The sequence below is a fragment of the Tessaracoccus sp. MC1756 genome (assembly GCF_014164735.1).
GTDB lineage: Bacteria > Actinomycetota > Actinomycetes > Propionibacteriales > Propionibacteriaceae > Arachnia.
Genome location: NZ_JACJFZ010000004.1, coordinates 57,672 through 114,552, shown reverse-complemented (window position 1 = coordinate 114,552; position 56,881 = coordinate 57,672). Strand labels below are relative to the sequence as shown.

54 protein-coding genes (1 of these 54 running past the window's edge) are annotated in these 56,881 nt (G+C 69.2%); 22 read left to right on the top strand and 32 right to left on the bottom strand.

Annotated elements, in window-relative coordinates; genetic code table 11:
- Positions 1-28: 28 nt before the first annotated feature.
- The gene (locus H5393_RS11000) at positions 29-559 is read left to right on the top strand and encodes a hypothetical protein (RefSeq protein ID WP_182766815.1); all 531 of its coding nucleotides are present in this window, start codon (positions 29-31) and stop codon (positions 557-559) included.
- Positions 560-581: 22 nt separating this feature from the next.
- Here H5393_RS11000 and yaaA read toward each other — a convergent pair whose 3' ends face one another.
- Positions 582-1,352: a peroxide stress protein YaaA gene (gene yaaA, locus H5393_RS10995; RefSeq protein ID WP_182766698.1), complete on the bottom strand. Its 771-nt coding sequence runs from the start codon at positions 1,350-1,352 to the stop codon at positions 582-584.
- Positions 1,353-1,441: 89 nt separating this feature from the next.
- Here yaaA and H5393_RS10990 point away from each other — a divergent pair, with 89 nt between their 5' ends.
- Positions 1,442-2,341, top strand: a complete 900-nt coding sequence (locus H5393_RS10990) for a PAC2 family protein (protein WP_182766697.1) — start codon at positions 1,442-1,444, stop codon at positions 2,339-2,341.
- A 21-nt stretch (positions 2,342-2,362) separates the two neighbouring features.
- Here the strand turns inward: H5393_RS10990 and H5393_RS10985 are convergent, their stop codons facing one another.
- The 13 genes from H5393_RS10985 to H5393_RS10925 all read right to left on the bottom strand — a co-directional run bounded on the left by H5393_RS10985 (position 2,363) and on the right by H5393_RS10925 (position 17,191).
- The gene (locus tag H5393_RS10985) at positions 2,363-4,075 is read right to left on the bottom strand and encodes an FAD-binding oxidoreductase (RefSeq protein WP_182766696.1); all 1,713 of its coding nucleotides are present in this window, start codon (positions 4,073-4,075) and stop codon (positions 2,363-2,365) included.
- On the bottom strand, positions 4,072-4,878 hold the full coding sequence (locus tag H5393_RS10980) for a 1-acyl-sn-glycerol-3-phosphate acyltransferase (protein WP_245244027.1): 807 nt from the start codon (positions 4,876-4,878) through the stop codon (positions 4,072-4,074). Before H5393_RS10980 ends, H5393_RS10985 begins: the two co-directional genes overlap by 4 nt.
- Position 4,879: 1 nt before the next feature.
- Positions 4,880-5,653, bottom strand: a complete 774-nt coding sequence (locus tag H5393_RS10975; RefSeq protein ID WP_182763235.1) for an SDR family oxidoreductase — start codon at positions 5,651-5,653, stop codon at positions 4,880-4,882.
- 205 nt (positions 5,654-5,858) lie between these two features.
- Positions 5,859-7,043 carry an acetate kinase gene (locus H5393_RS10970; RefSeq protein WP_182766695.1) on the bottom strand — a complete coding sequence of 395 codons (1,185 nt, stop codon included), beginning with the start codon at positions 7,041-7,043 and terminating at the stop codon, positions 5,859-5,861.
- 73 nt (positions 7,044-7,116) lie between these two features.
- A complete protein-coding gene (gene pta / locus H5393_RS10965) occupies positions 7,117-9,174 on the bottom strand; it encodes a phosphate acetyltransferase (protein WP_182763237.1) in 2,058 nt (685 codons plus the stop codon).
- Positions 9,175-9,225: 51 nt separating this feature from the next.
- On the bottom strand, positions 9,226-9,774 hold the full coding sequence (locus H5393_RS10960) for an NADPH-dependent FMN reductase (RefSeq protein ID WP_182766694.1): 549 nt from the start codon (positions 9,772-9,774) through the stop codon (positions 9,226-9,228).
- Between the two features lie 74 nt (positions 9,775-9,848).
- On the bottom strand, positions 9,849-10,922 hold the full coding sequence (locus tag H5393_RS10955) for an LLM class flavin-dependent oxidoreductase (protein WP_182766693.1): 1,074 nt from the start codon (positions 10,920-10,922) through the stop codon (positions 9,849-9,851).
- Positions 10,923-11,043: 121 nt separating this feature from the next.
- Positions 11,044-11,403 carry a monovalent cation/H(+) antiporter subunit G gene (mnhG, locus tag H5393_RS10950; RefSeq protein ID WP_182766692.1) on the bottom strand — a complete coding sequence of 120 codons (360 nt, stop codon included), beginning with the start codon at positions 11,401-11,403 and terminating at the stop codon, positions 11,044-11,046.
- A complete protein-coding gene (locus tag H5393_RS10945; protein WP_076061396.1) occupies positions 11,403-11,714 on the bottom strand; it encodes a monovalent cation/H+ antiporter complex subunit F in 312 nt (103 codons plus the stop codon). Before H5393_RS10945 ends, mnhG begins: the two co-directional genes overlap by 1 nt.
- Positions 11,711-12,310 (bottom strand): Na+/H+ antiporter subunit E, encoded by a 600-nt coding sequence (locus H5393_RS10940; protein WP_182766691.1) that lies wholly within the window; start codon positions 12,308-12,310, stop codon positions 11,711-11,713. Before H5393_RS10940 ends, H5393_RS10945 begins: the two co-directional genes overlap by 4 nt.
- Positions 12,307-13,863, bottom strand: coding sequence for a Na+/H+ antiporter subunit D (locus H5393_RS10935; protein WP_182766690.1), 1,557 nt, complete (start codon positions 13,861-13,863; stop codon positions 12,307-12,309). Before H5393_RS10935 ends, H5393_RS10940 begins: the two co-directional genes overlap by 4 nt.
- Positions 13,860-14,294 (bottom strand): Na(+)/H(+) antiporter subunit C, encoded by a 435-nt coding sequence (locus tag H5393_RS10930; protein ID WP_076061390.1) that lies wholly within the window; start codon positions 14,292-14,294, stop codon positions 13,860-13,862. The genes H5393_RS10935 and H5393_RS10930 overlap by 4 nt, the downstream gene beginning before the upstream one ends.
- Entirely contained in the window at positions 14,291-17,191 is a 2,901-nt protein-coding gene (locus tag H5393_RS10925; protein WP_182766689.1) for a Na+/H+ antiporter subunit A, read from the bottom strand. Before H5393_RS10925 ends, H5393_RS10930 begins: the two co-directional genes overlap by 4 nt.
- 152 nt (positions 17,192-17,343) lie before the next feature.
- Here H5393_RS10925 and xylA point away from each other — a divergent pair, with 152 nt between their 5' ends.
- The gene (xylA, locus tag H5393_RS10920) at positions 17,344-18,507 is read left to right on the top strand and encodes a xylose isomerase (RefSeq protein ID WP_370585979.1); all 1,164 of its coding nucleotides are present in this window, start codon (positions 17,344-17,346) and stop codon (positions 18,505-18,507) included.
- A gap of 10 nt (positions 18,508-18,517) precedes the next feature.
- Positions 18,518-19,912, top strand: a complete 1,395-nt coding sequence (gene xylB, locus H5393_RS10915) for a xylulokinase (RefSeq protein WP_182766687.1) — start codon at positions 18,518-18,520, stop codon at positions 19,910-19,912.
- Between the two features lie 3 nt (positions 19,913-19,915).
- On the opposite strand, the gene H5393_RS10910 is transcribed toward xylB, so the two are convergent.
- From H5393_RS10910 to H5393_RS10895, 4 genes are all read right to left on the bottom strand, one after another.
- Entirely contained in the window at positions 19,916-20,710 is a 795-nt protein-coding gene (locus tag H5393_RS10910; protein ID WP_182766686.1) for a deoxyribonuclease IV, read from the bottom strand.
- 45 nt (positions 20,711-20,755) lie between these two features.
- Positions 20,756-22,198, bottom strand: a complete 1,443-nt coding sequence (locus H5393_RS10905; RefSeq protein WP_370585978.1) for an MFS transporter — start codon at positions 22,196-22,198, stop codon at positions 20,756-20,758.
- Between the two features lie 79 nt (positions 22,199-22,277).
- Positions 22,278-23,156 carry a hypothetical protein gene (locus H5393_RS10900; protein ID WP_182763248.1) on the bottom strand — a complete coding sequence of 293 codons (879 nt, stop codon included), beginning with the start codon at positions 23,154-23,156 and terminating at the stop codon, positions 22,278-22,280.
- Positions 23,157-23,234: 78 nt separating this feature from the next.
- Complete coding sequence (locus H5393_RS10895) at positions 23,235-24,098, bottom strand: hypothetical protein (protein ID WP_182766685.1); 864 nt, start codon at positions 24,096-24,098, stop codon at positions 23,235-23,237.
- A gap of 121 nt (positions 24,099-24,219) precedes the next feature.
- Between H5393_RS10895 and udp the strand changes: the two genes are divergently transcribed.
- On the top strand, positions 24,220-24,993 hold the full coding sequence (gene udp, locus H5393_RS10890) for a uridine phosphorylase (protein ID WP_182766684.1): 774 nt from the start codon (positions 24,220-24,222) through the stop codon (positions 24,991-24,993).
- A gap of 4 nt (positions 24,994-24,997) precedes the next feature.
- Here udp and H5393_RS10885 read toward each other — a convergent pair whose 3' ends face one another.
- A complete protein-coding gene (locus tag H5393_RS10885) occupies positions 24,998-26,611 on the bottom strand; it encodes an ABC-F family ATP-binding cassette domain-containing protein (protein ID WP_182766683.1) in 1,614 nt (537 codons plus the stop codon).
- Positions 26,612-26,782: 171 nt separating this feature from the next.
- On the opposite strand from H5393_RS10885, the gene H5393_RS10880 reads away from it, so the two are divergent.
- The gene (locus H5393_RS10880) at positions 26,783-28,561 is read left to right on the top strand and encodes a long-chain fatty acid--CoA ligase (protein ID WP_182766682.1); all 1,779 of its coding nucleotides are present in this window, start codon (positions 26,783-26,785) and stop codon (positions 28,559-28,561) included.
- A gap of 1 nt (position 28,562) precedes the next feature.
- Here H5393_RS10880 and H5393_RS10875 read toward each other — a convergent pair whose 3' ends face one another.
- The 7 genes from H5393_RS10875 to H5393_RS10845 all read right to left on the bottom strand — a co-directional run bounded on the left by H5393_RS10875 (position 28,563) and on the right by H5393_RS10845 (position 34,846).
- On the bottom strand, positions 28,563-29,384 hold the full coding sequence (locus tag H5393_RS10875; protein ID WP_220488378.1) for a type II CAAX prenyl endopeptidase Rce1 family protein: 822 nt from the start codon (positions 29,382-29,384) through the stop codon (positions 28,563-28,565).
- Positions 29,385-29,393: 9 nt separating this feature from the next.
- The gene (locus H5393_RS10870; protein ID WP_370585977.1) at positions 29,394-30,167 is read right to left on the bottom strand and encodes an ATP-binding cassette domain-containing protein; all 774 of its coding nucleotides are present in this window, start codon (positions 30,165-30,167) and stop codon (positions 29,394-29,396) included.
- Positions 30,164-30,961 carry an ABC transporter ATP-binding protein gene (locus H5393_RS10865; RefSeq protein WP_182766681.1) on the bottom strand — a complete coding sequence of 266 codons (798 nt, stop codon included), beginning with the start codon at positions 30,959-30,961 and terminating at the stop codon, positions 30,164-30,166. The genes H5393_RS10870 and H5393_RS10865 overlap by 4 nt, the downstream gene beginning before the upstream one ends.
- Entirely contained in the window at positions 30,958-31,827 is an 870-nt protein-coding gene (locus H5393_RS10860) for an ABC transporter permease (protein ID WP_220488377.1), read from the bottom strand. Before H5393_RS10860 ends, H5393_RS10865 begins: the two co-directional genes overlap by 4 nt.
- Entirely contained in the window at positions 31,824-32,789 is a 966-nt protein-coding gene (locus H5393_RS10855) for an ABC transporter permease (protein WP_182766680.1), read from the bottom strand. The genes H5393_RS10860 and H5393_RS10855 overlap by 4 nt, the downstream gene beginning before the upstream one ends.
- A 38-nt stretch (positions 32,790-32,827) precedes the next feature.
- Positions 32,828-34,336, bottom strand: coding sequence for an ABC transporter substrate-binding protein (locus H5393_RS10850; RefSeq protein WP_182766679.1), 1,509 nt, complete (start codon positions 34,334-34,336; stop codon positions 32,828-32,830).
- A gap of 72 nt (positions 34,337-34,408) precedes the next feature.
- On the bottom strand, positions 34,409-34,846 hold the full coding sequence (locus H5393_RS10845; protein WP_182766678.1) for an OsmC family protein: 438 nt from the start codon (positions 34,844-34,846) through the stop codon (positions 34,409-34,411).
- Positions 34,847-35,043: 197 nt separating this feature from the next.
- Here H5393_RS10845 and H5393_RS10840 point away from each other — a divergent pair, with 197 nt between their 5' ends.
- The 3 genes from H5393_RS10840 (at position 35,044) to H5393_RS10830 (ending at position 38,051) form a co-directional block, all read left to right on the top strand.
- The gene (locus tag H5393_RS10840) at positions 35,044-36,120 is read left to right on the top strand and encodes a branched-chain amino acid aminotransferase (protein WP_182766677.1); all 1,077 of its coding nucleotides are present in this window, start codon (positions 35,044-35,046) and stop codon (positions 36,118-36,120) included.
- 105 nt (positions 36,121-36,225) lie between these two features.
- Positions 36,226-37,410 (top strand): zinc-dependent alcohol dehydrogenase, encoded by a 1,185-nt coding sequence (locus H5393_RS10835; protein WP_182766676.1) that lies wholly within the window; start codon positions 36,226-36,228, stop codon positions 37,408-37,410.
- 134 nt (positions 37,411-37,544) lie between these two features.
- The gene (locus H5393_RS10830; protein WP_182766675.1) at positions 37,545-38,051 is read left to right on the top strand and encodes a hypothetical protein; all 507 of its coding nucleotides are present in this window, start codon (positions 37,545-37,547) and stop codon (positions 38,049-38,051) included.
- 10 nt (positions 38,052-38,061) lie between these two features.
- Here the strand turns inward: H5393_RS10830 and H5393_RS10825 are convergent, their stop codons facing one another.
- Positions 38,062-39,624 (bottom strand): MFS transporter, encoded by a 1,563-nt coding sequence (locus tag H5393_RS10825; RefSeq protein WP_182766674.1) that lies wholly within the window; start codon positions 39,622-39,624, stop codon positions 38,062-38,064.
- A 5-nt stretch (positions 39,625-39,629) separates the two neighbouring features.
- Positions 39,630-40,847, bottom strand: coding sequence for an amidohydrolase (locus H5393_RS10820; RefSeq protein WP_182766673.1), 1,218 nt, complete (start codon positions 40,845-40,847; stop codon positions 39,630-39,632).
- Positions 40,848-41,022: 175 nt separating this feature from the next.
- Between H5393_RS10820 and H5393_RS10815 the strand changes: the two genes are divergently transcribed.
- The 6 genes from H5393_RS10815 (at position 41,023) to H5393_RS10790 (ending at position 46,755) form a co-directional block, all read left to right on the top strand.
- Positions 41,023-42,177 (top strand): LLM class flavin-dependent oxidoreductase, encoded by a 1,155-nt coding sequence (locus H5393_RS10815; protein WP_182766672.1) that lies wholly within the window; start codon positions 41,023-41,025, stop codon positions 42,175-42,177.
- Positions 42,178-42,193: 16 nt separating this feature from the next.
- The gene (locus tag H5393_RS10810) at positions 42,194-42,787 is read left to right on the top strand and encodes a CE1759 family FMN reductase (RefSeq protein ID WP_182766671.1); all 594 of its coding nucleotides are present in this window, start codon (positions 42,194-42,196) and stop codon (positions 42,785-42,787) included.
- A 20-nt stretch (positions 42,788-42,807) separates the two neighbouring features.
- Complete coding sequence (gene mshB / locus H5393_RS10805; protein ID WP_182766670.1) at positions 42,808-43,725, top strand: N-acetyl-1-D-myo-inositol-2-amino-2-deoxy-alpha-D-glucopyranoside deacetylase; 918 nt, start codon at positions 42,808-42,810, stop codon at positions 43,723-43,725.
- A gap of 10 nt (positions 43,726-43,735) precedes the next feature.
- A complete protein-coding gene (locus tag H5393_RS10800) occupies positions 43,736-44,218 on the top strand; it encodes a hypothetical protein (protein WP_182766669.1) in 483 nt (160 codons plus the stop codon).
- A gap of 103 nt (positions 44,219-44,321) precedes the next feature.
- Entirely contained in the window at positions 44,322-44,951 is a 630-nt protein-coding gene (locus H5393_RS10795) for a cation transporter (protein ID WP_370585976.1), read from the top strand.
- A gap of 79 nt (positions 44,952-45,030) precedes the next feature.
- Positions 45,031-46,755, top strand: a complete 1,725-nt coding sequence (locus H5393_RS10790) for a protein kinase (protein ID WP_182766668.1) — start codon at positions 45,031-45,033, stop codon at positions 46,753-46,755.
- Here H5393_RS10790 and H5393_RS10785 read toward each other — a convergent pair.
- Positions 46,752-47,390, bottom strand: a complete 639-nt coding sequence (locus H5393_RS10785; RefSeq protein ID WP_076062878.1) for an HAD-IA family hydrolase — start codon at positions 47,388-47,390, stop codon at positions 46,752-46,754. The genes H5393_RS10790 and H5393_RS10785 overlap by 4 nt on opposite strands.
- A gap of 61 nt (positions 47,391-47,451) precedes the next feature.
- Between H5393_RS10785 and H5393_RS10780 the strand changes: the two genes are divergently transcribed.
- From H5393_RS10780 to H5393_RS10770, 3 genes are all read left to right on the top strand, one after another.
- A complete protein-coding gene (locus tag H5393_RS10780) occupies positions 47,452-49,836 on the top strand; it encodes an alpha-amylase family glycosyl hydrolase (RefSeq protein WP_182766667.1) in 2,385 nt (794 codons plus the stop codon).
- A gap of 50 nt (positions 49,837-49,886) precedes the next feature.
- Positions 49,887-50,861 (top strand): diacylglycerol kinase family protein, encoded by a 975-nt coding sequence (locus H5393_RS10775; RefSeq protein ID WP_182766666.1) that lies wholly within the window; start codon positions 49,887-49,889, stop codon positions 50,859-50,861.
- A gap of 74 nt (positions 50,862-50,935) precedes the next feature.
- Positions 50,936-51,529, top strand: a complete 594-nt coding sequence (locus H5393_RS10770; protein ID WP_182766665.1) for a DUF4126 domain-containing protein — start codon at positions 50,936-50,938, stop codon at positions 51,527-51,529.
- Here the strand turns inward: H5393_RS10770 and H5393_RS10765 are convergent.
- On the bottom strand, positions 51,526-52,116 hold the full coding sequence (locus tag H5393_RS10765; RefSeq protein ID WP_182766664.1) for a hypothetical protein: 591 nt from the start codon (positions 52,114-52,116) through the stop codon (positions 51,526-51,528). The genes H5393_RS10770 and H5393_RS10765 overlap by 4 nt on opposite strands.
- A 126-nt stretch (positions 52,117-52,242) precedes the next feature.
- Here H5393_RS10765 and H5393_RS10760 point away from each other — a divergent pair, with 126 nt between their 5' ends.
- On the top strand, positions 52,243-52,599 hold the full coding sequence (locus tag H5393_RS10760) for an ArsC/Spx/MgsR family protein (protein WP_182766663.1): 357 nt from the start codon (positions 52,243-52,245) through the stop codon (positions 52,597-52,599).
- 15 nt (positions 52,600-52,614) lie between these two features.
- Here the strand turns inward: H5393_RS10760 and ald are convergent, their stop codons facing one another.
- Positions 52,615-53,736, bottom strand: coding sequence for an alanine dehydrogenase (gene ald, locus H5393_RS10755; RefSeq protein ID WP_182766662.1), 1,122 nt, complete (start codon positions 53,734-53,736; stop codon positions 52,615-52,617).
- Between the two features lie 263 nt (positions 53,737-53,999).
- Here ald and H5393_RS14755 point away from each other — a divergent pair, with 263 nt between their 5' ends.
- Together H5393_RS14755 and H5393_RS10745 are read left to right on the top strand one after the other, a co-directional pair.
- Positions 54,000-54,842, top strand: coding sequence for a transglycosylase family protein (locus H5393_RS14755; RefSeq protein WP_304650666.1), 843 nt, complete (start codon positions 54,000-54,002; stop codon positions 54,840-54,842).
- Between the two features lie 73 nt (positions 54,843-54,915).
- Entirely contained in the window at positions 54,916-56,154 is a 1,239-nt protein-coding gene (locus H5393_RS10745; RefSeq protein WP_220488376.1) for an OFA family MFS transporter, read from the top strand.
- On the opposite strand, the gene H5393_RS10740 is transcribed toward H5393_RS10745, so the two are convergent.
- The gene (locus H5393_RS10740) at positions 56,106-56,711 is read right to left on the bottom strand and encodes an HAD family phosphatase (protein ID WP_182766661.1); all 606 of its coding nucleotides are present in this window, start codon (positions 56,709-56,711) and stop codon (positions 56,106-56,108) included. The genes H5393_RS10745 and H5393_RS10740 overlap by 49 nt on opposite strands.
- Positions 56,712-56,733: 22 nt before the next feature.
- Here H5393_RS10740 and H5393_RS10735 point away from each other — a divergent pair, with 22 nt between their 5' ends.
- On the top strand, positions 56,734-56,881 hold the start of the coding sequence (locus tag H5393_RS10735; protein ID WP_182766660.1) for a YnfA family protein. It continues 194 nt past the right edge of the window; the window shows 148 of its 342 coding nt (coding positions 1-148); it begins with the start codon at positions 56,734-56,736; its stop codon lies beyond the right edge, outside the window.

Here is a 56,881-nt window from a genome sequence, read left to right as displayed (position 1 = left end):
CGGGTAGCACCCGACGGAGGAGAGTCCTGTGAGTGACGTCCCGCCCTACCGCCCCGACGACTTCGCCGACCCCTCGTCGCCGTCGGAATTCGGCCCCGCGCCCAGCCGGGGCGCGTCGTCGCCCGCACCGTGGGGCCAGCCCCCGGTCCAGCCCCAGCCCTACGGGCGGCCGGCGCCCTATGGTCAACCCGCTCCCTATGGCCAACCCGCTCCTTATGTGCAGCCGGGACACTATGCACCCTCGCCCTACGCGCAAGGGCCTGGGCCCTATGCGCCGCCCTGGGCGCGCCCCGAGCACCCGCAGACGCAGATGGTCTTCATCCTCGGCATCGTGGGCATCTTCACCGGTGTCGTGTCCTTCGTCGCCTGGTACCTGGGGGGACAGGCCAAGAAGGAGATCGAGGCCGGTGCGCCGTTCCCGTGGGACGGCAACCTCAAGACCGGGTACATGCTTGGCAAGGCGTTCAGCATCATCTGGATCGTGCTGATGGGTCTGGGCGTCGTGTTCTGGGCGCTGTACGTCATGTTCTTCATCAGCCTGTTCGCCTCGATGCCCTGACGCTGGGCGTGGGGCGGCGGACTCAACGCACGAAGACCGGCTGGTCCTTCGTCGAGCGGGCCTCGTCGTACTCGTAACCGTCGCGGTTGAAATCCAGGAGCCGGGAGGGGGTGCGCACCCGCTCCTTCACCAGCCACGCGGCCATCGTGCCGCGGGCCCGCTTGGCGTAGAAGCTGACGATGCGGGGCTCGCCGTCCTTGTCGCGGTCCTCGAAGCGCGGCGAGATGATCCTGGCGCCCAGGCGTTCGCCGTCGAGCACCTTGAAGTACTCCGTGCTGGCCAGGTTGATGAGGACATCGGCACCGGGGGAGGAGTCGAGGTCGCGGTGCAGGAGGTCCGTGACCTGACTGCCCCACCAGTCGTACAGCGACTGCCCCCGCGCGGATGCGAGCCGGGTGCCCATCTCGAGGCGGTGCGGCTGGATGAGGTCCATCGGCCGCAGCAGCCCGTAGAGCCCGGAGAGGATGCGCAGCGACTTCTGGGCCTCGGTGAAGTCGCGGGCGTCGAACGTGTGCGCCTGGAGGCCCTGGTAGACATCGCCGTTGAAGGCGAGGATGGCGGGCCGGGCGTTCTTCGCGGTGTGTTCGCTGGTGAAGTCCTGGTACCGCGTGGCGTTGAGGTGGGCCAGGTCGTCGGAGATGTGCATGAGCCGCGAGATGTCCGCCGGGGATTTGGTGCGCATGATTTCGATCAACCCGTCCGACTGCCCGATGAGGCGTGGTTCGGAGTGCTTCTTCGTGGGCAGCGGGCTTTCGAAATCCAGCGACTTCGCCGGCGACAGGACGGACAGCATGGCCCCGATTGTAGGTGAACCCACGCGCGGACGTGCCTGGGAATACCCAGGGCAGTATCGGTGTTTGAATGTGTGAGGAGGATGTATTCATGTTGGACCCAGCAGCCCTGTACCAGTTCGAGTCGCACGTCGACCCACGCACGATCCACGCCAAGGCGATGGTGGTGACGCTCGGCGCCTTCGTGGACGCCGGACACGTGCAGCGACTCGTGGACGAGCACCTGCTGGAGACGTTGCCCAACCACGTGCTGGCGCGCTTCGACGCGGACCAGCTGCTGGACTACGCCAGCCGTCGGCCGCCCATCACGTTCGAGCGCGACCACTTCACGGACTACGAGCGCCCCGAGATCACCCTCCACCACGTGCTGGACACCGACGGTGCCCCGTTCCTGCTGTTGAACGGCCCGGAGCCGTCGTACCAGTGGGAGCGGATAGCCGCCGCCGTCGTCCACCTCGCCGACACCTTCGACGTGGCGCAGGTGATCACGCTCCAGGGAGTGCCCATGGCGGTGCCGCACACGCGCCCCGTCTCGCTGTCGCGCTTCGCCACGAGCCCGGACCTGATCCCCGGCCACCAGCCCATCTTCGGCACCATGCGCATGGGCGCCTCACTGCCGGCGCTGCTGAACGTCCGGCTCGGTGAGGCCGACGTGGCGTCGGTGGGCCTGGCGGCCCACATCCCGCCGTACCTGGCGGAGACAGACTTCCCCGCGGCCGCCGTCGCGCTGCTCGACTCGCTGGGAGTGCACGCCCAGCTCAACCTGCCGACGTCGACGCTGGAGACGAAGGCGGTCCACGTGGCCGCCCGGCTGGGTGAGGGCATGGCCGCGGACGACGACCTGCGCGAACTGGTGGAGTCGCTCGAGGAGCAACACGACCGGGTCGTGCGGGCGCTGGGCCACCAGGCGGAGCCTGAGGACGTGCCCTCGGCCGATGAGCTGGGCGCTCAGGCCGAGGCCTTCCTCAGGTCGCTGGACGACACCGAGTAGGCCACGTGGCCCCGGCAGGCGTCAGCCGACGTGGTCTGCTGAGTTCGTCGAAATGCCCGGCGCGCCCTCGTGGACGATCTTGCCCGGGTTGAAGTTGCGGCCCGGATCCACGCCGTCGAACAGCTTGCTCTGGATGAACACGCCCGCGGGGGAGATGTCCTGCTCCATCCAGGGGCTGTGCTCCTCACCGACGCCGTGGTGGTGCGACACCGTGCCGTGGTTGTCCATGAAAGCCTGCTGGATGGCGCGCTTGGCCAGGTCGTAGGTCACGAGATTGCTCTCGGAGTCGTCGTTGATGGCGAAGGTGAAGTACTGGCACGCGCCCGAGTGGTACGAGTGGCTGAGGTGGCAGAACACGACGCCCCGCAGGCCCAGGTCGTCCATCACCTGGTAGAAGGCGTCCGTGGCGTTGGTGTGGATCTGCTCCGCGAAGGCCCAGGGGGTCGTCGTCTCGGAGACGTCGCAGACCAGGCCGTGGTCCAGCATGAAGTCGCGCAGGTAGGGGGTGTCGTACTTCTTCTGGTCGTACAGCGCGCCCGGGCCCTTGCCGACGCCCATGCCGCCGTTGTTGCGCACGATCTTTCCGACGATGCCCTTCAGGTAGCGCACGTGGCTGGCCGAGCCCTCGAAGCCTACGAAGCTCATGGCGATCTGGCTGAGGTCCCAGCCCTTCTGTTCCATCAGCTTCTTGATGCCCTTGCTGACCAGCGACGAGACCTTGCTGCCCTTCTTGCCGTTGGCCATGATGTATTCGGTTTCGAGAGCATCCGAGACGCGGGCCATCATGACCTCCGCGTCGGATTCGACGATCTCGCGGCAGGCCTTGAGGCCGTCTGCGTAGGTGGCGTAGAAGTACGCCTGGATCTCGCGCACCTCCGGCACGCGGTGCACGTTGACCCACGCGGACGTGATGACGCCCAGGCGACCCTCGGAGCCCAGCACCATCTCGCGCACGGACGGGCCGGACGAGGTGGACGGGAGGGGGCGCAGCGTCAGCACCTGGCCGGGCATCACCATGGTGAGGCCGCGGGTGATGTCGGCGATGTCGCCGTACTTGTCGGACTGCATGCCCGACGAGCGGGTGGCGATCCACCCGCCGAGCGTGGACCACACGAACGAATCGGGGTGGTGCCCCAGCGTCCAGCCGCGAGCCTGGAGCTGGTCCTCCATGTCGGGGCCGAAGACGCCGGCCTGGATGTGCGCAAGGCCCGAGACCTCGTCGATCTCCAGCACCTTGTTCATCCGGCCGAGGTTGACCGAGACGACCTGCCGCGACTCACCGGGCATGGCCTCCAGGGCGGCCACGATGTTGGAGCCGCCGCCGAACGGGATCAGAACGGCGTCGGCGTCGACGACGGCGTCCACGAGTCGTTCGACCTCACGCTGGGTGCCGGGGTAGAGCACCACGTCGGGTACGCGGCCGAGCTGGCCGCGGCGCACGCGCACCAGGTCACGCACACCCTTGCCGAACGCGTGGACGACGCGGGTCTCGTCGTCGGTCTGCACGTACTTCTCGCCCAGGATGGCGACGAGGCTCGTGCGCAGCGACTCTGAGAGCTGGGAGGCCGGCACCTCGAGGGAGGAGAAGGGCGGGACGGGTTTGACGGGTTCGTCGATGTCGACGCCGACCCTGTTCATGACGAAGGGTGCGAACTTCGGCTTGTCCTTGTAGCCGAAGCTATGGCCTTCTTCGCCCCAGCCCCACCACTTCTGCTGCTTGACGCCCTCGATCATTGAGGATCCTCCTGCTTGTCGGCCTGCTCCCGGGCATGTTCAGCCAGAGTCGCGATTTCCGTCTCCTGTGCGCGTTCGAGCGCCACATTACGCTCATACTCCGCGAGCGTCTTCTTACCGTAAGCGCGCGCGGTCGTGTCATGGAGCTCCAGCACCTGGCGGCGCATCCGCTCGTTGAATTCGTGGGCGATCTCGCCGGGCCGCGGCGTCATGGGCCGTCCGAACACGACGTGCACCTCGGGCCGGCCCTTGGGGAGGTGCTTCTGCTTCGACGGCCAGGCCTCGAAGGCGCCGACGAGGGCCACCGGCAGCGCCGGCACGCCGCGCGAGATGCACAGCGACGCGACGCCGGGGACGTACTTGCCCATCGCGCCGGTGCGGGAACGCGTGCCCTCGGGAAACAGCAGCAACGGGACGCCGTCGGACAACAGCTGGCCGGACATGCCGCGCCTGCCCTTGCCGCCCTTGCCGCGGTCGATCGGGAAGCCGTTCATGAACAGCGCCATCGACATGGACTTGAACCAGTTGCCGAAGAAGAAGTCGCCCGCCGCCCCGGTGGCGACGCGCTTCGAGAGGCGGGTGGGCAGCGAGGCCAGGATGAGTGGGGCGTCGAGGTGGGAGGAGTGGTTGCCGAACACGATGAAGGCGCCGTCGAGGGTGTCGAGGTTGCTGGCGCCGTGCACATGGACCCGCAGCAGCCGCATCAGCGCGGGCTTGAGCACCAGCATCTGGGCGGTCTGGCGCGTCGTCGCCTGCACCTTGGAGGTGTAGCGCGAGTTGCCCGATTCGAGTTCGGCGGCCACGTCAGTGCTTCCTCGAGGCGGACAGCTTCTTCGAGAACCAGCGGGTGAAGGAGCGCGGACCGTGATCCGCGAGGAACATGGCGGTCTTCCACTTCCAGTCCGGCACCGACTCGAAGCGGCCCTTGGCGGAGTCGTCGAGGGCGGTGCGCACGAGCTTGTCCGCGTCGATCCACACGATGCCTGGCAGCTTGGAAGCGTTGATGCCGGCCCGCTGGTGGAACTCCGTCTTGACCCAGCCGGGGAGCAGCGCGGTGGCGGTGACGCCGGTGCCGCTCAGCTCCAGGGCCAGGGAGTTGGAGAACGTGCGCGCCCAGGCCTTGATGGCGGAGTAGTTGCCGGAGAAGATCGACGACGACGAGGACGCCACCGTAATGATCTGGCCGTGCCCTCGGGTCTTCATGGCGCGGGCGGCGGAGCCGCTGAGGATGAACACCGCCACGCACATGACCTCGATGGCGTTGGTGTTGAGTTCCACCTCGTCGGGGTTCAGCGACGTGGAGTGGAGGCCGAACCCGGCGTTGTTGATCAGGATGTCGACGGGGCGGCTGAGGTCCTCGAGCCGCTCACCGATGCGCAGCATGTCGGCCCGCTCTGACAGATCCGCCTGAATCGTCTCGACCTCGACGCCGAACTGGCCGTTCAACTCGGCCGCGACGGCCTCGAGGCGGGCGGTGTCGCGGGCCACCAGGATCAGGTTGGTGCCACGCCTGGCCAACTCCTGCGCGAACGCGAGACCGATGCCGGAAGTGCCACCCGTGATCAAAGCTGAAGCCATGAGGTCAAAGGTACGCCACTGGGGGTGGGGCTCGCGAAGCGTGTCTGGCGTTGCTGAGCGGGGTTCGTGGTAATCCCACAACGGCGGGGCCCGTGGTTGTCGGAGAGCTACAAAAAGGGGGCTGGAAATGCTTCAGGGGGCGATGTCGCGCAGACGCGGGCCGTTCGGCCCGGTGTACGCGACACCACCCCCTGGAGGGCTACGCTCAGCGGGAGATGACCTCGAGGGTCTCCTGCGCCATGGCCAGTTCCTCGTTGGTCGGGACGACCAGCACGCGGACCTTGGACTCAGCCGTGGAGATCTCACGCGGTTCCTTCGACCGGGCGTCGTTGGCGGCCTGGTCGAGTTCGAAGCCCAGGTTCTTCAGGCGTTCGATCACGGGGCGGCGCACGTGCGCCGCGTTCTCGCCGACGCCGGCGGTGAACACCAGGGCGTCGACCCCGCCCAGCACGGCGATGTAGGAGCCGATGTAGCTGATGAGACGGTGCACATAGACGTCGAGCGCCAGCTGCGCGCGCTCGTCGCCCTCCAGGATGGCCGTCTGCACGTCGCGCATGTCGGTGAAGCCGCAGAGGCCGCCCATGCCGGACTTCTTGTTGAGCAGGTTGTCCACCTCGTCGATGGTCATGCCGCTGCGCACCAGGTACTTGTGCAGACCGGGGTCGACGTCGCCGGAACGGGTGCCCATGACGAGGCCCTCCAGCGGGGTGAGGCCCATGGAGGTGTCGATGGCGACCCCGCCGTCGACGGCGGAGATCGAGGCGCCGTTGCCGAGGTGGCAGACGATGGTCTTGAGGTCTTCGATGGGCTTGCCCAGGAACTCCGCGGCCTTCTTCGACACGTAGCTGTGCGAGGTGCCGTGGAAGCCGTAGCGGCGCACGCCCAGGCGCTGCGCGGTGTCGTAGTCGATGGCGTAGGTGTAGGCCTCGGCCGGGAGGGTGGAGAAGAACGCCGTGTCGAAGATGGCCACGTGCGGGACGTCCGGCAGGACCTCCTTGGCGGCATTGATGCCGGCGATGCCGGGTGGGTTGTGCAGCGGCGCCAGGTCCGACAGTTCCACGAGCTTGTCGATGACGCTGTCGTCGATCAGCACCGACTCGATGAAGGTGGCGCCACCGTGCACCGTGCGGTGACCCACGGCCACCACGTCGTCGAGGCTGGGCCCGTGGTCCGTGAACATCTTCACGACGGCGGCCACTGCCTCGGTGTGGTCCGCGAACGGGCGGGCCTCGTGGTACTCCTCATCGCCCACCTCGTGGGTGATGGTGCCGACCTCGAGACCGATGCGCTGCACGATGCCGACCGCCTGCGGCGAGCCCACCCCCGGATCGAGTAGCTGGTACTTGATCGACGACGATCCGCAGTTGAGCAGGAGGATCGGCTGACTCATGGCGCTTCCTTTGTTGGGTGGTGGTGATGAACGACGCGGCAGGGTGGGGGACCCTGCCGCGTCGGTTCCTGGCTCAGTTGGTCTGGGCCTGGATGGCGGTGATAGTGATGGTGGACACGATGTCGTCCACGAGGGCCCCGCGCGACAGGTCGTTGACCGGCTTGCGGAGGCCCTGCAACACGGGGCCGATGGCGATGGCACCTGAGGTGCGCTGCACGGCCTTGTAGGTGTTGTTGCCCGTGTTGAGGTCCGGGAAGATGAACACGGTGGCGCGGCCGGCGACCTCCGAGTTGGGCATCTTCTTGGCGGCGACCACCTCGTCGACGGCGGCGTCGAACTGGATGGGGCCCTCGACCTTCAGCTGCGGCGCGCGCTCGCGCACCAGGCGGGTGGCCTCGCGCACCTTGTCGACGTCAGCGCCGGAGCCCGAGTCGCCCGTCGAGTACGACAGCAGGGCCACGCGGGGCTCGATGCCGAAGTTCGCGGCGGTGGCGGCCGAGGTGATGGCGATGTCCGCCAGTTGCTCGGGGGTGGGATCCGGGTTGACGGCGCAGTCGGCGTAGACCAGCACGCGGTTGCTCATGCACATCAGGAACGAACCTGACACGACGGAGACCTCAGGCTTGGTCTTGATGAACTCCAGCGACGGCCGGATGGTGGCGGCGGTGGTGTTGATCGCGCCCGACACCATGCCGTCGGCCATGTCCAGGTGGACCATCATGGTGGCGAAGTAGGACGGGTCCGTGATGCGCTGGCGGGCCTGCTCGATGGTGACGCCCTTGTGGGCGCGCAGCCTGGCGTATTCCGCCGCGAACTGCTCGACCAACTCCGGGTCCTCCGGGTTGACGACGGTGGCGTCGGAGAGGTTGAGGCCCAGCTCCGAGGCGCGCTGGCTGATGCGCGCCACGTCGCCCAGCAGGATGATGTCTGCGACGGACCGCTGCAGCACGATGTCCGCGGCCTCGAGGATGCGGTCGTCGGTGGCCTCCGGCAGCACGATGCGCTGCTTGTTGGCCCGGGCCATCTGCATGATCTGGAACTCGAACATGGTGGGCGTGCGGATGTCCGTGGTGGTGAGGTCGATCTTCTCCAGCAGCGCACTCTCGTCGACGTACTGCGAGAACAGCGCCCGCGACACCTCGATCTTGCGGGGGGAGCTGGTGGACGTGCCGCGCACGCCCTGCAGCTTCACGGCGGTGGAGAAAGTGTCGCCCTTGGTGACCGCGATGGGCAGGTCGATCGTCGAATCCGTGAACAGCTTCGACACCGATTCCGGGATCTCGAAACCGCCGGTCAGCACCATCGCCGACAGCGGGCCGTAGTGGGGCGAGCGGTGCGCCATCACGAGGCCGGGGAGCAGGTCGAGGCGGTCCGCCGGCATGATGACGGTGGATTCGCGCTTCAGGTAGGGCAGCAGGTTGGGCAGCGTCATGCCGCCCACGATGGTGTGCAGCGACTCGTGCGCCAGGAACTCGCTCTGCCCCAGCCACTGGGTGGCGCCGACGGCGGCGAACTGGGCGCCGACGGAGGGGGCGCGCAGCACGGGGCTGTCCGGCAGCACGGCGACCACGGCTTCACGGACCCTGTGCAGTGCATCGGCGACCTCGGCCTCCCGACCCTCGTCGGCATGCGTCGCGATCAGCGCGATGACGGTGTTGTGGCGCGACTCGAACGCATCGACGGCGGACTCGGTCATGCGCTGGACCTGCTCGGCCGAGCGGTCCTTGGCGCGTGCCACGAAGATCACCGGCGAGTTGAGGTTGGCGGCGATGACGGCGTTGTGGTCGAGCTCCAGGGCCGACTCGAAGTCGTCGTAGTCCGAACCGACGATGACCACGGCGTCGCGGTTCTCCGACAGCTCGCTGTACTTCGCGACGATGGTGTCGATCGCCTGGTCCGGGTCCGCGGCGTAATCGGCGTAGGTCACGCCTACGGCGGACTCCAGCGACTGGTTGACGCCCTTCGGCGAAAGGAGGGCCTGGGTCACTGCGTCAGCGTCGAGGGAGTGCACGAGCGGGCGGAAGACGCCCACCGAGCGCACCTGACGAGCGAACAGGTCGATCACGCCCAGTGCGATGGACGACTTACTGACCAGCCGCTCCGACGAGGCAATATAAACACTTTTGGTCACGGGGACCACCTTATCGCGATTCGTTTGTTGGGATGGGGCGGGTCTACACCGTCAGCGTAGGAGCTTCCCGGCTGCCAGCACGACGGCGTCCAACAGGTGTTGCAACTGCCCGGACCGGTGGGCGTCGGGGCGGACCTGGTTGCCGTCGAACTCCGTGGCGTTGTTCAGTGACACCTGGTTGCGCAGACCCCACACGTGGAGTGCGGCGAGGATGGGCCGCCACGCCTCCACGGCGCGCACCCCGCCCTCGAAGCCGTAGGAGACGAACGCCACCGGCTTGAAGGCCATCTCCAGGCCGAGGTGGTCGACGCCGTTCTTGAAGCCGCCGGGCACGCCATGGTTGTACTCCGGGGTCAGCCACACGTAGCCGTCACAGGCGGCGAGCGCATCGGCCCACGCCTGGACGTTCTCGTCGGGGTACTTCCCCGCGTAGTCGAAGGGCTCCACCTCGTCGGTGAGCACCGGCAGGTCGTAGCCGGCCAGGTCGATGAGCACGAACTCGGCGTCGGTGCGCTCCGCGGCGAGGCCCATGATCCAGTCAGCGACGGATGCGCCCTTGCGGCCCTTGCGGACGGAACCCAGAACGATGCCGATCAACATGTCAGTGCCTTTCGGGTATGCGAGACCACTGTTGGTATACCAGCGACCCTATCGCGGTCGAGCGCTCAGACGGCTCAACTGTCGAGGAGGGCCTCCGCCAACAACTCGAAGCCGCGCACCTTCGCCGGCCAACGGTCTGCGGCGTCGCCCTCGTAGGCGCCTTGGACGGGGTGCACCATGATCTCGTCCACGCCGAACTCAGCCGCGGTCTCGCGCAACTGGTGGGCGACCTCGTCGGGGTTGCCCACCGCCCACGTGTCGAGGGTGGGCTGGGCGGCGCGGCGCAGGTCGTCGGTCAGCAACCGCTTGACGTCGGCGCCGACGAACGGCGAAGGGGACAGTCCGCCGCCGGTGGAGAACTTCGCCATCGTGTAGAGGTGGGGCTCGACGAGCTCCCAGGCCTCGTCGGCCGTCTCCGCCACGCAGACGTTGACGGTGACGAACGTCCGCGGTGCCTCACCGTTGTCTGTGGGTTGGAACGAGCCGCGGTACAGGTCGAGCGCCTGCCGCGTGCCGCGCCCGCTGAAGTGGTGCGCGAAGACGTACGGCAGGCCGAGCGCAGCGGCGAGTTGCGCCGAGTAGTCGCTGGAACCCAGCAGCCACACCTGAGGGGATTGCTGGATGTCCGGGGCGGCGCGGAGGTGGTAGGTGCGGCCGTGGGGGAGCCGCACCTCGGCCCCCTCGGGGTTGAGCAGGGTCAGGATGTCGGTGACGTTGCGGGGGAACTCGCGCACGGAGTCGACGGGGCGGCCGTCGGCGTCGACGAAGTGGCCCCCTGCCAACTGACCGCGGATGGCGGCCGACGTGATGGGGTCCGTGCCCGGCGCGCGGCCGATGCCCAGGTCGATGCGGTCGCCGTACACGGCGGTCAGCAGCGAGAACTGCTCCGCCACGGCCAACGGGGCGTGGTTGGGCAGCATCACGCCGCCGGAGCCGAGGCGGATCTGGTGCGTGTCCTGCCCCAGGTACATCAGCTCGACGGCGGGGGAGGTGGAGGCGACCGAGTCTGTGTTGTGGTGCTCGGCCACCCAGTACCGGGTGAAGCCCAGCCGGTCCGCCGTCTCGGCCATCTCCCGGCTGGCCCGGAGGCTGTCGGCGGTGGTCTGGCCCGTGCGGACGCTGATCAGGTCGAGTACCGAAAGCTGCATACCCCCCACCGTAGGGCCACCGTTCAAGCTGTGGCCTCCGTAGCCGACCACGAGCAGGTGGCAGCCGCGGCGGGCGTCGATCCTTTAACCCAGCCTCAGGCGGCTGGCCCAGGAAACCGTCTCAGTCCAGGTGGCGGAAGCCGGCGTCCTTGAGGTCTTCGGCCAGGTGGTTGACCAGGAGTTCCGAATCATCCGTCAGTCCGCTCCGGTAGGCCGAGCGCGACACCATGCTCGCCGAGACGGGAGCCGTCAGGAGTTGCAGCGTGATGATCAGCAGGCACAACCCCAGGGCCCACCAGGTGCGGAGGCTGAGCGCGATGCCGACGGAGACGAAGATCAGCCCCAGGACCTGCGGCTTGGTGATGGCGTGCATCCTTCCCAGCAGGTCAGGGAACCGCACGAGGGCCACTGCGGCGCCGAAACACAGGATGGCCCCCACGAGGATGGACAGCGCGCTGACGAAGTCGAAGACGGTGTCCATCACACCCGCTCCTTCCGCTGCCTGTTGTAGCGGTGCCGCTGCAGCATCCGGTCCGACACCATGCGGGCCACCGACACGGCGCTGGTGAAGCCCAGCATCGACAGCAGGACGAGCACCATCAGCTCCGTGGACATGTCCGTCCAGACCACCCACAGCCCGAGCGAGGCCACCATCACGGCGACGATGAGGTCTGCCGCGACGGAGCGGTCGAGCTGGGAAGGGCCCGCCGCGATCCGGTTGACGCCGATGAACGCCGCCACGGTCAGCAGCACGGCCGCGACCGACAGGATGATGTTGGTGGCCAGGATCATGGTTCGACCTCCAGGTCGAGGGCGTCGGGGGCCGGGTGGTGGTGCAGCGCGGCGTGGAAGTCCTCTATCTCGCGGCGGGAACCGAAGGCGCGCACCACCCGCGACTCCACGCCGACGGCCATCTTCTGCACCCGCCCGATGGGGTCGTCGCCGTGCAACTGGATGGCGTGCAGGTAGAGGCGGCGCGGGTTGCGCACCACTTCGACGACGACGGTGCCGGGCACCAGGGAGATCATCTCGGCCACCTGCACCTGGTAGAGGTCGTTGTCGGTGATGAGGTCGATGCGCACGATGCCCGCGCGCAGGTCGACCTTCCGGTGGAACGCGAGCAGGAACACGCGGATGGACGACACGACCAGGTCGTAGACCAGGTGCCCGATCAACCGCAGGATGCCCACCGGCCGGAGGTGACCCTTCCAGAACACGGGGGGGAGCGGGAGCACGATGCCCACCACGTAGCCCAGCAGGAGCCCGGACACGATGATCATGGGCGAGACGCTGCCCCAGAGCAGCACCCAGACGGTGGCCATGGACAGCACCGACAGCGGCCGGAACGTGAGTCGCTCGGCCAGGGGCACGCGGGACCTGGCGATCATCGCAGACCTCCCGGCAGCACGGCCTGGACGTAGGAACCGTCGCGCAGCGCGGCTGCGGCGGCGTGCGCGTACTCGTAGAGCGGGCCGGCGAACACCGTGAGGGCGAGGCCGAACAGGATCAGCCCGATGGTGGCGCCCACCTGCAGCGGGGGCATGGGGCGGGTGTCCTCATCGGCGATCTCGTCGGGGTCGAGGTCCTGCGCCGCGGCCTCCGCCCGGCGCTGTTCGGCGGGGGTGACGCCCCAGAATGCCCGGTTCCAGACCTTGGCCATCGCCATCAACGTCAGCAGGCTGGTCAGGACGCCGCCGGCGAGCACGGTCCAGGCCAGCGGGGTGCCCACCTCGGCGGCTGCCTGGAGCAGGCCGAGCTTGCCGATGAAGCCCGACAGCGGAGGGATGCCACCGAGGTTCATGGCGGGGATGAAGAAGAGCGCCGCCAGCAGCGGGGCGACCTTCAGCAGGCCGCCCAGCCCGTCGAGCGACGACGTGCCGCCGCGCCGCTCGATCAGCCCCGTCACGAGGAACAGCGTGGCCTGGATGGTGATGTGGTGCGCGGTGTAGAAGATGGTGGCGGCCAGGCCCGCGTCGGTGCCCAGCGCGATGCCGAAGATCATGTAGCCGATGTGGCTGATCAGCGTGAAGGACAGCATTCGCTTGATCTCCACCTGGGCGATGGCGCCGAGGATGCCCAGCACCATGGTCAGCAGGGACGCCACGAGCAGCACGTTGTAGACGGTGTCCGCCGGGAACAGCAGGGTCTCTGTGCGGATGATGGCGTAGACGCCCACTTTGGTCAGCAACCCGGCGAACACCGCGGTGACGGGGGCCGGCGCCGTCGGATAGGAATCCGGTAGCCACGACGACAGCGGGAAGACCGCCGCCTTGATGGCGAACGTCACGATCAGCAGCACCTCGAGCAGCAGCTGGACCGGCTCCGTGAGGTCGCGCAGCCGGACGGCGAGGTGGGCCATGTTGACGGTGCCCGTGGCGGCGTAGATGGCCGCGATCGAGATCAGGAACAGCGACGAGCTGAGCAGCGACACCACGACGTAGGTGGTGCCCGCCCGGATCCGGTCCGACGTGCCACCCAGCGTCAGCAGTACGTAGGACGCGAACAGCAGCATCTCGAAGCCGACGAACAGGTTGAACAGGTCACCCGCGAGGAACGCGTTCGAGACCCCGGCCATCAGCAGCAGGAAGGTGGGGTGGAAGATCGAGACGGGGGTCTCGCGCTTGACCTCGTCCCTGTCCTGGCCGGTGGCGAACAGGAGGACGCCCAGGGCGATGACGGAGGCGACGAACAGCATGAGCGCGCTCAGCCGGTCCACCACCAGCGAGATGCCGAGAGGTTCGGCCCAGGCGCCCAGCCAGAGGGCCATGGGGCCGTTGGCGTGGGTGAGCCACATGAACAGGGCACCCAGGGCGACGATGCCGCTCAGGCTGAGGATCGACACCAGGCGCTGGAGCCCTGGGCGACGGGGGAGGGCTAGCGCGATGGCGGCGCCGCCGATGGCGAGCAGCACCGGCAGGGGGAGGAGGTTGTGGAGCATCATTCGCTGACCACGTCCGCGCCGGTGTCGGAGAAGGTGGTGTCCTCGTAGGACTCAGAGGTGACATCGTCGAGCGCGAGTTGCCGGATGCGCGCATCCTCGACGTCGTCGGCCACCTCGTCGTGCCCGTGCAGCTGGAAGCTGCGGTAGGCGAGCGTCAGCACGAACGCCGCCACCGCCATGGTGATGACGATCGCTGTGAGCACCATCGCCTGGGGCAACGGGTCCGAGACGCCCTCCGCGCCGGAGTCGCCGAGGCCGATGATCGGCGCCAGCGCGGGCTTGCCGGCCGCCACCAGGAACATCAGGTTCACGCCGTTGCTGGCCACCATGACGCCCAGCAGGATGCGGGTGAGGGAGCGCTCGAGCAGCAGGTACACGCCTGCCGCGACGAGGGCGCCGGCCGTGATGGCCAGGACGAGGTTGGCTGTCATCGGCGCTCTCCGTAGCCGGGGATCGCCTTCGTGGAATCCGGGATGGGCATGGGGGCGATCTCCTCGGAGGCGTGCTGGTCGATGCCGGAACCGAGGCTGCGGGCCACGTCGAGCAGCATGCCGATCACGACGAGGTACACGCCGATGTCGAAGACCGTCGAGGACACGAGGTGGAGCTCGCCGAGCAGGGGGATGGTGAGGTGGGCGTCGTAGCTCTGCAGGATGTTGCCGCCGAAGAACACCGGGGTGATGGCAGCGAGCAGCGCGAGGATGAGCCCGCCGCCGAGTAGTCGTCCGGCGTCGAACGGGGCGGCCTCGTCCAGTTCGTGGCGGCCGGCGGCGAGGTAGCGCGTCATCAGCGCCATGCCCGCCACGAGGCCACCGGCGAAGCCACCGCCCGGCCAGTTGTGGCCCGCGAGCAGCAGGTAGACCGACACCACGATCATCACGCCGAACAGCATCCGGGTGACGACCTCGAAGACGAGCGAGCGCACCATCGGCGACAGCGTCTGGCCGGCGCGCAGCCACACGCCCGGCGAGCTGTCCGCCTGCGGCTCGTCCTCGCGCGATTCGAAGGCCTGCGCCGTCGAGGTGATCCCCACCACCCGGGAGCGGAGGAAGATCAGCGACGCGACGCCGGTGGCCGCGATGACGAGCACCGAGATCTCGCCGAGCGTGTCCCAGGCTCGGATGTCCACGAGCGCGACGTTGACGATGTTCTTGCCGTAACCGAACTCGTAGGCGGCCTCGTACCAGGCCTTGGACACGGGCTCTGCCACCCGGGCGCCCACGGCGACCAGCGAGATCAGCGTCACCGTGGTGCCGACGGCCAGCGCGATCAGCACGCGCCACCACCGCGTCGAGCTCAGCGGCCGGTTGGTGAAGTAGCGCGGCAGCTTTCGCACCACGAGCACGAAGACCACCACTGTGACGGTCTCGACGAGGACCTGGGTGAGCGCGAGGTCCGGCGCCCCGCCCATGGCGAAGAGCAGCGCGAGGCCGTAGCCGGTGACGCCGACGAGCAGGACGGCGCGGATGCGGCCACGGGAGGCGGCCGCCAGGGCCGCGGCGGTCACCATCACGGCGGCGACGAGGAGTTGGGGCCAGTTGTCGAAGAGCCGGTAGGTGGGCCAGATGCGGATGCGCAGCATGGCGTAGGTGGAGAGGGCAACCATCACCAGCAGGATGGTGCCGAGGTAGATCGACAACGAGCCGCGCTGGGTGCGCGCGGTGACCTCGACGGAGATCCGGTCCAGCCCGTGCATCGAGCGGTGGAAAATCTCCTCCGACGTGGTGGTCGTCGGGAACGTGCCCTGGATGTCGGCGATCCGCTCGCGGAAGACGAAGAGGAGCACGCCCGCGGCCACCGCGATCATGGACATCCCGAGCGGCCAGGAGACGCCGTGCCACAGCGCGAGGCCGTGGCTGGGCTGCCCGTGCCCGACCTGGGCGGCGTAGGGGGTGAGAATCTCCGTGAGCTGGGGGCCGAGGAAGCCCAGCACCAGGCTGAGCGCGCCCAGGAACATCGGCACGCCGGCCATGCCGAGGGCGGGACGGTGCCAGCTGAGCGCCGGGGCGCCGTCCTTGGAGGCGAAGGCGCCCCACCAGAAGCGCAGCGAGTAGGCCACGGTGATGGCGGAGCCGAACACCAGCGCGACGGCCAGCGCCGCCGCAGCGAGGGGCGTGACAGCCTGGATGTCGCCGACCACCAGGTAGACGATCGACTCGAACGCCGCCTCCTTCGTGAGGAAGCCCACCAACGGCGGCATGCCGGCCATGGAGAGCGCCGCGAGGCCCGCGAGGACGGCCAGCCAGGGCACCCGGTACCCGACACCGCTGAGCTCGCGGATGTCGCGGGTGCCGGCGGAGTGGTCGATGAGGCCGACGCACAGGAACAGGGTGGACTTGAACAGCGCGTGGGCGATGACGGTGCCGATGGCCGCCAACGCGGCGGCCTCCGTGCCGATGCCGGCCAGCAGCACCATGAACCCCAACTGGGAGACAGTGCCGTAGGCCAGCAGCAGCTTGAGGTCCGTCTGGCGCAGCGCGCGCCAGCCGCCCATGATCATCGTGAGGGTGCCCAGCAGCATCACGGCCGGCCGCCAGAACGGTACCGTCGCGAACGCCGGGGCCAGCACGGCGACAAGGTAGACGCCGGCCTTCACCATGGCCGCGGCGTGCAGGTAGGCGGAGATGGGCGTGGGTGCCGCCATCGCGCCCGGCAGCCAGAAGTGGAACGGCACGAGCGCCGACTTCGACAGGGCGCCCACCAGCATCAGGAGCGCGCCCGCCGTGGCGAGGACCCCCGTCGGCGGGTTGGCGACGATCTGCTCGAGCGAGAACGTGCCCGAGGCGCTCCAGAGCGCGATGATGCCGATCAGCATGGCCAGGCCACCGGTGGTGGTCACGACCAGCGCGGTGTGCGCGGCCCCGCGGTTGGCGCGGCGGGTGGGGTCGTGGCCGATCAGCAGGTAGGAGAAGACCGTGGTCAGTTCCCAGAAGACGTAGAGCACCACCAGGTTGTCCGCGGTGACCAGCCCCAGCATCGTGCCGGCGAAGAGCGTGAGCACCGCGGCGGACCGGCCGCTGGTGAGGCCCTCGAAATACCAGCGGGAGTAGATCAGGACGCACACCCCGATCCAGGTGACGATCATCGCCAGGACCCACTGGAGCAGGCCCAGGCGCAGCGTGAGGTCGATGTCGAGCGCGGGGATCCAGCCGTAGGCCTCGACGTAGGGGCGGCCCGCCAGGATCAGCGGCGCCTTGGAGACCAACCAGATGCCTGCGGCCAACGGGGCGAGCGCCAGGATGAAGTAGGCACGGGCCCCCATCCGCTTCACGAGCAGGGGCGTGAGGGCGCCCAGAATCGCATGGACGGCGATCAGGGCATAGAGCACGCCAGAGCTCCCCTCAGGTTTGGGTTCTTGGTGGCGGGGTCAGCTTATCGGGTGTGGCAAAGGGCTCTCAAAGTTCTGCGATGCCGGTTGTCGTGTCTGGGGTCGTCCTGATATTGTTTTCTCAAGAAACAAATCCAATGGAGGAGAGTCCCGTGTCTGATCTTCGTTATTCCTTCGGTCTTTGGACGGTGGCCTGGCGGGGCACTGATCCCTTCGGCAGCGACACGCGGCCTGAGTTCGACCCCTGGTACTACACCGACAAGCTCGCTGAGCTCGGCGCCTGGGGTGTGACCTTCCACGACAACGACGTCTACCCGTTCGATGCCGACGACGCCACCGTCGCCAAGCGGCTGGCCAAGTTCAAGGAGGCGTGTGACGCTTCCGGCCTGACCATCGAGATGGTCACCACCAACACCTTCAGCCACCCGATGTTCAAGGACGGCGGCCTGACCTCGAACGACCGCTCCGTGCGTCGCTACGGGCTGCGCAAGATCCTGCACGCCGTCGACATCGCCGCCGACATGGGGGCCAGCACGTTCGTCATGTGGGGCGGGCGCGAAGGCGCCGAGTACGACAGCTCCAAGGATTACCACGCGGCGCACGCGCGCTACGCCGAGGGCCTCGACACCGTCGCCGGCTACATCAAGGAGCAGGGCTACGGGCTGCGCATCGGCCTGGAGCCCAAGCCGAACGAGCCACGCGGCGACATCCTCCTCCCCACCATCGGGCACGCGCTGGGCCTGATCGCCACGCTCGAGCACGGCGACATCGTGGGCCTGAACCCGGAGGTCGGCCACGAGCAGATGGCCAACCTCAACTACACCCAGGGCCTCGGGCTGGCGCTGTACTGCGACAAGCTCTTCCACATCGACCTCAACGGCCAGCGCGGCCTCAAGTACGACCAGGACCTCGTGTTCGGCCACGGCGACCTCATGAGCGCCTTCTTCACCGTCGACCTCATCGTCAACGGCTTCCCGGCCAGCCCGGACGCGCCGCGCTACGACGGCCCGATCCACTTCGACTACAAGCCCAGCCGCACCGAAGGCGTCGAGGGCATCTGGGATTCCGCGAAGGCCAACATGGAGGCCTTCACGATGCTCGCGGACCGCGCCAAGGCCTTCCGCGCCGACCCCGAGGTGCAGGAACTGATGAAGAAGGCCTCGATCTTCGAGCTCGCGGAGCCCACCCTCGCCGAGGGCGAGACCATCGCGGACCTGCGCAAGGCCGAGATGCCGGATCCCGCCGAGAAGGGCGCCCGCGAGTATCATTTCGTCGAGCTTCAGCAGGCAGCGCTGCGGCACCTGCTCAAGGGCTAGGAGACCGACGATGGCATTGGTGGCAGGCGTCGACACCTCGACACAGTCGTGCAAGGTGCTCATCGTCGATGCCGACTCCGGCGCAGTGGTGCGCCGGGGCCAGGCGTCGCACCCCGACAGCACCGCCGTCGACCCGGAACACTGGTGGAACGCGTTCCAGCAGGCTGCCGAACAGGCCGGCGGGCTGGACGACGTGGAGGCGCTGAGCGTCGGCGGTCAGCAGCACGGCATGGTGGCACTGGACGCCGACGGCCGCGTGATCCGCGATGCGCTGCTCTGGAACGACACCCGCTCAGCGGGGGCCGCCACAGACCTGCGCGCGGAGTTCGACGGCTGGGCGGAGGCCGTCGGTCACCTACCCCTGGCGTCGTTCACGCAGACGAAGCTTCGCTGGCTGGCGGACGAGGAGCCTGACAACGCGGCGCGGGTCGCCGCCGTCGCGCTCCCGCACGACTGGCTGACGTGGCGCATCCGTGGCGCACGCTCGCTCGACGACCTGGTCACGGACCGCTCTGACGCCTCGGGCACGGGCTACTTCGACTCCGTCGCCAATGAGTACCGCCGCGACCTGTTGTCGCTGGCGCTGCGCCGCGACGCCGCGAATGTGGTGCTGCCCCGCGTGCTGCGCCCCGACGAGGGGGTCGAGGGGCCCGGGTTCCTCATCGGGCCCGGTGCCGGCGACAACGCGGCGGCCGCGCTCGGGTTGGGCCTCGCGCCCGGCCAGACGTCGCTGTCGATCGGTACTTCGGGCGTGGTGGCTGCGGTCTCCGGCACACCGGTGGCCGACGCCACCGGAACCGTGAACGGCTTCGCGGACGCCACCGGTGCCTGGCTGCCGCTCACCGCCACCCTCAACGCGGCCCGCATCCTCGACAGCGCCCGCTCCGTGCTCGGCATCGATTTCGACGAGCTGGCCAGGCTGGCGTTGTCGGCCGAGCCCGGCGCTGGCGGGCTGACGCTCGTGCCGTGGTTCGAGGGGGAACGCACGCCCAATCTGCCCGACGCAACGGCGTCGCTGGTGGGCATGACGCTGGCCAACTTCACGCCGTCGAACCTCGCCCGCGCCGCCGTCGAGGGCCTCCTGGGCCTACTCGGTGGCGGCCTTGATGCGGTGCGAGCCCTGGGTGTCGCCGTTGAGCGCGTGTCGCTGATCGGTGGCGGCGCCAGGTCTGAGGCCGTGCGGCGGATCGCCCCCGAGGTGCTCGGGGTGCCCGTGGACGTGCCGCCGGCCGGCGAGTACGTGGCGCTGGGCGCCGCGCGTCAGGCCGCGTGGGTGCTGACCGGAACGCTCCCCACCTGGGAGCTGGCCGGCTCCGAGACCTACGAGGCCGCGTCGAAGCCGGAGGTCATGGAGCGCTACCGCGCGGAGGCCGAGCGGCTGGCTGTCGCCAACGGCTGGAAGTAGCCCTCAGAGCCGGGCCCGGAGCCACGCCAGGTCGGCGTCGTGCTCCGGGACCCCGCCGGGGGTCTCGAGGATGGTCGGCACGGCCGCTTCGCGGATGATCGCGATGAGCGCCTCCGGGTCCGCCTGGCCCTGGCCCAGGTTGGCGTGCCGGTCGGCGCCGCTGTCGTAGGCGTCGCGGGAGTCGTTGCAGTGCACCACATCGATGCGGCCGGTGATCGCCTTGATGCGCCCCACCAGGCCGTCGAGCTCCAGCCCGCCCGCGTGGGCGTGGCACGTGTCGAGGCAGAACCCGACCTGCCCGATGTTGTCCGAACCCGAGATGGCGTCCCACAGCCGCTCGATCGACTCCTCGTAGCGCGCCATCGCCTGCCCGCCACCGGCCGTGTTCTCGATGAAGATCGGCACCGGCAGCTTCAATCCGTCCACGCACTTGCGCCAGTTCTCGTACCCGACGGCCGGATCGTCCTTCGCGGTGACGTGACCGCCGTGCACCACCACCCCGAGCGCGCCCACGGCAGCCGCCTCGTCGACGGTCTGCTGCAGCAGCTTGCGGCTGGGGATGCGCACGCGGTTGTTCAGCGAAGCGACGTTGAGCACGTACGGGGAGTGGACGACCAGCTGCACGCCCGCCTCGGCGGCGGCCAGCCTGAGGGCCTCGGCCCCGCCCTCGGTGAGGGCCGCGGGCTTCTTCCAGCTCTGCGGGTCGCCGAGGAAGATCTGCACTACTCCGGCGCCGAGCGCGGCGGCGTCGGCGAGGGGGTTGACGGAGTCGACGTGGGCACCGAGGGGGAAAGACATGGTTCCCAGCCTAGCTATGTGGCGCGGGAAGTCCGCGGCGCAGTTTCAGCGCGCATGCTGCCTGTCGTCCATGATCCCCAGCACGAGCGCGAGCAGGAGGCAGGCCGCGATCCCGGTGAAGGCGCCCATGAACGCCAGGGTCCACGAGCCCGTGGCGGCGACGGCGAAGAAGACGCCGGTGATGGCGGCGTTGCCCAGCGCGGTGGTGATGCGCTCGACGGTCTGCTTCAGGCCGCTGGCCGTGCCGCCGTGGCGCACGGGCACGTCCTGCATGCTCAACGTCTGGTTCGCCGAGGCGAAGGCGCCCATGGCCGCCCCGTTGAGACCCAGCGTGGCCGAGAGCCACCAGAACGACCAGCCGAACTCACCGATGCCCCACGCCACCAGGATGCTCAACAGGGCGCCGGTGACCATCAACGCGAGCGCGAACACGACGAGACGCCTGCCACGCGTCATCACGAAGCGCACCGTGTAGATCGAGGCGACGGCGCTCAGCACCGCGTTGGGCAGGCCCAGCAGGCCGGTGCGCAGCGCGTCGACCCCCAGCCCGTTCTGCAGGAAGATCGCCACCACCGCGAACGTGGAGGTCAGACCCAGGAAGGCGGCGCCGGAAACCAGCAGCCCGTTGCGGAAGGAGCGGTAGCGGAAGAGTTCGAGGTCCACGAGCGGCTCGCGGCCCGCGGCCTTGTACCGGCGCTCCCAGAGCCACCACGCGAGGATCAGGACGGCGGCGAGCGGCAGGAGCCACCAGGCCCACGACTGCCTGGCCATGAACGGGTACATCACGGCCACCACGGAGGCGGTGATGAGCAGCGAGCCGACCGGGTCCAGATCGACCCTGCCCGCCGTCGCGTCGAGGCCCAGCCGGCGCCTGCGTTCCTTCACGAACGGGAACCACCTCAGGCCCAGCACGACAGCGGCAAGGCCGAGGGGGAGGTAGCCGAAGAAGGCCCAGCGCCACCCGGTCTCCGGGCCGGCGGCCTCGATGATGGCACCGGCGATGACGGGGCCGGCCGCCACTGAGGCGGAGATGGTCACGCCCAGCAGGGCGAACGCCTTGGCCCGCCCACCGCCGCTGAAGTACTGCTGGATCATGCCGGTGACCTGCGGCGAGAACAGTCCAGCGCCCACGCCCTGCACCAGCCTGGCTGCGTTCAGGATGAACGCGTTGGGCGCCAGACCGCATGCCAGCGACGCCACGGTGAACAGCGCCGCACCGACGATGAACCAGGAGCCACGCCCCAGCACGTCGCCGGCGCGGCCGGCGGGGATCAGCGTCACTCCGAAGGCCAGCGCGTAGCCGGCGAGCACCCACTGAAGGTCCTGGTCGGTCGCGCCCAGCCCCTCCTGGATGGTGGGCAGGGCCACGTTGACCGACGAGATGGCCATGAGCGACATCCCCATCGACAACAGCAGGACGGCCAGGACCTTCATCCGGTGGAAGGTCCTGGCCGTGCCTGGTGCGGAGATGTGGTTTCTATCGGTCACCCGGCGAGTATGTCACCCAGTGGCGCGATCACCCGCGTGACGTGTCTGGGTCATCGTCCCCCTCCGGGTGACGTGCCCGTCACCGGTTGAAGAGGACCTGGTTGTTGAAGACCCACGTGGTCTCCTGGCGGTAGCCGGAAGAGGTGGTGCCGATCACGGTGGCGAGGATGTAGCTGCGGCAGGCGCCGCGTCCGGTGGTGGCGGTGTCGCATTCGGTGCGCCACCTGCGGCCGTCGGTGGCGGTCCAGCCCGGGGTGGTGTTGCCCAGGGGGTTGTTCTTCCAGAGGGCACGGTCCGACCAGCGGTACGTGAGCGAGTTGAACGCCCAGCTGTCGGTCTTGACGTACCGGCCGTCCTTCAGCGTGATGACGGAGGCCCAGATCTCGGTGCGGCAGCGGGCGGTGGCCGAGTACGGCTCGCAGGTGGTGCGCCACTGGCGAGAGTTGACGGTGCGCTCGCCGGGGACGGTGTAGACCTCCATCATCGGCTTGAAGAGCTTGGCGGTGGCGATGTTGTTGGCCTCGGACACGGCCCAGGTGTTGCCGGTCATGGAGGCCACCGCGCCCGGCGCGAACGTCCAGTAGTAGAACGCAGGGCTGGCGTCGGCCCACTTGAAGGCATCGGCGCCCAGCGCCGGTACGGGTTGCGGCTGGAACGGATAGGGGCTCTCGTCGGGCCACTCGGCGGCGATCGTCGCCTTGACCTCGGCCGGGGTGCCGACGGCGACGCTGACGGTGAAGCCGTCGTAGGCGTCGCCGCCCACCCTCTGGTAGCGGCAGGAGGTGGTGGTGACCTCTGTCCGGGTCATCTTCGCGCCCCAGGTGGCCGAGACGGCCTCGGCGCTGGGACAGGCGACGCGGGCCACGGGGGCGACCGGGGCGGCCTGCGCGGGAGTGGCCACACCGACGGCGAACATCGCTGCGGCGGCCAGGACGGTGAGTGTGGTGCGGAGCTTCATTGGAATCGCCTTCCTCAGCGGTCTGTACCGGTAAGACGCGATGAGCGGCGCTTTGGTTGACAGGCGGACCGGTTCGGCTCAGCTGAACAGGACCTGGTTGTTGAACACCCAGCCGACGGTGGTGACGAACTCCCCGTCCGATGCCACCTCGACGGTGGGGTGACGAAGCCAGGTTCGACAGGCACCCCGCCCCGTGACGGCCGTGTCGCACTCGGTGCGCCAGACCCGGCCGTCGGCCCGCCACGTGCCGTCGGTGGCGAGCGGGTTGTGCGCCCACAGCGCGCGCTTGGACCAGAGGTACGTCAGCGAGTTGAAGGTCCAACCCTCCTGGCGGCGGAAGGAAGCCCCGTCAGGCACGACGGTGTGCGCCCAGATCTCGGTGCGGCAGCGGGTGGTCTCGGAGTACGGCTCGCAGGTGGTGCGCCACTTCCGGCCGCCCACCGTGCGCTCGCCCGGCACGGTGTAGACCTCCATCTGTGGGCGGAACAACTCCGCTGTGGCCACTGCCTTCGCGTGGTCGTCGACGCCGCTGAGCGTGCCCACCGCCCCGGGGCTGACCTCCCAGTAGACGTTGGCCGGGCCCGCGGACTCCCAGGAGAACGCCTCCGGGCCCAGCGCGACGGCCGAGCGGATGGTGGCGTCCTGCCACGCCTCGACGCGGGACCGGGCGGCGGCCAGGCCGGCGTCCTTCGTGTAGGTGAACTCGACGCGCTGCCGCAGGCCCTGCGCGGCGGTGGGGGCGCTCTCGTACCAGCAGGAGGCGCGGGTGGCGGTCAGGGAGGACAGGTCGTAGCCGGACACCTTCGAGACCTGCTCGGCGGTGGGGCACGAGATGCGCCGGACCGGCGTGACGGGGGCGGTACCCTCATCGGCACGTGCCACGGCCGGGACGGCGAGGAGGACAGTGGCGGCGACGGCCAGCACACGGCGCAGCACGTTCATCGCATCTCCTCCTCGGCCCCACACCGAGGTGACGCGCCCGACGGTGTGTCTGACAAACTCTAAACCCAGCAGGGGCTGCCCGGATACGGGTAGCTTGGCTGACATTCAGTAAGGAGCATTCATGGCCTACTCAGAGGGTTACGAGTACCACATCCACCTCGCCCAGGGCGACATCGGGCGCTACGTCTTCCTCCCCGGCGACCCCGGCCGCTGCGAGGTCATCGCGCAGCATTTCGACAACCCCCGCTTCGTCGCGTCGAACCGCGAACACACCACCTGGGCCGGTGAACTCGACGGCGTGCCCGTCGCTGTCACCTCCACAGGCATGGGCGGGCCGTCCACCGCGATCGCCGTCGAGGAACTCATCCACGTGGGCGCCGACACCTTCATGCGCGTCGGCACCTCCGGCGCCATGCAGCCGGAGACGCAGCCCGGCGATGTCGCCGTGATCAACGCCGCCATCCGCGACGAGGGCACGGGTCTGCACTACCTGCCGATGGAGTTCCCAGCCGTCGCCCACCAGGACCTCGTCATGGGCCTGACCGAGGCCGCACGGGACATGGGGAAGCGCTACCACGTGGGCGTTTCGCAGTCGAAGGACTCCTTCTACGGGCAGCACTCGCCGGATTCGATGCCCGTGGCGTCGCGCCTCAAGGAGCGGTGGGACGCCTGGGTGAAGGGCGGCTGCCTGGTCTCGGAGATGGAATGCGCCACGCTGTTCCTCGTCGCCGCCACCCGCCGCGTCCGCGCCGGCGGCGTCATGATGATCATGGGCCACCACGATTTCCAGCCCATGACCGAGGAGGAGAAGGCAGCCTCGCAGATCGGCAACCTGATCCCCACCGCCATCGAGGGCATGCGCCGCGTGATCGCGGCCGACAGGGCGCGCGGCTGACGCCTCACCCGTCACTGATCCGCACGTCGCCCGCCTCCCGGGTGAGATCCCAGCGACGGGTGACGTGCAGGTCGCGGGCGAGGTGCGCGTCGTGGGTGACGATGAGGAGTGCGCCGCGGTAGTCGCCGAGCGCCGCCACCAGCTGCCCCACCGACGCCAGGTCGAGGTTGTTGGTGGGTTCGTCGAGCACCAGCAACTGCGGCGCCGGATCCGCGAACAGCGTGCGCGCCAGCCCCAGCCGGAACCGTTCACCGCCCGACAGGGTGGCCGGCGGCTGGTCCGCACGGTCGCCCCTGATCAGAAACCGCGCCAGGAGGGCCCGGGCGTCGTGCGGAGTCCGGCCCGGGGTGGCCGCCCGCACCGCCTCGAGGGCGGAGGGGAACGCGTCCAGCTCGTCCAGGGTCTGGGTCAGCACGCCGACGGGCACCTGGGGCGGGAGCGCGACGTGCACGTCGCCCAGGAGGTGGGAATCGGTGCCGCCGCCCAGCAGGCGGGCGAGCAGGGTGGACTTGCCCGCCCCGTTGTCTCCCGTGAGGCGGATCCGCTCAGGGCCGACCACCTCGAGCGGCGACTCCCCGGGCTGATGCAGGGCCAGCACCCGCTTGCCCGGCGGCACCGTGGTGTCCGGCAGGTCGATCCTGATCACCTCCGGGGCACGGGCCGCGGCGTCCGCGCGGCTGCGGGTGTCCAGCGCGTCGGCGACGGCCCCCGCGTGCGCCGTCGCCTTTGCACCGGATCCCTTGTCCGCGCGGTCCTGGAAGTAGTGGGCGGCCATCTTGTCGACGTTGCCCTTGGCCCGCTCTCGCCGCCCGGAGCGGTCCCGCTGGGCCTGCCGCTGCAGCTCGGCCTGCGCGGCGCGCTTCGCGCGGGACACCTCGGCGTCGGCCTCCCGAAGTCGCCGCTCAGCCGTGGCCTGAGCGGCGGCGCGCTGCTCCTGGTAGGCGCTGAACGGGCCGCCGAAGCTGACGGTGCCGCGGGGATCGAGGTCCACCAGCGCGCCCACGCGCTCCAGCAGGTCGCGGTCGTGGCTGACGACGATGACCGCGCCGTCCCAGGCGCTGAGGGCGTCGTGGAGCCACCGTCGGGTGCGGGTGTCGAGGTTGTTGGTGGGCTCGTCGAGCAAGGTGATGTCGGCTCGGGCGAGCCGCGCGCCCGCCAAGGCGATCCGGGTGGCTTCGCCGCCGGACAGCGAGCCGGCGTCGCGGTCGAGGAAGTCGGCGTCGACGGCCAGCCCCAACGCGGCCAGTTCGGCCATGGCCCGAGGCTCGACGTCCCAGTCCTCGCCGACGGCGTCGAACTGCGCCTGGTCGACGGACCCGGCCTCGATCGCCCGCAGCGCGGCCCGGACGGGCGTGATGCCGAGCAGGTCGGCGACCGAACTCGCAGTCGACACGCGCTGGGGCAGGAGATGAACCCGTCCCGAGACCAGCAGTTGGCCCGCCGTCGGCTGGAGGCGGCCGGCGATGAGGCGCAGCAGGGTGGTTTTCCCGGAGCCGTTGGGCCCGATGAGCCCCGTCCGGGCAGCCGGGAACGTGGCGGAGACGCTGTCGAGGATGACGGCTCCGTTGGGCAGGTGGAAGGAGAGGCCGTCTACGACGACGGCAGGGGACTGAGCCATGAGGGTCCTGAGGGTCGCTGGGATGCGGTCTGGTGGACGGCACGCCAACGGGCGCGCCCGGCTCAGTCAGTCATGTCACTTCCAAGGTCGGGTCCGACCAGTCTAGACACCGGCGGGCACGTCTGTCACGGTGCGCGTTAGGCTGGAGAACGCCCAACGGAGGGGAACCCCATGAATCACGTCGTCGCACGCGTCCGCAGCATCATCGAGCAGCATGGCCAGCGCACCGCCACCAGAATCCGCGAGAACGACGCGTGGCGAACGCAGACCTACGCGCAGTTCGGTGAGCAGATCCGACGGGTGGGTCAGGGTCTCCTGAACCTGGGCGTCGAAACCGGTGGGCGCGTGGGCATCTTCCTGGGCAACAGCCCCGAGTGGTCCGAGATCGACCTCGGTTCCGGCCTGGTGCGTGCGGTGCCCGTGCCGTTGTACGCCACGTCCACGCCGGAGCAGATTCAGCACATCGCCCTGGATTCGGGCCTGACGGTGATGTTCGTCGGCAACCAGTCTGAGGCCGAGCGGGTGCTGGAGGTGTTCGACTCCCTGCCGGAACTGGAGCATGTCATCATCACCAGGCCGTACGACGGCATGCCGGCCCAGATCGTCAGCTACGCCGACTTCCTGGCCGAGCCCACCCCCGCCGTCGAAGAGCGCTTCGCCGAAGCCGACGGGGACGACCTCGCCTCGATCATCTACACCTCCGGAACCACCGGCAACCCCAAGGGCGTGATGCTCCAGCACAAGGCGTTCGTGATGCAGTCCGACGCGCTGGACCAGTTCTTCGACATCACCCCCGACGACCACTCGCTGTCGTTCCTGCCCCTCTCGCACGCGCTGGAGCGGGCCTGGACCTACGTCGTGCTGATGCACGGCTGCATGAACACCTACGTCGAGAACGCCCGCACCGTCGCGGAGCAGATGGTGCTGGCCCAGCCCACCATGATGGTCTCGGTGCCGAAGCTGTTCGAGACCGTCTACACCACGGCGCACCAGAAGGCCGGCGGGTCGCCGGTGAAGCGCGCGATCTTCGCCTGGGCGCTGAAGGTGGGCCGGCACAACCAGTACGCGTTCCGCGCCGGCCGTGAGCCCGGCGCCTCGCTCCGCGCGAAGTTGCGGATCGCCGACAAGCTGGTGCTCGGCAACGTCCGCGCCGCGCTGGGCGGCCCGAAGACCGTGCTGGCCTGCGGCGGCGCCCCGCTGCGTCCGGAGATCGAGGAGTTCTTCGCGTCGGTGGGTCTGCCGGTGATGCAGGGCTACGGGCTGACCGAGGCCTCGCCGTTGGTGTCGTTCAACGCGCCGGACGACTTCAAGGAGAACACCACGGGCAAGGTGCTGCCAGGTGGCCAACTCCGGATCGGCGACTTCGGCGAGATCCTCTACAAGGGTCTCAACGTCATGCTGGGCTACTGGAACGACCAGGAGGCCACAGACCAGGTGATCAAGGACGGCTGGCTGCACACCGGCGACGTCGGCTACGTCGACACCGACGGCTTCCTCATCATCACGGACCGGCTGAAGGACATCATCGTCACCCTCGGCGGCAAGAACGTCGCCCCGCAGCCCATCGAGGGACTGATCCTGGCGGACCCGCTGTTCGAACACGCCGTGCTGCTCGGCGACAACAGGCCGTTCGTGACGCTGCTGGTCAAGCCGTCGCTGCCCGCGGTGGAGGAACTGGCCAAGCGCTTCTCCTGGCCGGGGGAGATGAAGGACTGGATGAACTCGAGCGAACTGCTCGACGAGCTGCGCCGCCGCGTCGACGAGATCACGGCGCGGCTGCCATCGCAGGAGCGGCCGAAGGAGACCACCGTCCTGCATGAGGAATTCACCATGGACAACGGCCTGCTGACGCCCACGCTGAAGGTGCGCCGTCGCGAGGTGGAGAAGCGCTTCCGCGAGTTGGTGGACGAGATGTACGCCCGCCTGGAGAAGGCCCGCAAGCAGGGCTGAGTCACCAGAGGTAGAAGAAGATCTGCAGTTCGGGATAGCGCACGTGCACGATCGACAGAAACACCACCACGTCGAACAGCAGGTGCACCACCAGCACGTACAGCAGCGAGCGGGTCTTCGAGTACAGGTACGCCTGGAGGAGGGCGAACGGGGTGGTGAGCAGCGGGCCCCACTCCCGGTAGCCCAACTCCCACAGGAACGACACGAAGATCATCGCGGTCAACACGTTGGCGAACCAGAAGGAGAAGTGCCGGCGCAGCAGCACGAAGATCGTGATGATGAAGAAGAACTCGTCCCAGGAGCCCACGAAGTTCACGCCGACGAAGAAGCGGGCCACCTCCGTCCAGTCCTCGAGCGCGGGCCAGTTGCGGTACGCACCGGAGCGCACGAAGTAGGTGGGCAGCAGCACCCAGCCGATCACCGGCACCGCCAGCAGGTAGGCCCACATCCATGTCGTCCAGCGGCCTGAGAGCCAGTGGAAACGGATGCTGTGGTCGCCGTAGCCGAAGCGGTTGAGCAGGTACGGCACCGCCACGGCCAGCGTCAGCACCGTGCCCATCAGCGCCACGTTGCCCCAGCTGACGTCGGCGCGCACCGAGATGGTGGAGACGATGACGAGGCCGACGGCGACCAGGAGGAGGTCGCGGAGCAGGACCCGGTCGAGCCAGACGGCCAGGGCGATGCCGAGCGCCATCGTCAGGTAACCGACGGGCCGGGCCTCGAGGCCGAAGAGGAAGAACGCGGACAGGGAGACCAGCGCGGCGGGAATCAGCGACACGCTCCATCCCGGCCTGCGCGCGACGTCGGGGGAGTCCGTGCTCACGCCGTCACCCTATCCAGCGCCGGCCCCGAGCCGCGGGATAGCGGCGATCAGCGCCCGGGTGTAGGGCTCCCGGGGTGCGTTGAGCACGTCCATGGTGGGGCCGGATTCGACGAGCCGGCCGGCCTGCAGGACCACCGTCTCGTCGCACAGCGCGGCCACGATGCTGACGTCGTGCGACACCATAACGATGCTCAGCCCGCGGTCCTTCCGCAGCCTGTCGAACAGCGCGATCACTTCGATGCGCGTGGTCACGTCGAGCGCGCTCACGGGCTCGTCGGCCACCAGCACCTCCGGGTCCGTCACGAGCGCCCGGGCGATCGCGATGCGCTGTCGCTGCCCGCCGGAGAACTCGTGCGGGTAGCGCTTCAGGGCGTCGGACTCCAGGCCCACCTCCGCCAATGCGTCGGCCACCCGGGCTCGACGGCGGGCACCGTCGCGCTCCACCGCCAGCGACACCAGCGGCTCGGCCACGATGCGGTCCACCCGCATCCGCGGGTCCAGCGACGCGTACGGGTCCTGGAAGACCGGCTGCACCGCGCGACGCAGCCGCCGCACCTGCCCGGCGTTCCGCAGCGACAGCGGCTCGCCGTCGAACAGCACCCGCCCCTCGCTGGGCGACGCCAGTGCCAGCAGCAGCCGCAGCGCGGTGGTCTTGCCGGAACCCGATTCGCCCACCAGGCCCAAGCTCCGCCCCTTGTCGACGGCGAGGTCAAGCCCCTGCAGGGCCGGCTCTGTGGCCCCGCGGTAGCGGTAGGTGGCGCCCCCCAGCGCGAGGATCGTCACTCGAGCCTCCCGGTGGTCAGCGCACGGTCCAGCGCCCGAGCGCTGCCCACCAGCCGGTGCGTGTACGGGTCACGGGGGTCCGTGATCAGGGCCTCCACCGGCCCCTCCTCCACGACGCGTCCGTCGCGCATCACCAGCGCCCGTGTGACGGTCTGCGAGACGACGGCGAGGTCGTGCGAGACGAACAGCAACCCCATCTCGTGTTCCTCCACCACCCGGGCGAGCAGGCTCAGGACGCCGGCCTGCACCGTCACGTCGAGCGCGGTGGTGGGCTCGTCCGCGAGCAGGATCTTCGGCCGGCACGCCAGGGCGGCCGCGATCGCCACGCGCTGGCGTTGCCCGCCGGACAGTTCGTGCGGGAAGGCCCGCAGCACCCGGTCTGTCGACGGCAGCGCCACCTCGTCCAGGGCCTGCCGGATGGCCGCCTCCAGGCCGGAGCCGCCCAGCCCACGGTGTCGGCGCAGCGGTTCGGCGAGGAACGCCCCCACGCGCGTCAGGGGATCCAGGGCGGTGGAGGGATCCTGGAACACCATCGCCACCTTCGCGCCGCGGACACCCGCGAGGACCCGTTCCGAGGCGCCGATGACCTCCTGCCCGGCCACCCGGACGGACCCGGAGGCCCGCAGCCCGCGCGGCAGCAGCCCCAGCACCGAGAAGATGCTCAGCGACTTCCCGGAGCCGGATTCGCCGATGATGCCCACGCGCTCACCGGCGTCGACGGCGAACGACACTCCGTCCACCACCCGCCGGCCGCCGGCCACGACGGCGAGATCGGAGACGTCGAGGTAGCTCACGACCGCTCCCTCCGCGTCGGGTCGAGCCGCTCGCGCAGCCCGTCGGCGACGAAGTTGGCACCCAGCACGATGATCACGATGACCACACCCGGCGCGACGGCTCCCCAGGGCGCCGAGTTCACCGTCGACTGCGACTCCTGCAGCAACCGCCCCAGCGACGAGTTGGGCGGCGGCACGCCCAACCCCAGGTAGGACAGCGACGCCTCGGCCAGCACGGCGGCCCCGAAGATCAGCGCGCCCGCCACCACGAGCGTGGGCCACATGTTGGGCAGCAGGTGCGAGCGGATGATGCCCAGCCAACCGGTGCCCGACGTGCGGGCCGCCGTGACGAACTGCGCGCCCAGCAGCCTCTTGGCGAGGATGCGGGTGAGGCGCGCGACGATCGCGGAGGCCGCCAGCCCGATGGAGACGACGGCGGAGCCCAGGCTCGCGCCCTGCGCGGCGCCGATGAGCATGGCCAGCAGCAGCGTGGGGAACGCGATGAGCACGTCGAGCAGCGACGACTGGATGTCGTCGAGCCAGCCCCTGGAGAACGCGGCGACCAGCCCGATCGCCGTGCCCACCACCATGGCGATCGCCGAGCTGCCCACGCCGACGGTCAGCGCGATGCGCGTGCCGGCCATGATGAAGCTGAAGGTGTCGCGGCCCAGCCTGTCGGTGCCCATCCAGTGCTGGGCGCCGGGCGGCTCGAGGCGCCCGCCGGAGGTGTCGGCCAGGTCGAACGGCAACCACACGAGGGACACGGCCCCGAGCGCCATGGCGAAGAGCAGGAACGCCGTGCCCACCAGCAGCGTCAGCGGCAACCGCGCCCGACGGCGGGCCGGCGTCGGCACGACCGCCGAGGGCAGCTCGACCGGGGCGCTCACGCGTCGGCCCCCGACAGCGAGACCCGCAGCCGCGGGTCCACGATGCGCTGCACCACGTCGGCGAGGAAACCGATCAGCAGCACGAACAGCGTGGTGACCAGCAGCACGCCCTGGATGCTGGGGTAGTCGTGCTCGGCGATGGCCTTGGTCAGCATGGACCCCAGCCCCGGCAGGTTGAAGACGGCCTCCACCACGACGGCGCCCAGCAGGGTGGACGCCAGCTCGATGCCCAGGATGGAGATCACCGGCACCGACGCGTTGCGCAGCCCGTGACGGAGGAAGGCCTCGGTGGGGCTCGCGCCCAGGGCGCGGGCGTTGCGCAGATGGTCCGCGTCCAGCACGTCCAGCACCGCGGAGCGCACGTACCGGGTCAGGGACGCGCTCATCACGAACACGATGGTGATCACCGGCAGCGTCAACGAGGTGAGCGCGGCCACCGGATCCTCCCAGTCGGTGCGCGGGAAACCGCCAGAGGGGAGCAGCCGCAGTTCCAGCGCGAGCAGCCAGACGAGCAGGATGCCGATCCAGAAGACCGGCACCGCGATGCCCACCTGCGCCACGCCTGACAGCAGCACGCCCAGCCGGGTATCCGAGCGCACGGCCGCGGTGTAGCCCAGCAGGCTGGCGACGACCACCGACAGCGCGAACGCGATGAGCGTCAACGGCAGCGTGACGGTCAGGCGTTGGGCGATGTCGGGCAGGACCGGGCTGCCGGAGATGAAGGAGTTGCCCAGGTCGAGCCGGGCAACATCGGACAGCCAGGTGGTGAGCTGTTCCCAGAGCGGCAGGTTGGACCCCACCTGCTCCTGCGCCGCCTTGATCTGTTCCGGTGTGGCGTCGACGGAGAGGAGCGCGTTGGCCGGGTCGCCCGGCAGGAGGCGCAGCAGCACGAAGATCAGCAGCATCGCCAGCAGGAAGCTGAGCAGCAGAAACCCGAGCCGGCGTACCAGGTAACTGGTCATGCGCCCGCCCGGGTTTCCCGCTGAATCATTGCCAAAGATTAGCCCTTGGTGATGCCGTAGACGAAGAACTGGGAGTTCAGGCCGTTGACCGGGAATCCGCTGATGTCCTTGTGTGCCACGACGATCTGCGGGAACAGGTAGAGCCAGTTGCTGGCGGCCTCATCCGCGATGATCCGGTTGGCCTCCTTCAGCTTCTCCGCCTGCGCCTCGGGTGAATCCGCCTGCTCGGCCTCGGCCACGAGCGTCTGCACCTCGGCGTTGTCGTAGCCCCAGTAGAAGTCGGGGTTGGCGTACCAGACCACGTCGCGGTCGTTGACGTGTTCCTGCAGCGTGGCCTCGAAGGCGCGCTCCTTGAACACGTTGGAGTACCACTCGTCGGCGGTGATGGTCTTGATGTTGACCGTGATGCCCACCTTGGCCAGCTCCGACTTCAGGAACTCGGCCACCTGCGGGTGCGGGTCGTAGTTGGGGGTCTGGAGCTCGAACTCGAAGCCGTCTGCCAGGCCCGCCTCGGTCAGCAGTTCCTTGGAGAGCTCCGGGTCGTACGGGTTGAGGTCCGTGAGGTCCTCGTACCAGGGGTCCGTGGGCGGCACCATGGAGCCGATCAGCGTGCCGCGGCCGTCCCAGATCGCGTTGAGCAGCTTCTCGCGGTCGACGGCGGAGTAGACCGCCTTGCGCACGAGGGCGTCGTCGAACGGGGCGACCCGGTCGTTGAACGCCAACAGTTCCTTCACCGTCGAGGTGCCCTCGCTGATCTGGAACTCGTCGTTGTCCTCGAACGGCACGAGCGAGTCTGGGCTCTGGATGGTGGTGACCAGGTCGAGCTGGCCGGTCAGTAGGGCGTTGCCCAAGGCGCTGGCGTCGGTGAAGTAGTTGAAGGTGACACGGCCGTTCTTGGCCTTGTCGCCCCAGTAGTCGTCGTTGCGCACCAGGCTGAGGGTGCTGCCGCGCTTCCACTCGTCCAGCGTGTAGGGGCCGGTCCCGTCGGTCTCTGTGAGCGGGTCACCGAGCTCCGGGTTCAGGATCCACACGTAGGCCATGTAGTACGGGAACGAGATGGACTTCGAGTTGAGCGTGAAGACCACCGTCTTGTCGTCGGGGGCCTCCACGGAATCCACGACGGCGAAGCTGGACTTGCGGGCCGCCTGGGAATCCTCGGCCACCACTGCCTCGTAGCTGGCCTGCACGTCTGCTGCGGTCAGGTCGCGGCCGGAGTGGAACTTCACGCCGTCGCGCAGCGTGAAGGTGTAGGTGAGGCCGTCGTCGCTGACCGCGTAGTCCTCCGCGAGGAGGTTGCTGATGGAGCCGTCGTCGTTCAGCTTGATCAGGGCCTCGTAGACGTTGCCGCCCAGGGCCTCGGTGACGCCCTGGCCGCCGCCGCCGGTGTTGCTGAGGTTGCCGGGCTCGTAGATGGAGCCGATCTCGATGGCGGCCTCGGGGTCTGCGCCCACCGCTGCGGGATCCGCTCCGTCGTCGGAGCCGCCGCAGCCGGTCAGCATCACGCCCATGGCTGCTATGGCGGCGACTGCTTTCCAGAGTTTCTTCATGACGGCTCCTGTGTTCATTCGGGTCGGCCGGTCAGCCGCCCTGCCCATCTCCCAACCCGGGGGAGGGCCATTTCATTCCCGGTTGGCCGGGACCATTTCCACGGGGGTGCCGAGGGCGACGGTGCGCGAGACGGTGCAGAGGACATCCCGGGCGCGCTCGATGGACTTGTCGAGGATCCGGCGGGCCCGGTCGCCGTCCTCCCCCTCGGGGAAGCGCACGTCGAACGTGACCCGGATGTCCTCCAGGCGGTTGCCCGTCTCATCCTTGACGCTGGTGCCGGACGCCTCGACGGCGAACACGTCGGGCACGGCGCGGCGGGTGGTCAGCATGTCGACGTCGATCGAGCCGCAGGCGGCGATGGCGGTCAGCAGGAGTTCCACGGGGGTGAAGAGGTCGTCGCCGCCGGTGCCGATGGCGATCTCGCCGCCGCGCTCGTTGGTGGCGCGGAAATCGGTGGACGACACGCGCTGCACGTCGACGGCGCGGGGGCTCCTGGTCTGTTCGGTCATGGCGCCAGCCTAGGCCGGGCGGACGGGTGGCGGCGACCTCTCGTCGGCGGGGGGGCGCGCCAAATCCAGATTCGGCGTCGTCAAGGGCCCCACATCTAGATTCGGGCCGTGGGGCATGGATGGGGCTGGTGCTCGCCTGCGGTTTGATGAGTGGACCCCCGCCGGCGTCGGTGTGCGTCGGGGATACCATCAAATCCATGGCCCAGTTCTCCATCAAACGCAGCACGACCCCCACCGCCGAAGCAGCCCGCCACGCGGCGCTCGCAGACCCCGGTTTCGGTCGCTACTACGTGGACCACATGGCAGTGATCGACTACATCAGTGGCGACGGCTGGCAGGAACCCCGCATCGTGCCCACCACCGAATGGGCGCTGCACCCCGCCTCCGCCGTCCTGCACTACGGCCAGGAGATCTTCGAGGGCCTGAAGGCCTACCGCCACGACGACGACTCGATCTGGCTGTTTCGCCCCGAGCGCAACGCCGCCCGCTTCGTGAACTCCGCCCGCCGCCTGGGCATGGCCGTCCTGCCCGAAGAGCTCTTCCTCGCCTCGGTGGAGGAGTTGGTGAAGCTGGAGCACCATTGGGTGCCGGTCAGCGAGAACGAACAGAGCCTCTACCTGCGCCCGTTCACCATTGCCTCGGAGCCCTATCTCGGCGTCCGCGAGGCCAATACCTACCGCTACGCCGTGATCGCCACGCCCGCGGGCCCGTACTACTCGGAGCCCGTGAAGCTGTGGATCACCCCCAACTACACGCGCGCCGCACCCGGCGGCACCGGCACCGCCAAGTGCGGCGGCAACTATGCCGCCAGCCTGATCGCCACGGACGAGGCGGCGGCCAACGGCTGCGGCCAGGTGCTGTGGCTCGACGGCGCGGAGCGCAAGTGGGTGGAGGAGTGCGGCACCATGAACATCATGTTCGTGACGGCCGACGGCGAACTGCTCACGCCGGCCCTCGGCACCATCCTGCCGGGCGTCACGCGCGAATCCATCCTGGAACTCGCCGCGGATCATGACCTCAAGGCCGTGGAACGGAAGATCTCCATCGACGAGGTGCTCGATGGCGTGGCCAGCGGCCAGATCGCCGAGGTGTTCGCCTGCGGCACCGCCGCCGTCGTGACCCCCATCACCGGCTTCAACTCCCCGGACCGCGGCCCCCAACAGGTGGCTGACGGCATGCCGGGCAGCAAGACCCGCGAGATCCGCCAACACCTCGTCGACATCCAGTACGGCCGTGCGGAGGACAAGCGCGGCTGGATGCGCCGCGTCGTCTGACCGCGCGCTGTTCTCGCCGAGGAGCTTTTTCTCACATCAGGCCGAGCGCCCCATCACCACCCCATGAGGGGTGTCGCCGCCGGCCACGACATGTGAGGCTGGAACATGTTTGCAGTCACCTGGCAAGGCATTGAAGACATCCGCACCGTCGAGGTCGACGAGCCCCGGATCATAGAGCCCACAGACGCCGTGCTGCGCGTCACCTCCACCGCCATCTGCGGCTCGGACCTGCACCTCTACTCCACTTTCGCGCCGTTCCTGGAGAAGGGCGACATTCTCGGCCACGAGTTCATGGGCATCGTCGAGGAGGTCGGCGGCGCGGTGCAGAACCTCGCCGTGGGTGACCGCGTGGTGGTCCCGTTCACCATCTCCTGCGGACACTGCTGGATGTGCACCCGCGGCCTCCACACGCAGTGCGAGACGACGCAGGTGCGCGAGCAGGACCGAGGGGCCGCGCTGTTCGGGTACACCTCGATGTACGGCGGCGTGCCCGGCGGGCAGGCGGAGCGGGTGCGGGTGCCGCACGCCGACTTCGGGCCGGTGAAGCTCCCGGCCGATTTCGATGACGAGCGGTTCCTCTACCTCAGCGACATCCTCCCCACCGCGTGGCAGGCGGCGAAGTACGCGGAGGTGAAGCCCGGCGACACCGTCGCGGTCCTGGGGCTGGGCCCGGTGGGGCAGATGGCGGTGCGCTCCGCGTTCCGCCAGGGCGCCAGCCGGGTGCTGGGCGTCGACCTCGTCGACGAGCGGCTCGGCCTGGCCGAGGAGTGGGGCGCGGAGACCGTCGACTACCGTCAGGTCAAGGATGTCGCCGTGGCACTGCGCGGACGTACGGACGGCCGCGGCCCGGACTGCGTCATCGACGCCGTCGGGATGGAGGCGCACGGCAATCCGGTCACCGAGCAGATCATCGCCGGGACCGCCCGGATGCCGAAGCCGGTGGGCCGCCAGATGTTCAAACACCTCGGCATCGACAGGCTGGATGCCCTGCACACCGCCATCGACGCCGTCCGTCGCGGCGGTGTCCTGTCGCTCGCCGGCGTCTACGGCGGCATGGTCGACCCCATGCCCATGATGACGATGTTCGACAAGCAGCTGACGTTGCGCCTCGGCCAGTGCAACGTGCCCCGGTGGACCGACGAACTGTTGGCCCTCGCGCTGGAGGACGGCGACGTCATGGGGCTGGAGGGCTTCGCCACCCACCGCGTGCCGCTGTCTGAGGCCTCGGAGGCGTACAGGATGTTCCAGACCAAGTCCGACGGTTGTATCAAGGTGGTGCTGCAGCCCTGAGCCCCTTGTGGGCCGGTTCCCGACCACCGACATCCTGGAGGGGAACCTCTTGTCGCAACATTTCCTACCGGGCGTGTATTGACTCACCAGTCGGGATACGCCCGACGGCGAATCCCCCAGAGGGGGTGGCCCTCATGTCAGTTGAGATGGTGCACTCGAGGCTCGGACAAGCTGCGCTGGTTGTCGGAGGTGTGGTGCTGGCGATGATCGCCGCGATGTTCTTCATCAACTCCGACGAGACCCGGGCCTGGGTCTTCACGGGGATGTTCTTCGCGCTGACCCTCGCCGTGGCACTGGTGGCCTTCGACGACCTCCACCGGCGCCACGAGAGGGTGACCCTACGGCCCCGGACGAAACCGGGGCGGTGGGCGCTCTGGCTGAGCGTCGCGGGAATGGCGACGATGCTCCTGTCCGGCGTCTACGGGGCGATCGTCAGGATGGGGCAGCCCACTGAACTGGGCCCGTTCGTCCCGATGTTCGTGTTCACCATCGCCGGGTTCGGCCTGATGCTGGAGGGCGGCGTGGTGTCCCTGATCGCGTGGTTCCGCAGCGACGAGAGGTCCTGGCTGGTCCTCCTGCCGCTGCTGCCGGCGCTCTTCGCGGTCTACTTCGTGATCGGCGAATTCACGTTCCCGCACTGAGCCGTGCGGCTCAGTGCGACGCGTGCACCTTGCCCACGCCGTGACAGGTGGGGCAGTCGATCATGACCGCCTCCTCATCGGGCGTGGGCTGCGGCGGCGGTGAGACGCGGCCGTCGCGCTGAGGGATGGTCATCACGATCGACAGGATCGCCAGCAGCAGGAACACCAGCGACACCCCGATGGCGACCATCGCCGCCAGGCGGAGCGACTCGTTGTCCGAGCGGCCCTCCATCGCGATCAGGTCCGGTACCCGTGTCCCCATCAGGCCGTAGTAGACCGCCAGCGACACCGCGGTGCCGATGGCGCCGCCCAGTGTCGAGGCCATCTTGTAGATGCCGGAACCGGAGCCGGCCTGCGCGGCGGGCAGGCTGGTCAGCGCCGCGTCGGTCGACGGCGTGGCGTAGAACGCCAGGCCCAGGCCGAAAAGGCAATAGGCGATGATCGCGAGGATGGCGTACTGCCCGATGAGGGTGTGCGTGGCCATCAGCATGAGGCAGGCGACGATGGAGATCAGCGAGCCCCAGATCATGGGCTTGCGCGCGCCGAAGCGCTGCAGCAGCTTCTCGCCGACGCGGATGAACGCGATGATGAAGATGCCGTAACCCAGCGACAACAGCCCGGCGTCGAAGGCCGTGTACGGGCTGCCGTCCGGTTTCTCGCCCGCCATCTGGATCACCTGCTGCGAGATGATCAGCATGCCGATGGTGCCGTTGACCAGGAAGTTGGAGATGGTGGCGCCCGTGAAGGTGGTGTTGCGGAACAGCGTGAAGTCGATGAACGGGTTGTCCTGCCGCCGCTCCCAGTAGACGAAGGCCACGTAGGCGACGACGGCGACCACGGCCAGCAGGATGGTGAGCCAGTTCGTCCAACCCAGTTGCGACCCGTAGAGCAGCACGATCATCAACCCGAGCGTGCCGACGATGAACAGGACGAGGCCCACCGCGTCGAAGCCCTTGCGCTCCGTCTGCGTCACCTTGTTCTCCGGCGTGCCCATGATCATCACGAACGCGACGGCGGAGATGACCACCGAGGCCATGAAGATGCCGCGCCAGCCCACGAACTGCACGACGGTGCCGCCGAAGATGGCGGCGAGGCCGGAGCCTCCCCATGAGCCGATCGACCACATCGACACGGCGCGTTGGCGTTCCTTGCCGTCCCAATAGGCCTTCACCAGTGCCATCGACGCCGGCATGATCGCCGCGGCACCCAGACCCTGGATCGCCCGGCCGACCAGCAGGAGCGGCAGCGCGGCCGCACCGGAGGCGAAGATCAGCAGCAGGGAGCCCGCCGCGTTGAGGATCACGCCCAGCAGTGTGATGCGCACGCGGCCGATCTTGTCGGCGAGCCCGCCGAACAGCACCATGAACAGGCCCGAGAAGAGCCCGGTGAGCGAGACGGCGAGGTTGAGTGAGGAGGCGTCGATGTGGTCGCCGGTGGAGTTGATGTCGGCCATCATGTCCGGCGCGACGGTGCCCGCGGTGCCGGCGAACAGCCAGAAGGTCACCACCGCGAGCACGATGCCCCACAGAAGCTTCTCCGTGCCCAGTTGTTTCGTCTGCGTCGCCTCGGACATGGCGCTCACTCCTTCCCGAGCCAGGCCAGCGCCGCGACCACTGCGGCCTCGGAGCCCGTGGCGAGGGTGGGCTGCATGGCGGGCGCGAAGCCAGGGTTGTGGTTGGGGAAGACCGGTTGGTCCGGCAGGAAGCCGCCGACGCCCCAATAGGAGTAGGGCGCTCGGAACGCGGTGGGCAGCAGGCTGAAGTCTTCTGAGGCCGACACCGGGTCCAGCTCGGCGACCCTGTCGGCGCCGAAATGCTCGACGAAGGCGGCGTGGACCCGGGTGGTGACGTCGGCGTCGTTGTCGGTGAGCGGGTACTGGTCGTAGGCGTGGAACTCGGGCTCGCGCGGTGAACCGGAGGCCGAGCATTCGGCGCGCACGATGCGTTCGATGGAGCTCATCAGGTGGTCGCGGACGCCGTTGTCGTAGGCGCGCACGTTGATCAGCAGGACGGCGTGGTCCGGGATGATGTTCGACTTCTTGCCCGCCTGGAGGCTGCCGACGGTGACCACGGCCATCTTGAAGGGGTCGATCTCGCGGGCCACGATGCCCTGCAGCCGCACCACGATGGAGGACGCCAGCAGCACGGGGTCGACGCCGAGGTGGGGCATCGAACCGTGTGAGCCGCTGCCGTGGACCGTCACCCTCACTGAGCCGCCCGTCGAGAGCATCGCGCCGGGCCGGGTGCCGACGTGGCCCGCTGCGGGCGTCGTCAGGACGTGTTGCCCGAGCACGACGTCGGGCCTGGGAACCTTGTCCACCAGGCCGTCGGCGACCATGGAGCGCGCCCCCTCGGCCGTCTCCTCCGCAGGCTGGAAGAGCGCGACGTAGGTGCCGCGCCAGTGGTCGCGCCCCTCGGCAAGGACGCGGGCCGCTGCCAGCCCGGCGGTGATGTGCACGTCGTGGCCGCACGCGTGCATCACGGGCACGATGTTCCCCTCGCGGTCCGCCATCGTCTTGGTCGAGGCGTAGGGGAGGCCGGTGGATTCCTCCACGGGGAGCGCGTCGATGTCGGCCCTGAACATGACGGTGGGGCCATCGCCGTTGCTGAGCACTCCCACGACCCCGCCGCCGATCTCGCGGATGTCGTATCCGTGGCCCTCGAGGCGCCAACGGATCTCCGCCACGGTCTCGGTCTCCTGCATCGACAGTTCAGGGTTGCGGTGGAGGCTCTGGTAGAGCTCCTCGGATTCTGCCCGCTGCCTGGCGACGTGATCGGCGACCCACTGCGTGCTCATCTCGTGGTCCCTTCGCTGGGAGACACCCGGCGCCTTGTCGGCGTGGCTCCTGTCTACCACTGCCAGAGGTCGTTGACGAGGGGTCGCACTCGCATACGGAGTCCCAGAGGGAGGAATAGTTGAATCGTCAAGTATGTTGTACAGTGGTGACATCAGCTTGAAGGAAAGGCACATCATGCAGTTCGGCATCTTCACCATCGGTGACGTCACCACGGACCCCACCACGGGCCGGACGCCCACGGAGAACGCCCGCATCAAGGCCACCGTCGAACTCGCGATGAAGGCCGAGGAAGTGGGCCTCGACGTGTTCGCCACAGGTGAGCACCACAACCCGCCGTTCATCGCCCCGGCCAACCCGCCCATCCTGATGGCCTACCTGGCGGCGAAGACCGAGAAGATCCTCCTGTCGACGGCCACCACTCTGGTCACCACGAACGACCCCGTCCGGCTCGCCGAGGACTACGCCTACGCGCAGCACCTGGCCGAGGGCCGCGTCGACCTCATGATGGGACGCGGCAACACCGGCCCGGTCTACCCCTGGTTCGGCAAGGACATCCGCGAGGGCATCGGGCTCGCCGTCGAGAACTACTCGCTGCTGCACGCGCTGTGGCGCGAGGAGGTCGTCAACTTCGAGGGCAAGTACCGCACCCCGCTGCACGGCTTCACCTCCACGCCACGCCCGCTCGACGGCATCCCGCCGTTCGTCTGGCACGGCTCCATCCGCTCCCCCGAGATCGCGGAGCAGGCTGCCTACTACGGTGACGGCTTCTTCCACAACAACATCTTCTGGCCCTCGTCTCACACCAAGCGCATGGTGGAGCTGTACCGCCGCCGCTTCGAGCACTACGGCCACGGCACGGCGGACCAGGCGATCGTCGGGCTCGGCGGCCAGGTGTTCATGCGGAAGAACTCCCAGGACGCCGTGCGCGAGTTCCGCCCCTACTTCGACAACGCCCCCGTCTACGGCGGTGGCCCCTCGTTGGAGGACTTCACGCGCGAGACCCCGCTCACCGTCGGTTCGCCGCAGCAGGTCATCGAGCGGGTTCTGGGCTTCCGCGAGTACGCGGGCGACTACCAGCGCCAGCTGTTCCTCATGGACCACGCCGGCCTGCCGCAGAAGGTCGTGCTCGAGCAGCTGGACCTGCTCGGTGAAGAGGTCGTGCCCGTGCTGCGCAAGGAATTCGCCAAGCTCAAGCCTGCCCACGTGCCCGACGCCCCCACGCACGCGAGCATGCTCGCCGCACGGGGCCCCGTCGAGGAGGTCGCGCCCGGCGAGCCGCAGGTGGACCGCTGGACCGGTACCCGCGCCGAGGACGACAACAAGCTCTGACCCGAGGAGAAGACACATGAAGCGCATCGTCGTGATTTCCGGCGGCCTGGGGTCGCCGTCGTCCACCCGCGTGCTGAGCGACGACATCGTCGCCCGGCTGCGTGAGTCCCTCGCCGCCAAGGGTGAGGAGCTAGAGGTCACCGTCGCGGAACTCCGCGAGCTGGCGCACCCCATCGTCGACGCCATGCTCACCGGGTTCCCCACCGGCGAGCTGGCCCGCATCACCGACGCCGTGGCCGCCGCGGACGGACTCATCGTCGTCAGTCCCACGTTCTCGGCCTCCATGTCCGGACTGTTCAAGAGCTTCTTCGACATCCTCGACATGGACACGCTCAAGGGCAAGCAGGTCCTCATGGCCGCCACCGGCGGCACGGAGCGGCATTCGCTGATGCTGGAGTTCGCCATGCGGCCGCTGTTCAGCTATCTCGGTGCGCTCACCATGCGCACGGCGATCTTCGCGGCGACGTCGGACTTCGGCGGCCCCGGGGTCGCCTCCCTGGGTCGCCGCGTCCGTGCCGGCGCCGAGGAGCTCGCCGAAGCCCTCCTGGGTTCCCGGCAGCGGGTGGAGGCCGACGAATTCGTCGAGTTCGCCACCCTCCTCGGGAACTGACGGTGCCTATGCTGAAGGACATGCTTCCTGATCGCCGGCTCCTGCTCGTGCACGCCCACCCCGACGACGAATCCAGCCAATCCGCCGCCACCATGGCCCGGTACCTCGCCGAAGGCGCCCAGGTCACGCTCGTGACCTGCACGCTGGGCGAACTCGGCGAGATCCTGGTGCCGGACTGGGCGCACTACTCCCCGCAGGAGTTGGGCGTGCACCGGCAGGAGGAGATCGCGCAGGCCATGAGCGTCATCGGCGTCACGGACCACCTCTTCCTCGGCGGGGTCGGCCGCTACCACGACAGCGGGATGATCACCACGGAGGCCGGCCGCGCGGGCGTGCCCGACGAGATGCCGGCCAACGCCTTCTGGCGCGCGGACCTCCTCGAGGCGGCGGACCACCTCGTCGATGTCATCCGCACCCGCCGCCCGCAGGTAGCGGTGACGTACGATCCACACGGCAACTACGGCCACCCGGACCACATCCAGGCCCACCGCGTGCTGATGTACGCCGTGCAGTTGGCGGCCACACCGTCGCACAGGCCGGATCTCGGATCGCCCTGGCAGGTGCAGCGGGTGCTCTGGAACACGCACAACACCAGCCGTTGGGCGGAGGCCTACGCCATCGCTCGCGAGCGGGGGCTGGAGTTGTGGGGTGCCGATCACGACCACAGCGACGACGAGGCGGAGCGCCGCTTCGGCCCGGACCCGGAACAGATCGTCGCGGTGGTCGAGCTGCAGCCGTACCTCGACATCTGCCGGCGCGCGCTCTTCACCCACCGCAGCCAGGTCAACGCGGAGGACCCGTTCTGGCAGTTCTTCTCGATCATGCAGGAACTCCCCGGCGCGGGGGAGGCCTATCTCCTCGGTGCCGGGCAGCCGTTCCCGCAGGGCGACGGGCCGGCCACGGACCTCTTCGAGGGCCTGCCTCCGGACGCTGCATAGAATTGCGCCCATGAGGATGAGACCCGCCGCACTTGCCGTCACCGTTGTCGCCGCGCTTTCGCTGGCCGCCTGCACCGGCTCGGACGAACCGACGTCGGCGCCCGAGGTCACCGCCTCCGCCCCGGCGGGTGGCACCCAGAGCGGCCTCCCGCAGCCGGAGGAGGAGGCGTTCACCGGCGAGATCCAGACCGAGGTGATCAAGGTCGGCCCCATGGACGTCACCGTGCCGAAGGGCATGAAGCTGCCGGAGAGCACCATCGTGACGCAGTCGGAGCAGTCAGCCGTGATGATGATCGACGAGGACCCGCAGCCAGTCATCGACTCCATCATGAGCAGCGCCGCGGACGCCGGCTACGAGATCTACGCCAAGCCCAGCGAGGACCAGACGGTCTTCGTGGGCCACGGCAATGCCGTCCTCTTCACGGCCATCCCCAACGCCCAGATCCTGACGTGGGGCCCGGAGTCCATGAAGGACGTGCTCGCGGAAGGCTGACGCGGCCGCCGCATCAGATCTCCGCCAGTCGGGCCGTCCCCGCGTGGGCCCACGCGGGCACCCCTCGGCCGGCGGACATCCCATGCGGTAGTAGATTCACCCCGTGATCGACCTCGACCCCGCCAAGGCCCGCCTGCTCCGCCGCACCGTGCTGGTGGTGGCGTGCCTGAACCTGGGCTACTTCTTCATCGAGGCGACGGTGGCGTGGGCCATCGGGTCGGTGTCGTTGTTCGCGGATTCGGTCGACTTCCTCGAGGACACCGCCGTCAACCTGCTGATCTTCGGCGCGTTGGGGTGGCCGCTCGCGCGGCGCGCGAAGGCCGGCAAGGCCATGGCGGTGGTCATCCTCGTCCCCGCAGCCGCGGCGCTGTGGCAGGCGGTGGCCAAGTTCTCCCACCCGGATGCACCCGATCCGCTGTCGCTGATCCTCACCGCAGGCGGCGCCGTGGTGGTCAACTCCCTGTGCGCATTCCTGCTGCTGCGCCAGCGCGACCACGGCGGATCCATGACCAAGGCCGCCTGGCTCGCGGCCCGCAATGACGTGATCATCAACCTCGGCATCATCGCCATGGGTCTCCTGACGCTCACCCTGGTACCCAACGGGTGGCCGGACCTCATCCTCGGCCTCGGCATCGTCGTGCTCAACTTCCACGCCGCCAAGGAGGTCTGGGAGGTGGCCGAGGAGGAGAACCTCGCGGCCAAGGCCCTGGCCGGCGAGGTCGACGACGATTGAGCCCCCGACGAACGGCTCCTGACAAGGGGCGTGAGACGGCGGGTCCTCCCCTGACAGGAACGAGGGCTAGGCTCGGAATATGATGGAGCGCAGCCAACCCGGCCCGGGGTATGTCCTCGCGGGCCGCTACCTCCTCGAAGAGCGGCTCGGTCGCGGTGGCATGTCCACCGTCTGGCGCGCCCGGGACCAGGTGCTGGACCGCGAGGTCGCCGTCAAGGTGGTCGCGGAGATGGAGGACGCGGAGGTCACCGCGGAACGTTTCCGCCGGGAGACGCGCGTCACGGCCGCCCTGAACCACCCCAACATCGTCACCGTCTTCGACGCCGGCGTCGACAACGACCGGGCCTTCCTCGTCATGGAGCTGCTGCCCGGCACCACGCTGGCAGACGAGCTGCGCACCCGCGGCGCCTTCCCCTTCGAGGAGATCCGCAGCATCGCCATCCAGGTCTCGGCGGCCCTCGGCGCGGCCCACGACGCCGGCCTGGTGCACCGCGACGTCAAGCCCGGCAACATCGCCCGCGCCGCCGACGGTGCGGTCAAGGTGCTCGACTTCGGCATCACGCACATCATCGACGAGGCGGTCGCAGATTCCGGATCACCGCTGACCGCCACCGGTGCCGTCATCGGCACGGCCGCCTACCTGGCGCCGGAACAGGCCCGCGGGATGCGGGTGGACCAGCGCGCAGACATCTACGCGCTCGGCTGTGTGCTGTTCGCCCTCATCACCGGCCGGCCCCCGTTCCAGGGCCCCACCGCGGTGTCCACGATGATGGCCCACGCCACCGAGCCGGTGCCCAACATCCAGGAGGCCCGTCCCGACGTGCCGCCGCAGCTGGCCGCCATCGTCACCGCCATGCTGGCCAAAGACCCGGAGGCCCGGCCGACCGACGCGGCCACCCTTGAGGCAGCGCTGCGCGCCGAGACCTCCGAGGCCGTCACCCAGCTCCTCCCGCCACCCGTGGTGGAGGGCGAACACACCGCCGTGGTGCCGGCGGCGGACCTCCCCGCGCCCATGCGGGCCTACCCGGCAGATGCCCCCGGCCCGGTGGTTGCGGCGCCGGTGGTTGCGCCGGCCCGGGCCGCCGTCGACCCGGAGGGCACCGACGACGACGTGCTCCCCATGGAAGAAGAGGAAGAGAGCAGCCGCCGGGGCCTGTTGATCGGCCTCATCGCGCTGGCCGTGCTGCTGGTCGTGGGCTTCGCCTGGTGGCTGCTGTCCGGGGACCCGCAGCTCACGGCTGACCGGTCGCCCACCGCTGCCGTGCCGGCGTCGACCTCCCCGAGCGTCGACGCCTCGCCCCCGGTCTCACCCTCCCCGCAGGCCACCGAGGCGTCCCCCAGCCCCACGCCCTCGCCCAGCCCCAGCCCTTCGACCGCCCCCGCGACGACGACGGCTGCGCCGGCAACGACGGCCCCGGTCACTACCGAGGCGCCTCCGCCGCAGACTGAACCGCCCGTGGAGACCGCGCCCCCTGTCACTCAGGCGCCCCCACCGGCGGAGCCTCCGGCAGACCCGGGCAACATCGAGGGGGCCGCGCAGTCGGCTCAGGCGGCGGCCGATGAGCTCAGCACCGCCGTACGTGAAGCCTTCACGGGCGGCAACCTCGACAACGACGCGCGCAAGGCCGTCGACGCCGGCCTGCGCGACCTCTCCAGCGCGCTCCGCAGCGGCGACGAACAACTGGCCAGCGACGCCATCTCCGCAGTGGACCAGGCCCTCAGCGATTCCGGTCAGAAGGATCAGTTCGAGGGGCTCTACGAGCGGTTGAAGGACCAGGTCGACAGCTGGGACGACTTCCTCTAGGTCCCGTGCGGCCGAGAATCGAGGCCCAGGAGCGGGCGCAGGTCGTCCAGGTGGGCGACTGAGTGCTCGGCGGCGTCGTCGACGGGAGCAGCAGGCGACTCCACCGTGGCCGCCGTCATCCCCGCCGCCATGGCGGCTTCCGCGTCGATCGGCCGGTCGCCCACGCTCAGACAGTCCGCCGGGTCCAGCCCGTGCCGCTCCATCATCACCCGGTACATCTGGGGGTTGGGCTTGCGTGGGTGACCGTCGGAGGTGGAGATGAGGTCGTCGACGACGAGGCCCAGCCCGTCGAGCAGCGTCTGGGCGGAACTGCGGTCACGGTGCGTCACGACGAGGTTGAGGCCGCCCGCTGCGGTGACATCGCGCAGGAGTTCGCGGGCGCCGGGCATGGCGGGCGGGGGAGCCGACTTCCACCGCTGCTTCAGAGCGGCCTCGACGTCCTCGAACTCCGATTCCGGCAGGTCGAAGCGTCCGCTCAGCGCGGCGATGGCCTCCCCCGTCGACCTACGCGTCAGCACCGCCACCTCTGAATCCGTCAGCTCGAAACCGTGGTCGCGCACCACGCCGGCCAAGGCCGCGTCGAGCGCCGGGTAGGTGTCGACGAGCGTCCCGCCCAGGTCCCAGAAAACATGCATCACGTCTCTCAGCGTAAAGGTGCACGCACCAGGCGACCCCCGGGTTTGTCACAATCGAGAGATGATCATCGCACTCGACGAACCCGGCTGGCCGACCGCGGACTGGCCGCTCGGAGCAAGCCCTTCCGCAGAAGGCATCACGTTCGCCGTCCACGCCCCGGCCGCCACCCGCGTCCAACTGGAGATCTACCCGGAGGCGCTGGGCGCCGACGCGTCCCACACCTTCCTCCCCGCCCAGGGGCCGGATGGGATCTGGCGCGCCAACATTCAGGGTCTCCCCCTCGGTGCGCTGTACGGCTACCGGGTCTGGGGCCGGAACTGGCCCTACGTCGACACCTGGGAGCCCGGCACGGAGGAGGGCTTCGAGGCGGACATGGACGAGGACGGCAACCGGTTCAACCCGAACAAGGTGCTGTTCGACCCCTATGCGCGCGAGATCAGCCACAACGTCTTCTCCGACAGCATCCTCGAGCACGGCAACGATGAGGTGTTCGGCACCGGCGCGGCGGAGGTGGATCCCACCCCGGCGGCCGAGGACGTCGCGCCCGAGGAACCGCTGCCCACGCGGCGCTCGGTCGACACCGCCCGCCAGGCCCCGAAGGGCATCGTGATCACCGATTACACGCCCATCGCCGCAAAGCCCCATCTACCCGCCGAGAAGTCGTCCATCTACGAGGTCTCGGTGCCGCAGCTCACCGGGCACCCGTCCGTCTGCCGTCTGGGCGAACTGCTGAAGGACGAGCCCGGCTACGAAGGCGTCGACAGCATCCCAGACGAGTTCCGCGGCACCTACAAGGGCGCCGGCTTGATGGCGCCCTACCTGAAGGCGCTCGGCTTCACCACCGTCGAACTGCTCCCGTTGCAGCAGACCAACGCGTCTGAATCCGCGCGCCGCGGCTACACCAACGCCTGGGGCTACATGACGCTGAGCTACTTCGCCCCCCACCGCGGCTACGCGTCGGACCAGAGCTACGGCGGCCCCACTCGCGAGTTCAAGGAGATGGTCTCCGCCTTCCACTCCGTCGGCATGGAGGTCTACCTCGACGTGGTCTACAACCACACGGCGGAGGGCGGCAACTGGGACGGCGACGTCAACAGCACCGGTTTCACCTCGCTGGGCGGCTTCGCCACGGCCGACTACTACCAGATGACCGCGGATTACGTGCTGGTCGACGGAGCCACCGGCACCTCCAACCAGCTCAACTTCTCGTCGGACGCCGCCTGCCAGCTGGTGCTGGACTCGCTGCGTTACTGGACCACGGACATGGGCGTCGACGGGTTCCGCTTCGACCTGGCCACCGTGCTGGGCCGCAAACCGGACGAGGCGCACCCGGAGGACTGGGCCAACCAGAAGCGGTTCTTCACGGACCACCCGCTGCTGGTCGCCATCGCGGACTTCGCCGCCAGCGAGCACATCGAGGTCATCGCGGAGGCCTGGGACCTGTGGGGCTACGAGGTGGGCAACTTCCCCCGCGGCTGGGGCGAATGGAACGGCCGGTATCGCGACGCGGTCCGCCGCTTCAGCAAGGGCGACGCCAACATGCGCGACTTCCTCGACATGATGAACGGCGACTACCACCACTTCCACGACTCGGGGGGCGCCCAGAAGTCCATCAACTTCGTCGACGCCCACGACGGCTTCAACATGGTGGACCTCGTCAGCTACCAGGGCAAGAACAACGATCAGCCGTACCCGTTCGGACCCTCCGACGGCGGCTCCGACAACAATCTCTCCTGGGATTCGGGTGGCTCCCAGGCACTGCGTCGCCAGCGGGTGCGCAACCTGTGGACCATCCTGTTCTTCTCCCGCGGGGTGCCGATGGTGGTGGCCGGCGACGAGTTCGGCCGCACCCAGAACGGCAACAACAACCCCTGGGAGCTCGACTCGCTGGCGATGCTGAACAACTACGCCATGATCCCGACGGCGACGCCCCACCTCGTCGACGTAGAGGCAGGCGTCGAGGCGGCCTACCACGACAACTTGGGGCGCTTCGACAACCAGGACGACGTCAATTCGCTCTTCCGGTTCGCCACCTTCATCGCCAACCTGCGGCAGCGCCACGATTCGCTGCAGCAGACCCACTGGGGCGACCTCATCCCGGACAGCAAAGACGTCAGCTACCTGTTCTACACACCGACGGGCGACGGCTACCCGGAGGAGGGCCACCGCGCTGTGGCGGTACGCATCAACAACCCGGGCGACGACTTCTGGGTGCTGATCAACATGGCCGAGCACCCCATCGACTTCACGCTGCCGCCGCCTGCCGAGGGGTGCGTGCTGCGCCGCCTCATCGACACCGCGTCGTGGGCCGAGCCCGCGCACAACTTCTGGCAGGAGGGCGAGGGCATGATCATGGACGGGAGCTCCACGGTGGAGCCGTGGGCCATCGTGGTGCTGCAGGAAGGCTTCATCGAGCCGCGCGATGTGCCGGTGTGGGAGGACTGAGCCCCTTGCCAATCGACCCGAGCCGCCCCGGGAACGGCCACACTAGGGACATGAGCACTCTCGCCGTGATCTTCAACCCCACCAAGATCGACCGCGCCGACCTCGAGGCGGTCGTCGAGCCGGCACGCGTCGAAGCGGGTTGGGGGGAGGTCCTCTGGTTGGAGACGCAGGAGGACGACCCGGGAGTCGGGATGGCGCGGGAGGCTGTCGAGAAGGGCGTCGACGTGGTGCTCGGCGTGGGTGGCGACGGCACCATCCGTTGCGTCGCCGAGGGGCTGCGCGACAGCGGGGTCCCGCTGGCGCTCGCGCCGCAGGGCACGGGCAACCTGCTGGCCCGCAACCTGGACCTCACCCTCGACAACCTGCCGGAGTCCGTCGATGCGGCCTTCAACGGAAAGCCCCGCAAGGTGGACCTCGGCGTTGCCCGCTGGGTCCGCCCCAACGGCGACGAGGAGGAACGCGTCTTCCTCGTGGCCGCGGGGGTGGGGCTGGATGCGCAGATCATGTCGACCACCGACGAGAAGCTGAAGAAGCGCGTGGGCATGCTCGCCTACGTCAAGGCGGGCGTCGAGGCGCTGTTCCGCAACCATCGCATGCGGCTCACGTACCGGCTCGACGAATCCGAACCCGAGCGCGCCCGCCTGCACACCATCCTGATCGGCAACTGCGGCTCCATCGGCGGCAACGTGCTGTTGCTGCCGGACGCGGCCGTCGACGACGGGGTGCTGGACGTGGTGGGTGTCTTTCCCCGCGGCGTCTTCGGCTGGCCGAGGGTCGCCTGGAAGGTGCTGGTGGACAACGCCATCCTGCACCGCACCCGCAGCGAGTTCGTCCGCAAGCGGCGCGACCGCAGTCGCGAGCTGAACTACCAGCAGTGCCGCGAGATCGAGGTCACGTTCCGCCGGCCGGAGGAGATCGAACTCGACGGCGACCACTTCGGGGAGATCACATCGCTCCTGGTGCAGGTGGAGGACGGTGGGCTGCTCGTCCAGATGCCGGCCGACTGGACCGCCGACGAGGACTGAACCGGCCCCCATTTCCCCCTGATCCCGGCCCGCAGACCTGTTGCTGACCGTGCCGGCGCCGCATACTTCAACGCATGGAACTGCTGCCAATGACCTTCGCCTCGGGCTGGGCCTCGGGCATCAACGCGTATGCCACGGTGTTCATCCTCGGCATCCTCGGGCGCTTCCTGAACACCGGCGGCGTCCCTGAGGGTTTCCAGCGCACCGACGTCCTGATCGTCATGGGCATCCTCGCGCTGGTGGAACTGGTCGCCGACAAGGTGCCGGTCATCGATTCGGTCTGGGACGTACCCTCCACCGTCATCCGCCCCGTGGCGGGCGCGGTGATCGGGGCCTTGATCGCGGGCGCCAACGGCGACCTCCTCACCATCTCGCTCGCCGCGGTCGGCGGCGTCACGGCCCTGCTCAGCCACCTTTCCAAGGCGGGGATCCGGCTGGCCGTCAACAGTTCGCCGGAGCCGGTCTCGAACGTGACGGCTTCGGTCGCCGGCGACATCGGGGTGGTCGGCGTCACCACCCTCGCCGTGTTGTTCCCCGTCGTGGCGGCGGTCGTCGCGGCGGTCCTGCTGGCCCTCATGATCTGGCTCGCGTTGGCGATGATGGCCAGGATCCGACGCGGGTGGCGGTGGCTCAAGCAGCGCTGGACCGCGCCGCCAGCGGCCGTCTAGTCGGAGCGACGGCGTCGCACCCAACCGAGCACGACCAGCGCCAGGAGCGCGACCCCGGCCACCCCCAACGCCGTGTAGAGAACCGCCGGGCTGCCGTTGTCGGGACCGGGGGAGGGCGCCGTCGAGGAGTCAGCCGACGGGGTGAGCACGGTCGGCTCGCCCTCCGCGGCGCTCAGTTCCGCGGCCATTGCCTCGGTCATGGGGCCGGTGCCGTCGCAGAGATCTGATCGCCACACGCCGTTGTCGTCGCGGGAGAACAGCGCGATGGTCATGCCCTCGGAGAGGCCCTCCAGGCCGCAGCTCGCGCCGCTGACGGGGGAGAGCACGGCCACCTGTGGGGCCTCCGGCCCCTTCCACAAGCGGGTGAGTTCGACGGTGTAGGTCGCGTCGTCCATGGAGGTCTGTGGGTTCTCGGGCCGGTCCACGCCCACTACGACGCCCTCCGCAACCAGGTCCGCGCTCTCGGCGTGTTCCGTGACCGACTGGGCCACACAACTGCACGCGGCGGCGCGCGGGGCCTGCTGCCAGCTCACGACGCCGATCCCGGCGAGCAGCAGCAGCACCATCAGCATTGACCGTGTCCTCATCCCCCAAGTCTGGGGCCGTGCCCTCAGGTCGGCCCCGCGCCGCGGCCAACAGCAACCGGATTGTTATCCCCGGGCTCGTCGCGGGTCGGCGGTAGGTTGGCGGTGATCAGAGAGAAAGGGGCGACCATGTCAGAGCTGACCATCCTCCACAACCCGCGCTGCTCCACCTCGCGCGCCGCGCTCGAGGCGGCAGAGGCCTCGCCGTTCGCGCTCACCGTGCGCAACTACGTCAAGGTGCCGCTCACCGAGGAGGAGTGGCTCGACGTGATCGCCAAGCTCGACGCCCACCCCACAGACCTGGTCCGCCGCGACGCCAACTTCAACCGCAGCACCTTGTCCGACGACGACGTCCGCACCGCTCAGCAGGTCGCCAAGGTGCTGGCCGCGCACCCGGAAATGGCGCAGCGCCCCGTGCTGATCCGCGGCGACCGCGCGATCATCGGGCGGCCCAAGGCCGCCGTCGCGCCGTTCCTCGCGGGCTGAGCCGGCTGCCGGCGGTCAGGCCTCAGCGAGGACGTCCTCGACGGGGGCCCAGTCGCGTTTGAACGCCTCGGCCACGGGCTGCGACGTGAGCCGCCCGGCGTGCGTCGCCAGGCCCTTCGCCAGCGCGGCGTCGAGCCTCATGGCTTCGCGCCAACCGTGCTCGGCGATCCGCTCGACGTAGGGCAGCGTCGCGTTGGTCAGCGCCCACGTGGAGGTGTTGGGCACCATCGCGGGCATGTTGGCCACGCAGTAGAAGGTGGAGCCGTGCACCTGGTAGGTGGGGTCGTCGTGCGTGGTGGGCCGGCTGTCCTCGAAGCAGCCTCCCTGGTCGATGGACACGTCCACCAGCACCGAGCCCGGCTTCATGGTGGCCACCATCTCGTTGGTGACCAGGCGCGGCGTCCGGCCGCCCGGGATCAGGACGGTGCCGATCACCAGATCCGCCTGCGGCAGGTGCTCCCGGATGGCCATGTCGGACGAGCGGAGGCCGTGCACCCGGTTGTCCCAGCGCCAGTAGGCCTGACGCAGCTTGTCGATGTCGGTGTCCAGCATGGTCACGTCGGCGTTCATGCCGAGGGCGGTGTTGACGGCGTTCTGGCCGGCGGTGCCGCCGCCCAGCACCAGCACCTTCGCGTTGGGCACGCCCGCCACGCCGCCCATCAGCACGCCGCGGCCGCCCTGCGTCTTCATCAGGTGGTACGCGCCCATCTGCGGGGCGAGGCACCCCGCCACCTCGCTCATGGGGTAGAGGAGGGGGAGCAGCCCGGTGGGCTTCTGCACCGTCTCATAGGCGATGGAGGTGGCGCCGGACCTCAGCAGGGCGTCGACCAGCGGTTCGTCCGCGGCCAGGTGGAGGTAGGTGAAGACGCTGAGGCCCTCGCGCAGGTGGCGGTACTCCGCGGCGACGGGCTCCTTCACCTTGAGGACGAGCTCGGCGTCACCCCAGACGCGGTCCACGTCCGCCACCACTGAGGCGCCGGCATCGCGATAGGAGTCGTCGGTGAAGCTGGAGCCCACACCGGCGCCCGCCTGCACGACGACCTCGTGCCCGCGGTGGGTGAGTTCCTGGACGCCGACGGGGGTGATGGCGACCCGGTTCTCGTTGTTCTTGACCTCGCGGGGGACGCTGATGCGCATAGGTGGTTCCTTCCGGTATCCGCTCAGGCTAGCCGCCGCTCTGGTGGGGCGTGGCCGATGAAGGCCAGATGCCGTCGGGGACCGGAGTTTCACGTCGGTGAACGAGGGCTGAGAGTTCTCAGTCGCCCACTGGGACCCGACGGGTAAAGGCGCTTGTGGAGGTCCCGAATTGCGGTGAACCTGAAGGCAATCCTGAGAAATTCTTTGGAAAAGGTGGCCTCGGGGTGTTAACGTCATCCCGCTACTTCGAAAGGACCCCCTCCATGCTGAAGCGCCTCCTAGCCGCAGCCTCCGCGGCCGTCGTCGGTCTCGGGCTGGCCCTCGTGGCCCCGCAGACCGCACAGGCCGTCGAGACGAACATGTACACGACGCCGGGCAATCACCTTGTCAACGGCCGGTACTGGAAGACCGCCTGCGACAAGTACTCAGACACCGTCGTGCGCTGCCGCACTGAGATCTGGACCACCAAGGTGGCCACGGTCCAGGGCCAGCACGTCCTGCACAACGGGTGGGTGTTCAACAACCTCACCTACCTCCCCTCCGGGCGTGACCAGTGGACGGGCAATCCCCTCGCCGCGGGCGGCAAGCCCGGCGGCACCCGCACCTGGACGGCCACTGACGGCCGCCAGTGGCGCACCGAGTGCGACACCGCCACCACCGGCCGCAACGGCTGCCGCACCTACGCGCTGACCTCCGTGGTCGCTCATGAAGACGGCGCGTTCGTCACGGAGAACCAGTGGCAGTTCAACAACATCATCCAGTTCGCCGCCAGCGGCACCCCCGCAGTGACGACGATCCCCGCCGCAGCCCCGCCGCTGGCCGGAGTCCCCGTCGAGACCGCCCCGCAGTTGCCGGCGAACCAGCGCATCGACCTGAGCCGCGCCGCGACGTGGGACCGCATCGCGCAGTGCGAGTCCGGTGGCCGCTGGAACATCAACACCGGCAACGGCTACTACGGCGGCCTGCAGTTCAACCTCGCCACCTGGCGCTCGGTCAACGGGGGCGACTTCGCCTCCTACCCCCACCAGGCCACCCGCGAGGAGCAGATCACCGTGGCCAACCGCCTCTACGCGCAGCGCGGCTTCCAGCCGTGGAGCTGTGCCTGATCCCCCCTCGCTGAAGTAGCTGACGAACCCCCGGGCGCGACGCCCGGGGGTTCGTTGCTTAGACTGACACATCGTGCGTACGAAGTGGGCAGCCCTAGTCGGCGGTGTATTGGTTCAGTTGGTGATCGGCGGCGTGTACGCCTGGAGCCTGTTCGGGCGTGCCCTGCAGGCACCGGAGGCGATGGGCCTGAGTCACGTGCAGGCCTCCGTCCCGTTCGAGACCGCCATCGGCATGATCTTCGTCGGCGCCTCCATCGGCGGGCGCCTGCAGGACCGCAGCAGCCCCCGCACCGTCGCCATCATCGGCATGGTCATCTACGGGTTGGGTGTCCTGCTGGCCTCCTTGGCCACGGCCCCGAGCCAGTTCTGGCTGCTGGTGCTCGGCTACGGCGTCATCGGCGGCTTCGGCCTGGGCATGGCCTACATCGTGCCGGTCGCACTCCTGCAGAAGTGGTTCCCGGACCACACGGCGCTGGTCACCGGCCTCGCCGTCGGCGGCTTCGGCTTCGGCGCGACCGTGACCTCGCCGTTCGCGCAGTGGCTCGTCGCGATGACGCCCGACACGCCCGCGCTGGCGTTCCGGTGGCTGGGCATCGCCTACCTCGTGGTGGGGCTGATCGGCGCTGCGCTGCTGGTGTCGCCCGTTGTCGGGGCCGGTGCCAAGAAGGTCGTCGAGGGCGACCTCACCGCGCCCCAGGCCCTGCGCACGCCCCAGTGGTACCTGCTCACCGGCATCCTGATGCTCGCCGTGATGGCGGGCATCTCCCTGATCTCGATGATGGCCAGCGCCGCCGTCGACGTGGGTGGCTTCACCCCCGCGGCGGCCGCGGGCATCGTCGGCGTGCTGGCGCTGTTCAACGGTGGCGGCCGGGTGGCCTGGGCCGCCGTCGCTCAGAGGCTGGGTCGCCTGCCGATGCTGGCCACGATCCTGGCCCTCGAGGGAGTGGCGCTGATCCTGCTGCCGCACGCCCAGGGCTTCTGGTTCCTGGCGCTCGCCGCCGTGGTGTACCTCTGCTACGGCGGGGCGTTCGGCGTGCTGCCGTCCACGGCCGGACAGTTCTTCGGGTTGAGCCACGCCGGCGCCATCTACGGGCTGATGCTGGTGGGCTGGTCGGGGGGCGGAGTGCTCGGGCCGCTGCTGGCGGCAGGCCTGGTCGGCGATGCCGGCTCCTACACTCTCGCGTTCTCCGTGATGGGCGCCCTCGCCGTGGTGGCCGTGGCGTTGCCGCTGGTCACGCGCCCGGTGCGCCGCGCCCCTGCGGATCAGGCCGAGAGCACCCCCAGCGCGGTGAGCCAGGCGCGCGTGTCGTGATCGTCCACCCAGCGGTGGGCCTGCCAGCCCACCGATAGGGCGCCGTCGACATTGGCCTGCTTGTCGTCGATGAAGGCGATCTCGCCGGGCGCCAGGCCGAGGTCGCTGGTCACGCGCTCGTAGATGGCAGGCTGCGGCTTGACCGCCCCCAGGCTGGCGGAGACGTAGAGGTGGTCCACGTCGGCGCGCCAGATGGCCCCGTCGGCGGCCAGCTGCATGGCGTGCGGCGAGTTGGACAGCACGGCCACGGTCACCCCGGCCTGCCTGCAGTCGCGGAGTAGTTGCCACGCTGCCGGGCGGAGGTTGGCCCAGATGTCGGCGTCGAGGTGCGCGATCTCGGCGATGAGGTCGGCGTCGTGGACCTCGTGCCCGACGGCCGTGAGCAGCGGGCCCCAGTAGTCGCCGTCCGGGGCGCCGGCGTCATACTCGGCCCGACCCGTCCAGTAGTGCTCCTTGAGAAGTTCGGGGGTGGTGCCGACACGTCCCGCCAGCACTGGAAGGAGCGACGGCGGTGAGGAGAGGACCTCTCCCAGGTCGAAGACGACAGCCTTGATCATGGCTCCAGCCTAGGCTGTGCGGATGCTGCCGTTTCGTTCCATCGCCCTCTTCATCGTTGCCGCTGTCCTGGAGATCGGCGGCGCCTGGCTGGTGTGGCAGGGGATGCGCGAGCACCGCGGCTGGTTGTGGATCGGCGGCGGAGTGATCGCGCTCGGCCTCTACGGCATGG

Coding starts and splice junctions, on each gene's coding strand:
- mnhG (WP_182766692.1), bottom strand. CDS start 11,403: ATGGACACCGTCTTCGACTTCGTCAGCGCGCTGTCCATCCTCGTGGGG.
- H5393_RS10800 (WP_182766669.1), top strand. CDS start 43,736: ATGAGGATGAGACCCGCCGCACTTGCCGTCACCGTTGTCGCCGCGCTT.
- H5393_RS14755 (WP_304650666.1), top strand. CDS start 54,000: ATGCTGAAGCGCCTCCTAGCCGCAGCCTCCGCGGCCGTCGTCGGTCTC.
- H5393_RS10835 (WP_182766676.1), top strand. CDS start 36,226: ATGTTTGCAGTCACCTGGCAAGGCATTGAAGACATCCGCACCGTCGAG.
- H5393_RS10760 (WP_182766663.1), top strand. CDS start 52,243: ATGTCAGAGCTGACCATCCTCCACAACCCGCGCTGCTCCACCTCGCGC.
- H5393_RS10885 (WP_182766683.1), bottom strand. CDS start 26,611: ATGGCTCAGTCCCCTGCCGTCGTCGTAGACGGCCTCTCCTTCCACCTG.
- H5393_RS10825 (WP_182766674.1), bottom strand. CDS start 39,624: ATGTCCGAGGCGACGCAGACGAAACAACTGGGCACGGAGAAGCTTCTG.
- mshB (WP_182766670.1), top strand. CDS start 42,808: ATGCTTCCTGATCGCCGGCTCCTGCTCGTGCACGCCCACCCCGACGAC.
- xylB (WP_182766687.1), top strand. CDS start 18,518: ATGGCATTGGTGGCAGGCGTCGACACCTCGACACAGTCGTGCAAGGTG.
- yaaA (WP_182766698.1), bottom strand. CDS start 1,352: ATGCTGTCCGTCCTGTCGCCGGCGAAGTCGCTGGATTTCGAAAGCCCG.
- H5393_RS10940 (WP_182766691.1), bottom strand. CDS start 12,310: ATGATCGCCAGGTCCCGCGTGCCCCTGGCCGAGCGACTCACGTTCCGG.
- H5393_RS10785 (WP_076062878.1), bottom strand. CDS start 47,390: ATGCATGTTTTCTGGGACCTGGGCGGGACGCTCGTCGACACCTACCCG.
- H5393_RS10985 (WP_182766696.1), bottom strand. CDS start 4,075: ATGATCGAGGGCGTCAAGCAGCAGAAGTGGTGGGGCTGGGGCGAAGAA.
- H5393_RS10930 (WP_076061390.1), bottom strand. CDS start 14,294: ATGACAGCCAACCTCGTCCTGGCCATCACGGCCGGCGCCCTCGTCGCG.
- H5393_RS10970 (WP_182766695.1), bottom strand. CDS start 7,043: ATGAGTCAGCCGATCCTCCTGCTCAACTGCGGATCGTCGTCGATCAAG.
- H5393_RS10945 (WP_076061396.1), bottom strand. CDS start 11,714: ATGATCCTGGCCACCAACATCATCCTGTCGGTCGCGGCCGTGCTGCTG.
- H5393_RS10900 (WP_182763248.1), bottom strand. CDS start 23,156: ATGAAGCTCCGCACCACACTCACCGTCCTGGCCGCCGCAGCGATGTTC.
- H5393_RS10840 (WP_182766677.1), top strand. CDS start 35,044: ATGGCCCAGTTCTCCATCAAACGCAGCACGACCCCCACCGCCGAAGCA.
- H5393_RS10845 (WP_182766678.1), bottom strand. CDS start 34,846: ATGACCGAACAGACCAGGAGCCCCCGCGCCGTCGACGTGCAGCGCGTG.
- H5393_RS10770 (WP_182766665.1), top strand. CDS start 50,936: ATGGAACTGCTGCCAATGACCTTCGCCTCGGGCTGGGCCTCGGGCATC.
- H5393_RS10765 (WP_182766664.1), bottom strand. CDS start 52,116: ATGAGGACACGGTCAATGCTGATGGTGCTGCTGCTGCTCGCCGGGATC.
- H5393_RS10820 (WP_182766673.1), bottom strand. CDS start 40,847: ATGAGCACGCAGTGGGTCGCCGATCACGTCGCCAGGCAGCGGGCAGAA.
- H5393_RS10880 (WP_182766682.1), top strand. CDS start 26,783: ATGAATCACGTCGTCGCACGCGTCCGCAGCATCATCGAGCAGCATGGC.
- H5393_RS10990 (WP_182766697.1), top strand. CDS start 1,442: ATGTTGGACCCAGCAGCCCTGTACCAGTTCGAGTCGCACGTCGACCCA.
- H5393_RS10810 (WP_182766671.1), top strand. CDS start 42,194: ATGAAGCGCATCGTCGTGATTTCCGGCGGCCTGGGGTCGCCGTCGTCC.
- H5393_RS10740 (WP_182766661.1), bottom strand. CDS start 56,711: ATGATCAAGGCTGTCGTCTTCGACCTGGGAGAGGTCCTCTCCTCACCG.
- H5393_RS10790 (WP_182766668.1), top strand. CDS start 45,031: ATGATGGAGCGCAGCCAACCCGGCCCGGGGTATGTCCTCGCGGGCCGC.
- H5393_RS10960 (WP_182766694.1), bottom strand. CDS start 9,774: ATGTTGATCGGCATCGTTCTGGGTTCCGTCCGCAAGGGCCGCAAGGGC.
- H5393_RS10850 (WP_182766679.1), bottom strand. CDS start 34,336: ATGAAGAAACTCTGGAAAGCAGTCGCCGCCATAGCAGCCATGGGCGTG.
- H5393_RS10780 (WP_182766667.1), top strand. CDS start 47,452: ATGATCATCGCACTCGACGAACCCGGCTGGCCGACCGCGGACTGGCCG.
- H5393_RS10815 (WP_182766672.1), top strand. CDS start 41,023: ATGCAGTTCGGCATCTTCACCATCGGTGACGTCACCACGGACCCCACC.
- H5393_RS10775 (WP_182766666.1), top strand. CDS start 49,887: ATGAGCACTCTCGCCGTGATCTTCAACCCCACCAAGATCGACCGCGCC.
- H5393_RS10935 (WP_182766690.1), bottom strand. CDS start 13,863: ATGATGCTCCACAACCTCCTCCCCCTGCCGGTGCTGCTCGCCATCGGC.
- H5393_RS10895 (WP_182766685.1), bottom strand. CDS start 24,098: ATGAACGTGCTGCGCCGTGTGCTGGCCGTCGCCGCCACTGTCCTCCTC.
- H5393_RS10855 (WP_182766680.1), bottom strand. CDS start 32,789: ATGACCAGTTACCTGGTACGCCGGCTCGGGTTTCTGCTGCTCAGCTTC.
- ald (WP_182766662.1), bottom strand. CDS start 53,736: ATGCGCATCAGCGTCCCCCGCGAGGTCAAGAACAACGAGAACCGGGTC.
- H5393_RS10975 (WP_182763235.1), bottom strand. CDS start 5,653: ATGGCTTCAGCTTTGATCACGGGTGGCACTTCCGGCATCGGTCTCGCG.
- H5393_RS10955 (WP_182766693.1), bottom strand. CDS start 10,922: ATGCAGCTTTCGGTACTCGACCTGATCAGCGTCCGCACGGGCCAGACC.
- H5393_RS10910 (WP_182766686.1), bottom strand. CDS start 20,710: ATGTCTTTCCCCCTCGGTGCCCACGTCGACTCCGTCAACCCCCTCGCC.
- udp (WP_182766684.1), top strand. CDS start 24,220: ATGGCCTACTCAGAGGGTTACGAGTACCACATCCACCTCGCCCAGGGC.
- H5393_RS10830 (WP_182766675.1), top strand. CDS start 37,545: ATGTCAGTTGAGATGGTGCACTCGAGGCTCGGACAAGCTGCGCTGGTT.